Here is a 57671-nt window from a genome sequence, read left to right as displayed (position 1 = left end):
TAAAACAGCTACAGGTAAGGTGAATCCGCGAGAGGTAATTCAACTTAAAAACTCCTTAGAAGCTATTGTGCCCATTAAAGAGCTGGCTTCAAATTGCGATAATGAGTCCCTAAAAATTATTGGAGATACCTTACAAAGTTGTCAGGTATTGCGCGAAAAAATTAAGGAAACCGTTAATGAAGATGCGCCTGTAAATGTTTTAAAAGGAAATAGTATTGCGCCTGGTTTTTCGGCCGAATTGGATGAGTTAAGAGGTTTGTCTAAATCCGGAAAAGACTATTTAGATAGTATGTTAGAGCGCGAAAGTGAACGCACCGGAATAACATCGCTAAAAATAGCATCCAATAACGTTTTTGGTTATTATATAGAAGTTAGAAACACCCATAAAGATAAAGTTCCAGAAGAATGGATACGTAAACAAACTTTAGTAAATGCAGAGCGTTACATTACCGAAGAACTTAAAGAATACGAAGCCAAAATATTAGGTGCCGAAGATAGAATACAAGCCATAGAGCAGGAGTTGTTTGCTAAATTGGTAACTTGGTTAAACCAATATATAAAGCCTGTACAGCAAAATGCTTTTTTAATAGGGCAAATAGATTGTTTGTGTGGGTTTGCACAATTGGCAAAAGATAATAATTACATATACCCAACGCTCGATAATTCCTTCGATTTAGAAATTAAAGAGGGGCGACACCCAGTTATTGAAAAGCAATTACCAATAGGCGAAGCGTATATTGCTAACGATGTGTTTTTGGATAGAACGGGGCAACAAATTATTATGATTACGGGTCCGAATATGTCTGGTAAATCGGCCATATTACGTCAAACCGCCTTAATCGTGTTATTGGCTCAAATAGGAAGTTTTGTGCCTGCTAAAGAAGCTAGAATAGGATTGGTTGATAAAATTTTTACTAGAGTTGGTGCTAGCGATAATATATCGATGGGCGAATCTACATTTATGGTAGAAATGAATGAAACCGCATCTATTCTTAATAATATCTCAGATAGAAGTTTGGTTTTACTTGATGAAATTGGTCGAGGCACAAGTACTTACGATGGTATTTCTATAGCATGGGCTATTAGCGAATATTTACATGAGCATCCTGCAAAACCAAAAACCTTATTTGCAACGCACTACCATGAGCTTAATGAAATGAGTGAAACTTTTGGGCGCATAAAAAACTTTAATGTGTCTGTAAAAGAGTTAAAAGACAATGTTTTGTTTTTAAGAAAATTGGTTGAAGGCGGAAGTGCGCATAGTTTTGGAATTCATGTGGCAAAAATGGCTGGTATGCCACAGCAAGTTTTGCATCGCGCTAACAAAATTTTGAAGAAATTAGAGCAGTCGCATTCCAGCGAAGAGCTTACCGATAAGGTAAAAACGATAAATGACGACATGCAACTCAGTTTTTTTAATTTAGACGACCCATTGTTGGAAAATATTAAAGAAGAAATATTACACATTGATATTGATACACTTACGCCTGTAGAAGCGCTTATGAAATTGAATGAAATTAAGCGAATGTTGTTCAAAAAAAAGCAGGCTTAAAATTTTTTTAATTTATTTTAGCAAAACGCTTTGGTATTCCTAGAAATATTTTAAATTTGCATCCGCAATAGCAATATTGCACGTTCATTAAAATGACTGCGAAAGTAGCTCAGGGGTAGAGCATCACCTTGCCAAGGTGGGGGTCGCGGGTTCAAATCCCGTCTTTCGCTCTGAAACTTTCTTAAAATATACCAATGCTGAAGTGGTGGAATTGGTAGACACGTTGGACTTAAAATCCAATGTCCATTAGGACGTACGGGTTCAAGTCCCGTCTTCAGTACTAAGCCTTATCTTTTATTAGATGAGGCTTTTTTTATTTAGCTACTTTAAGGAAACTATGTCCTTATTTTTTAAGTTGCTCAATAGCCTTCTTTACATCTGTTTCTGGAAGTTTACAGGCGCCATCAACACATACAAAACTATAGGTTACATCTGGGCTATATCTATTTTTTAGTAAAGCCATATCGCTTTCTTGCGTTGAACCCGCTATCAAAATATTTGGTAGATAGTAACTGTTTAATGTTTTTAGTTGGTCCTTGGCGTTCTTTCCCGAAATAACAAACTCATAATGCTTAAAAGTTAAATTTGCCATGAAGTCCATCCAATTCGGGTAGGCTGGAGCTGCTTCTGTAATATTGGGTTTTAAATTATTCAGCATTTGATGCGCCATATTTTTATAATCCAAGTTGTCATAAAAATGACTTAATTTAAAAAGGTTTTTTGCTAAAACGGAATTGGACGAAGGAATGGCCTTGTCTATAATATCGGTCTTTCTAACTATTAAAGAGTCATCTTCATTGGAAGTGAAAAAGAACATACCGCTGCTAGAATCAAAAAAATGATTAATGGTGTATGTCATTAATGCATTGGCGTTATGTAGCCACTTTTCGTTAAATGTTACTTGGTATAAGGCAATGTAAGCTTCAATAACAAAAGCATAATCTTCAGCATAGGCATCAATAATACTTTTGTTGTTAATATGGGTTCTGTAAAGACTACCATCGGGCTTTAGTTGTTGGTTCTCTAAAAATTCAGCATTTTTTATAGCTATTTCTAGGTAATGTGGCTTATTAAAAACGCGGTAAGCATCAACATACGCTTTTAGCATTAATGCATTCCATGAGGTTAGTGCCTTTTTATCGACATTGGGTTTATCTCTTTTATCTCTGGCTTCAGCCAAAGTTGTCGTCCAATCTTTAATGTTGTTTTGTAATTCAGAAACCGATATGTTGTTTGATTTTGCAAACGTTTCATCCGATTGATTTCTATAAAGCACATATTTGTCATGTTCCCAAAGCCCTAAATTGTTAATGTTGTAATAGGATTCAAATAAGCTGTAGTTATTTGTTATTAACTCTTTAAGTTCTGCTTTGGTCCATGTGTAATAATGGCCTTCTCCCGATATGCCATGTTCATTTTTGCTATCGGCATTTAAAGAAGAATAAAATGCACCATTCTCATGCATTAATTCACGCTCTACAAAGTTTAGGCTCTCAGCAACGACCTGTTTGTAAGCGTCATTTTTAGTAATAAGATAGGCATCAGAATATAAGCTTACTAATTGCGCGTTATCATAAAGCATTTTTTCAAAATGAGGTACATGCCAATCTTTATCGACAGTGTACCTAGAAAAACCACCACCAACTTGGTCGTAAAGTCCACCGTAAGCCATTTTTGTTAATGTGGTGTTTACATAGTTTCTAAGTAAGGTATCATCTGTATGAAAGCTATACCTCAATAAGCTATTTAAACTGTTCGGTTTCGGGAATTTTTGACCTCCCATTTCGCCGCCATTTTTAAAATCTAGTATCGATTTCCAATCATTTATAGCAGCATGCATTTCATCTAAATTAAAAGCTTCAAAGGCTTTATTCACTTTAATTAAGTTTGAATCTTTCATGCCTGCTTCAAGTTTTTCGGCAAAACTTATCATCTTTTCCGGGTTCTCCTTATACATGCTCGATAGCTTTTTTAAGACTTGCATCCACTCGTCCTTTGTAAAATAAGTGCCTGCAAAAATCGGTCGGCCATCTGGTAAACAAATACTGTTTAGTGGCCAGCCGCCACTACCCGTCATAAGCTCCAAAGCGCTCATGTAAATTTGATCTATATCTGGGCGTTCTTCACGATCTACTTTTATATTAATAAAATGTTCATTCATCATTTTAGCAACAGAGTCGTTTTCGAAACTTTCGGCTTCCATAACGTGGCACCAATGGCACGACGAATAACCTACAGATACAATTATTAGTTTGTTTTGCTCTTTGGCTTGTTCTAACGCTTCAGAGTTCCATGCGTTCCAATTTACTGGATTGTGGGCATGTTGTAAAAGGTACGGGCTTGTTTCGTTTACTAGTGCATTGGTAAACTTGTGTTTTTTAGTTGACGATTCATTTTTACAACCAATAAAACCAATTATAAGAAGTAGGAATAAAAATTTAAATACAGGTTTCATTAGCTAAGTAAAATGTAGTGGTTAGAAAAAAATAGAATCTATTTTAAAAAATAAGATGTTATAAAAATATGCATTTTAGTACTAATACATATTTAAAATAAAAACAACTTATCCCAAAAACCTATATATAGCACCATTTGTTATATAAGATGCTTGATTTGTTACAAACCCAATTTTAGCATAAATATATTTTTGTGACGTATTAATTTAAAATTTATTTCAATTGTATAATTTAGGAATAGACATAGGAAGTTCTTCCATAAAAGCAGCATTAGTTGAGGTAGAATCTGGTAAGAGTTTAGGTGTTGTACAAGAGCCAAAAGAAGAAATGGGCATGTTTGCTCAAAAAAATGGTTGGGCAGAACAAAAACCAAACGATTGGTGGTTGCATATTTGTAATGCCATTACGGCACTAAAAAAACAATATAATGTAAGCAGAACCCAAATTAAAGGTATAGGTATATCGTACCAAATGCACGGCCTTGTTTTGGTCGATAAAGATGGTAATCCGCTTAGAAAAAGCATTATTTGGTGCGATAGTAGAGCTGTAGATATTGGCCATAAAGCATTTAACGAACTTGGTGCCGAAACATGCACCTCAAGTCTATTAAACTCACCAGCTAATTTTACCGCTTCAAAATTAAAATGGGTAAAAGAGAATGAGCCCGATGTTTATAGCAAGATTCATAAATTCATGCTCCCAGGCGATTATATCGCCTATAAGTTTTCAGATAAAATAAACACCACCATTTCTGGATTGTCTGAAGGGATTTTTTGGGATTTTAAAAACGATAGTGTAGCCGATTTTCTTTTAGATTATTATGGTATCGAAAAAGCCTTCGTTCCAGATATTGTGGACACCTTCGGGGTGCAATCTGTAGTCGATAAAAAAGGCGAAGCAGAAAGTGGTATAGCCGCAGGAACACCCATATATTATCGAGCTGGCGACCAACCTAATAACGCCTTATCGTTAAACGTGTTTAATCCAGGCGAAGTTGCAGCAACTGGTGGTACATCGGGTGTGGTGTATGCCGTAACCGATAATTTATCAGGAAAGGAAAGTACACGAGTAAACAATTTTGCACACGTAAATTATACAAAATCTAATCCAAGAATAGGCAAATTACTCAATATAAACGGGGCAGGTATCCAATACCGTTGGTTACTTAATAATCTTGCGGTTAGCTCTTACGAAGCAATGAATAATCTAGCCTCCGAAATCCCAATAGGGTCCGATGGTGTGTGCTTAATTCCCTTCGGAAACGGTGCCGAACGCATGCTAAATAACCAAGAAATTGGCACGCGTATCGTTAACATGAACTTGAACAATCATCACAAAGGACATATATGTCGTGCAGCGCTAGAAGGCATCGCGTTTTCATTCGTTTACGGTATGGAAATCCTAAAGTCCGATGGCATCAAACCAAGCGTCATTCGTGCCGGAAACGATAATTTATTCCGCTCAGAAATATTTGCAAACACAGTGGCAACGCTAATACAGCAAGAAATTGAGATTTACAATACCACCGGCGCTATAGGTGCGGCACGGGCGGCAAACTTGCATAACGGCGATTTCGAAGCCTTCGGAAAAACCATTATGGACAACGACCACGTCATGACGTTCATGCCTTTTAAAGATAAGCAACCCTATTTGGAAGCCTTCAATAACTGGAAAAAAGAACTAAATCTCATATTAAATAAATAAGAGTTGGTGGGCGTTACCACAAGGGGCGGGCTTTCACTACTCGCTCCCTCCTAAAAAGTCGGGGAGCTCAAACAGACCGTTCAATCCCTAACGCGGGTGCAGAACTAAAAACAATAAAGCAAATTAATAATTACATATAAACACATATCATTATGGCAGCAAAAGAATATTTTAAAGGTATAAACAATATTAAATTTGAAGGTAAAGAATCAGATAATCCATTAGCATTTAAATACTATAACCCAGACCAAGTTGTAGCAGGAAAAACCATGAAAGAATGGTTTAAATTCTCTATTGCATACTGGCATACCTTCTGTGGTCAAGGCTCAGATCCATTCGGACCAGGAACACAAAAATTCGCTTGGGATCAATCATCAGATCCAATTCAAGCAGCAAAAGATAAAGCCGATGCAGCCTTCGAATTTATAGGTAAAATGGGCTTCGATTATTTCTGTTTCCACGATTTCGATTTAATTCAAGAAGGTGCAACTTTTGCAGAATCTGAAGCACGTTTAGAAACCATTACCGATTATATAAAAGGCAAGCAAGCCGAAAGTGGCGTTAAGTTATTATGGGGAACAGCAAACTGTTTCTCTAACCCACGTTACATGAATGGTGCGTCTACCAATCCAGATTTCGATGTGGTAGCAAGAGCAGGCGGGCAAGTTAAATTGGCTATCGATGCTACTATAAAATTAGGTGGCGAAAACTACGTGTTCTGGGGTGGTCGCGAAGGATATATGTCTTTATTAAATACAGATATGGGACGCGAGTTAGACCACATGGGACAGTTTTTAACCATGGCAAGAGACTATGCTAGAGCCCAAGGTTTTAAAGGAAACTTCTTTATTGAGCCAAAACCAATGGAGCCATCAAAGCACCAATACGATTTCGATTCGGCTACAGCTATAGGATTCTTAAGAGAACATGGTTTAGATAAAGATTTTAAAATCAATATTGAAGTAAACCACGCTACTTTAGCGCAACACACCTTCCAACACGAAATTGAAACTGCAGCAAAAGCAGGCATGTTAGGAAGTTTAGATGCTAACCGTGGCGATTACCAAAATGGTTGGGATACCGATCAATTTCCAAACAACATTCAAGAAACAACCGAGGCTATGTTAGTATTCCTAAAAGCAGGAGGTTTACAAGGTGGAGGTGTTAATTTCGATGCTAAAATTAGAAGAAACTCAACCGATATGGAAGATGTTTTCTACGCGCACATTGGTGGAGCAGATACTTTTGCTAGAGCTTTATTAATCGCCGATAAAATTATAACAAATTCTTCTTACGATACATTAAGAACAGAGCGCTACAGCTCATTCGATTCAGGAAAAGGAAAAGATTTCGAAAACGGAAAATTAGGCTTACAAGACTTGTACAAACTAGCTCAAGAAAACGGCGAGTTAAAACTACAAAGCGGTAAACAAGAGTTGTTCGAGAATATTATTAATCAATACATATAATACGCTTTCAATTTATATAAATAATGAACAAGCAAATAGATCAACAAGCAGCAGATAATATTAGAGCCTTAGCAGTAGCTATGGTAGAAAAGGCAAATTCTGGTCACCCAGGAGGTCCAATGGGTGGTGCAGATTTTATGCACATTCTATATTCAGAGTTTTTCAATTACGATCCTTCGGATATGACATGGCCATTTAGAGATCGTTTCTTTATGGATGCAGGGCATTTATCTACCTTATTGTATGCGCAATATTACCTGTTAGGAAACTATGCTAAAGAGGATGTTGCTAATTTTAGGCAATGGGGTTCTATTACTCCAGGGCACCCAGAAGTGGATGTGGCTAGAGGTATAGAAAATACTTCAGGACCTTTAGGACAAGGACATACTATGGGTGTTGGAGCGGCCATTGCAGCTAAGTTTTTACAAGCACGTTTTGGCGATTGGATGAATCATAAGGTATATGGTTTTATTTCCGATGGTGGAATTCAAGAAGAAATATCTCAGGGTGCAGGGCGAATTGCAGGCCATTTAGGTTTAAGTAATTTTATTATGTTTTTCGATTCTAACGATATACAGCTGTCCACGTCTACCGACGAGGTTACTAGCGAAGATACTGCCATGAAGTACGAAGCATGGGGATGGAAAGTCGTTACTATCGATGCGCACAACCACGATGCCATTAGAAAAGCATTAACCGATGCTAATAATGAAACCGAAAAACCAACCCTAATTATTGGTAAAACAATAATGGGGAAAGGATGTGTTGCTGCCGATGGTAGTATGTTTGAAGGGCATTGCGAACTTCATGGTCAGCCTATAGGTCATACCGGAGCAGATTATAAAAAAACCTTATTAAATTTAGGGGCAAATCCAGAATCCCCGTTCGATATTTTTAATGATGTTAATGCATTTTATAAGGATGTAATAGCAGCTAAAACAGCGCAAGCAGCAAATAAGAAAGCAGAAATTAATGCATGGAGACAAGAAAATTCGGATTTAGCTAAAAAATTAGATTTCTTTTTATCAGGAGAACTACCAGAACTAGATTTTGAGTCTATTGTTCATAAAGCAGGATTAGCCTCTAGAGCAGCATCTTCAGGTGTACTTGGTTATTTAGCCGAACATGTAGAAAACATGATTGTGTCTTCTGCCGATTTATCAAACAGCGATAAAACCGATGGCTTTTTAAAGAAAACACATGCTATTAAAAAAGGCGATTTTACAGGATCATTTTTGCAAGCTGGTGTTGCCGAATTAACTATGGCTTGTATTGCTAATGGTATTGCTTTGCACGGTGGTATTATACCGGTAGTGGCAACTTTCTTTGTGTTTTCAGATTATATGAAACCAGCCATTCGCTTAAGTGGTATTCAAGAATTAGGCGTAAAATATGTTTGGACGCATGATGCCTTTAGAGTGGGAGAAGACGGGCCAACTCACCAACCTGTAGAGCAGGAAGCACAAATTAGGTTGTTAGAAAAGCTTAAAAACCATAGCGGAAAACCAAGTTTCTTGGCGTTACGTCCTGCAGATTCAGCAGAAACGAGTGTCGCTTGGAAAATGGCGTTGGAAAACAAAAACACACCAACGGGCTTAATCTTATCTAGACAAGGCATTAAAGATTTACCAACAAAAGGAAGTTCAAGATATAATGATGCTTTAGCAGCCGAAAAAGGCGGTTATTTAATTAAAGCTGCTGAAAACCCAGACGTAGTTTTAATCGCTAATGGTTCAGAAGTTGCTACATTGGTTGAAGCAGCAGAAATTTTAGAATCTGAAAACGGATTAAAAGTTAGTATTGCTTCAATAATTTCAGAAGGCCTTTTCAAATTACAGTCTAAAGCCTATCAAAACAGCGTGATTCCTAAAAATAAACCATTATTTGGTTTAACAGCAGGATTGCCAGTAAACTTAGAAGGATTGGTTGGCGACAATGGTAAAGTGTTTGGGTTAGAGCATTTTGGTTATTCGGCACCAGCCACTGTGCTAGATGATGAATTTGGTTTTACAGGCATAAAAGTAAGTAAACAAATATTAGAATATTTAAAAACAGTATAATACAATACATATGAAATTTTTTATAGATACAGCAAACCTCGATGATATTGCAGAAGCTCAAGCACTAGGAGTTTTAGATGGTGTTACTACAAACCCATCATTAATGGCGAAAGAAGGGATTACGGGAGCAGATAATATTATAGCTCATTACAAAAAGATATGCGATATTGTTGATGGAGATGTAAGTGCAGAGGTTATTTCTACCGATTTTGAAGGTATGGTAAAAGAAGGTGAGGCTTTAGCAGCGTTACACCCTCAAATAGTAGTAAAAATACCTATGATAGCAGACGGTGTAAAAGCCTGCAAGTATTTTTCAGATAAAGGTATAAGAACCAATGTAACCCTTATATTTTCTCCAGGACAAGCCTTATTAGCAGCCAAAGCAGGTGCCACTTATATGTCCCCATTTTTAGGGCGTTTAGATGATATTTCTACCGATGGATTACAACTTATTGCAGAAATAAGACATATTTACGATAACTATGGTTTTGAAACACAAATTTTAGCAGCATCGGTAAGAAACACTATGCATGTTATTAATTGTGCTAAATTAGGTAGTGATGTTATGACGGGGCCATTATCTTCCATAACAGGATTATTAAAACACCCTTTAACCGATAGCGGATTAGCTAAATTTTTAGAAGATTATAAGAAGGGCAATGCGTAGGAAGTAACATTTTAAATATATACTTTTATAAAGATATTATAAAAGATCAACTAAATTTCGGGGAATTTAAATTAATTCTCCGAAATTTAAAGTTATAAAACGAACCAAAACTAAAACCAAACTAAATACAATGAAAACCCTAACTGTACTTTTGTTTTTTATTTCACAACTCACTTTTTCCCAATACAAAGAGGTTAAAGTAGATGGAACATTTAAAAAATGGCAAAAAGTAACTTTAAGTTTTACTGGCGATACTTTTAATGAGAGTCAAGAAGTTAATCCCTACTTAAATTACAGACTTAATGTTGTTTTTAAACATAAAAACAAAACGTATATAGTTCCTGGTTTTTATGCTGCCGATGGTAATGCAGCCGAAACAAGCGCCAAAACCGGTAAGGTTTGGCAAGTACGATTTATGCCAGATGAGGTTGGTACTTGGACCTACCAAGTATCCTTTAGAAAAGGAGAAAATATAGCCGTAAATGATGATATAAATGCAGGTGAACCTGTTGCTTTTGATGCTTTAAAAGGTGATTTTGAAATTACAAATCCAGATGAAGGCGACAAAGGCAGGTTGCAATATACAGGCGACAGATATTTGCACTATGCCGAAACCAACACGCCCTTTTTAAAAGGCGGTACAGATAGCCCTGAAAACTTTTTAGGCTATTACGAGTTCGATCAAACACCAGATAAGCACAGGTACGAGCCACACGCTCAAGATTGGAGAAAAGGAGATCCTACGTGGCAAAACGGCAAAGGGAAAAACATTATTGGTGCATTAAATTATTTAGCTTCAAAAGGCATGAATTCGGTTTATTTTTTAACCATGAATGTGCAAGGCGATGGTAAAGATGTTTGGCCATGGACCGATGAAAATGAGCGTTATCGTTTTGATTGTAGTAAGTTAGACCAATGGGAGCTTGTTTTCGATCACATGGATGCGCTAGGGTTAATGCTTCATATAGTAACTCAAGAAACAGAAAACGAGCTGTTAATGGATATTGGTGAACTTGGTGTACAACGAAAATTGTATTACCGAGAGTTAATCGCAAGGTTTTCTCATCATTTAGCAATAACGTGGAATTTAGGAGAAGAAAATGGCCCTGTGCATTGGTCGCCAAAAGGACAAAATGATAGCGATAGAAAAGCTATGGCTAAGTATCTTAAAACTCATGATCCTTATAAGAATTTAGTGGTGTTGCATACACATTCCTTACCAGAAGAGCAGGATTTGTATTTAAATCCATTACTAGGTTATCCGTTTTTAGATGGCCCTTCAATCCAAACGCACAAACCCGATTTAATTCACGATATAACCAAAAATTGGATTAACGAATCTCAAAAAAATGGTAGAAATTGGGTTGTAAATCAAGATGAAATAGGTCCTGCCGATACAGGTGCAAAACCAGATAAAGACGATCCTAACCACGATGACATTAGACATCGCGTACTATGGGCAAATTTAATGGCCGGAGGTGCTGGTGTAGAGTGGTATTTTGGATACAAATTTGATCATAACGATTTAAATTGCGAAGATTGGCGTTCTAGAGATGGTGTTTGGAATCAAACAAGATATGCTTTGGACTTTTTTCAGAACTATTTGCCTTTTTCAGAAATGCAATCGGCCGATGGTTTAACCGATAATCCAAACGATTTTGTTTTTGCAAAAAATGATGATACTTACGCCATTTATTTACCAGAAGTAAAAGAAACAAAAATCAACTTATTTGGTTCTAAAAACACGTTTCAAGTAAAATGGTATAACCCAAGAACCGGTGGAGACTTACAAAACGGAAGTGTTAAAACTATAGAAGGTGGTCAAAAGGCGGATATTGGGTTTCCGCCAAATAAAGAAAAAGATTGGGTCGCGTTGTTAAGCTTAAAACGTAAAACAAAAAAAGGCGCTTTAAACACAAAAAAAGAGGTAGTAACCTTAAATGCTTTAACAGATTTTGAAATAGAAACAAATCAAAACAAAGCGGTATACTATAAAGATAAATCTAACGGTGTTTTTGCTATTAATGCTGCAGATAAAGCACAACGCTCTAAGTATGCGTATGCAACCACAAGGTTTAATGGGGTATCTGGTTTGTATGATTTGGCGTTTATTTCAATGGCCGAGAATGATGGTGAATCGGAATACCTTATTTTAAAAAATGGTAGTGTTATAAGCGAGGTAACAAACCCTGAAACAGATAAAACATTTGCAGAAGCACGTTATAATTTAGGCAGATTTTTTATTGCAGAGCATGATATTATACAAATAGCATCTAAGGCTGTTACAAATAAAAAAATACCTGAAAACGATGAAACAGCCTGGTCTAGAGGCCGATGGAGTCGTTTAGTTTTAACACCCGAAGGTATGGTAACTAACGAGATGTTGCAAGCTGAAACTGCTTTTACAGAAAAAGATGGGGTGTTAGAAATTGAGGCAGAGAATTTTCATTACAATTCAAAAAACGGAACAAACAGAACGTGGATTATTAAAACGGCTAAAGAGAAAACAGACCAAAGTAAAACCGCAAGCTCTAATACATATATTGAGGCCTTTCCGGATACACGCGTTACGCATGACGATGTTTTAATTACAGGCGATAACTTTTTTCCTTTGCCAGGTATTGGAGGTTTGGTTTCGTATAAAATAAACGTTAGTACAGCTGGCCGTTACTATGTTTGGGTAAGTGCTTATTCTAATGGTACCGAAGATAATGGAGTGCATGTTGGCATAAATAATACGTGGCCAGAAAGTGGTGCACGTATGCAATGGTGCGAGGGTAAAAATAAATGGACGTGGTCCTCGGCACAACGAGATCCAGATAACCATTGTGGAACGCCAAAAACCATATTTTTGGACCTCGAAGAAGGAACGTCTATTTTATCTTTCTCCATGCGTGAAGATGGTTTTAAAATGGATAGAATTATTCTAACAAAAGATATTAACTTTAGTCCTAAATAAAATTGTAATACTATGCAGCTAACTAGAAGTATTAATCTTTTATTACTTATAGGTTTTGTTTTTACCCTTAATTTTTGGGCACAATCGCCTACTCAAGATTTTAATTTTGTTAATATAAGAGAAGGCATTTCTAAAGTGGGTATTTATTCTATAACTCAAGATCATCATGGGTTTATGTGGATTTGCACTAACGGTTCTGGTTTGTATAAGTTTGATGGCATTGATTATACGTCGTATAAATTTAAAGTTGAAGACTCTACGTCATTACGAAGCAATCTTGTTTTTTCGTCGTATTTAGATAAAGAAAACCGACTATGGATTGGTACAGAAGATGGTTTAAATCTATACAATAGAGATTTAGATCAGTTTGAAAAAATACCTGTTGGTGATACTAACGAAATTGGTATTTCTGTGCTAAGTATAACTGAAGATAATCGTGGAAACCTTTTAATTGGCACTAGAGCTTTAGGTTTATTTCTTCTTAATTTAGAAACTCGCGAGGTTGTTCGCGTAGTTAATAGAAATCGTTATCCCGCTATAAATGCTATAGAAATATGTAACGAAACCGTCTTTTTAGGAACTAGTGTTGGCCTTCGAGTGCTAGATTATTCTAATAATAAAATTAGAAGACCTCAAAACGATAGCGACGCAAATTTTAATTTACCTATACAAACCTTAAAACGCTCTGCAAGCAATCATTTGTGGGCAGGAACTTACGGTAATGGTGTTTTTAAATATCAGACGGAAGACGATACCATTACAGAGGTTTCAAATTTTGAAATAAGTAATAAGCGGATACTAGCAATGATTCAATTGCCAGACCATTCCATATTAGTTGGTTCAGAAAATGATGGCCTTTTTCATTTAAATGATAATGGCTCGCTTATAAAAAGATATGTATACAATAAAAGAGACGAAAATAGTATTCGGTCTAACTCTATTTGGTCTTTATTTCTAGATAAGGAAGAGCGTATATGGCTAGGGTACTACAATAGTGGTGTGGCTGTAAGCGATAAACTCTTTGATAAATTTGCTAACATAGAAAGTTTAACAAGTAATGTAAATTCATTGCAAACGGGCTCTGTAACCGGTATAGTAAAGGACCGTAATAATAAAATATGGGTCTCTATGGATGGTGGAGGTATCGATATTATAGATACTAAAAGCTTAAATTTTAAGCATGTAAATATTTCTAATACGAAGCATTATTCGGGCTTAACGAGTAATTATATACAAACTGTTTTTATAGATAGCAAAGAAAATATTTGGGCAGGAAGTTGGGATAATGGCTTTTATGTGCTTAAAAAGGGCGAAAACAAATTTAAGCATGTAAACGTAGAAAACTCCAATGGAAGCCTAGTTTCTAACGCTATACTATCTATAACAGAGGATCAGGATGGTATTATATGGATAGGTTCGTTTTATACCGGTATATATGCCTATAACCCAGAAACGGATACGCTTAAAAATTATGCTTCTGAGGCATTCGAAAGCATTTCAACTACCGATGTTAGAAAAATTTTGGTAGATAACGATAATACCATTTGGTTTGGTACTACCGATGGCTTATTTAAAATTATTAAAGGTGAAAATGAGACCTTAACCCTTACTTCGTTAGAAGAGGAAATGTCTCAAGCGCCTAATAATCAAAAAAGTGCTAATCATGTTTTGTCCTTGTTTCAATGTTCTAACCAATATATTTGGATTGGGACACGAGGAGCAGGACTTTGCAGATACAACAAGAAAACTAACGAGTTTAAATGGTATAACAAAATCACAGGGTTACAAGAAGAAAATGTAACTGGAATTATTGAAGACGACGCTGGTGCTATTTGGATATCGGGAAACTCGGGGATTTCAAAAATAAATATGGAATCAAATGAAGTAACAAGTTATACTTCTAACGACGGGCTACTGTCCGACGATTTTAACTTTAACGCCACCTTAAAAGATGAAGATGGTGTGCTTTACTTTGGTAATTACAAGGGTATAGATTATTTCCATCCAGAGAAGTTAGAGGTAAATTCGAGTGTGCCTTCTCTGTATTTAACGGGGTTAAAAATTTTTAATAAAGATGTTGTTCCAAACCAAGAAAATAGTCCACTTACCAAGGTTATTACCGAAACTAAAAGTTTAGAATTTAATTATCAGCAAACGGTATTCACTATTGAGTATACTGGGATTAATTATACACGACCAGAAAAAAATCAATATGCTTATTATTTAGAAGGCTTTGAAGAATCTTGGAATTATGTTAGTGATTTACAAAGTGCTACGTATACAAATCTTGATTATGGCGATTATACTTTTAAATTAAAAGCAGCAAATAATGATGGCGTGTGGAACGAAACGCCACTAGAACTTAAAATAACCATGTTGCCGCCATGGTGGAAAACAAATGTCGCTATGCTGTGCTATATTGCCTTATTTTTTATGGGTGTATATCTTTTAAATAGAATGACGCAAAGTCGTATAAAAGAGAAAGAAGCTATAAGAAATGAGCGTATACAGCGTGCACAAGAAGACCAGTTAAATGAGAAGAAAATTCAGTTTTTCACCAATATTTCTCATGAGTTTAGAACGCCGCTAACATTAATAATCAATCCGCTGCAAGACATTCTTCGCGATACCAATTTAACGCTTCCGTTTACGGTTAAAGATAAACTAGATGTTATTTACAGAAATACCGATAGGCTTTACAGAATGATAAACGAGCTTATGGATTTTAGAAAACTGGAACTGGATAAAGTTAATATTAGAGCTTCAGAATTTAATCTTGTTAGTTTAACAAAAGATGTGGTTGCTTTTTTTAAGGAAGAAGCTTCTAGCCGTAACATCTATCTTTCCATGGATGCCGATGTGCCCGATTTACCAATTTGGGCAGATGCTAGTATGTTGGAAAAAATCATCTTCAATATTATGTCTAATGCTATAAAAGTTACACCAGATGGTGGTGCTATTAATGCAGATATTTTATCGACAGACGATTTGGTTTTATTTCCTTTAATAGACGAGAAAAATCCGCGTAAAGCTCTAGAAATTAGAATATCAGATACAGGTCCAGGTTTAGAGAAGGACCAGATTAATAAAATTTTCGAACGCTTTTATCAAATTGAAAATCTTAACAAAGGCTATTATGGTAGCACAGGTATTGGTTTAGAGGTTGTTCAGAGTTTTATAAAACTGCATAAAGGAAAAGTGGAAGTGGAAAGTGAAGTTGGCAAGGGAACCACATTTAGAATTTTACTTCCTGCTGGAAATGCTCATTTTACAAAAGAGCAGCTTGCACCTCAGGTAATTTCAGAAAGCACTAAAAAAGAAAAATTTATTTTAAATGCTGGTCTCAAATCTGTGGAAACAGATAACGATGCAGGAAACGATACTAGGTCTAGTACCTTGCTTATTGTAGAAGATAGTGTTGAGCTTAGAAAATATTTAAAAAGCGAATTAATAAACCATTACAAAATATTAGTTGCCAAAAACGGAAAAGAAGGTTTAAAAATTGCAAAACAATCTATACCAGATATTATTTTAACCGATGTTATTATGCCAGAAATGGATGGGTTTGAGTTTTGTAAACAAATAAAAACCGATATAAAAACCAGTCATATTCCCTTATTAATGCTAACAGCTAAAACTAGAATAGACGATCGTATGGAGGGTATAGGTTTTGGTGCCGATGCCTATATGGTAAAACCGTTTGATATGCGTTTACTAAAATTACGTTTAGCGCAGTTAATAACCAGTAGGAAGCTAATATTCGATAAGTATTTTGGAGATATTAGCGGAAAAGAACAGGCAGGAACAACTTCTATTGATAAAGAGTTTATACAAAAAGTATTAAGCTATATAAGTGAAAACATGAGCGATTCAGATTTAAGTGTTGAGGTTTTAGCATCGCAATTAAACTTAAGTAGAAGTCAACTTTATCGTAAAATCAAATCGCTTACGGGGCAAACTGTTAATGAGTTTTTAAGAAAAATACGTATCCAAAAGGCTAAACAAATTCTTGAAACAGGAAACTCTAATATTAGTGAGGTGTGTTATAAAGTTGGGTTTTCTTCACCGTCGTATTTTACAAAATGTTTTAAAGCTCACTTTGGTATTCTTCCTACCGAGGTTAAGGTAAAAGATGATGGAGTTTAAATAATTAAAAGCTTAAATTTTAGAAAAAAAACATATAATAGTGGGCCATTTAAGTCTAGTTGTTATGTGTTTTTTTTGTTTTAGGTTTAAGCCCATTACTGTACCGTTATATTGTTTTTAGGTTGGCTTATTTCATGTAAATCAAAGTTTTAGCTAGATGGTTGTTTTATAATAAATGTTGCATGTATTGTATCAAATGTTGTAAAACAGCACTTTAAAGGGGTAATCGCAACAAAATTCTCATTGATTGCTTAATGCGTTCTATTAAAAACATAAGAGGTCAAGTATATTTGGTATCATTAAATATTGTTTTTTAAAATGAAGCACCGTAAAACCCGATTAAAACTTTTAGCAGAAATTGTACTGGTGTGTTTTATGCTTTTCATTTTGGTAATGATATTTAGTTTTTTTTAATCGTAAACTGTATATGCTAATAACTAAACTTAACATAGTGCACTCAAAATATTATAACATGGTTGTTGTTGTAATGTTTGTTTCTATCTTGATGTCGTGTAACTCAAATAAAAAAGAGGTTGCTTTTCAGTTTCAAGATGAATCACTTTCTGCAGAAGAGCGCGTTAATGATTTGGTATCGCGTTTAACGTTAAAAGAAAAAATTTCTCAGTTGCGCTATGATGCTCCAGCTATATCAAGATTAGGTATACCTGAGTACAATTGGTGGAACGAATGTTTGCACGGCGTTGCAAGAGCGGGCGAAGCAACGGTTTTTCCGCAAGCAATTGGTATGGGAGCAACTTGGAACCCAGATTTAATTTTCGAAATGGGAACCGCGGTTTCAGATGAAGCTAGGGCTAAACACCATCAATTTATAAAAGAGGGAAAAAGACGCATGGGGCAGGGTTTAACATTCTGGACACCCAATATTAATATTTTTAGAGATCCGCGCTGGGGTAGAGGTCAAGAAACCTATGGCGAAGATCCGTTTTTAACTGGTAAAATTGGCGTTAACTATATTAATGCCTTGCAAGGCGACGATGATAAATATTTAAAGGTCGTTGCTACAGCTAAGCATTTTGCCGTACACAGCGGTCCGGAGAAATCTAGACATCAAGATAACTATCAAACTAACAATAAAGATTTATACGAAACCTATTTACCAGCATTTAAAGCAGCAGTAAAAGAGGCCAATGTGTATTCTGTAATGTGTGCCTATAACAGATATAGAGATGCGCCATGTTGTGGAAGCGACATGTTATTACAAAAAATTCTTCGTAACGATTGGGGTTTCAATGGTTATGTAGTGTCAGATTGTTGGGCCATAAACGATTTTTGGCAAGCCGAAAATCATGGTGTTGTAGAAACGCCTGCTGAAGCGGCAGCTATGGCGTTAAATAATGGTACAGATTTAAACTGCGGAAATGTTTACGACCCTAGCCTTAATGATGCTATTTTAAAAGAATTGGTAGATGAAGTAGCTATTGATGCTGCTGTGAAAAAACTGTTTTTAGCACGTTTTAAATTAGGCATGTTTGATGCGACAGAACATGTAAAATGGGCAAACATACCTTACGATGTTGTGGCAAGCAAGGGACATTTAGCTTTATCAGAAAAAGTAGCTCAAGAATCTATGGTGTTGCTTAAAAACGAAAACAAAACATTACCACTAAGTAAAGATTTAAAATCGATAGCCATAATTGGTCCTAATGCAAATGCTACACAAGCTTTATTAGGTAATTACCACGGTACACCGCAACAGTTTATTACACCATTAAAGGCTATTAAAGCTAAGTTGCCTAATGCAGAAATCCATTATGCTTTGGGTAGTGATATTGCTACGGGATGGTCCACTTTAACACCTATTCCTATTACGGTCCTTAAAAGCGAAGGCGAAGCAGGATTAAAAGGCGAGTACTATAGTAATAATGTTTTTAAAGGAACGCCAGAGTTTACCAGAGTAGATAGTATTATCAATTTTGTTTGGACGCCAAAACGCCCTATTAACAATTTAAAATCTGACAACTTTTCAGTGCGATGGAGCGGAGCAATAAAACCAACAGAAAGTGGTGCTTACAGAATTGGATTAAAGGCAAGTAGTTTTGCTAAACTATTTGTAAACGATTCACTTTACTTTGAGTTTAGTGCAGAATATGAGCCAAAAACAAAGTATTTCGATACGGTTTTAGAAAAAGACAAATCATACAATATAAAAATAGAATATAACAATGCATTATCCGATCCACAAGCACATTTGCTTTGGGCTAAATTAGATGAAGACTTAATAACTCCAGCTATAAAGGCGGTTAATAAAGCCGATGTTGCTATATTGTTTTTAGGGCTTTCGCCAGAAATTGAAGGCGAAGAAATGGAAGTGGAATTAGAAGGTTTCGATAAAGGTGACCGCTCTGAAATTTCATTACCTAAAAACCAAATTGAATTAATGAAAAAGGTACATGCAACCGGAAAACCAACTGTTGTAGTTTTAATGAACGGGAGTGCATTGGCTGTAAATTGGGCGGCTAATAATGTTCCTGCAATTTTAGAAGCTTGGTATCCAGGAGAATTTGGAGGAAAAGCTATTGCCGATGTATTATTTGGAGATTATAATCCTGGAGGAAAACTGCCGGTAACTTTTTATAAATCGGTATCAGATTTACCAGATTTTAAAGATTATAACATGGCCAATAGAACATATAAATATTTTAAAGGAGATCCTTTGTTTCCTTTTGGTCATGGTTTAAGCTATTCTAATTTCGAATATTCAAACCTAAACATAGCAGATCAAGTAAGCCTTAAAAATGCTATTAATATTTCAGTAGAAATAAAAAATACAAGTAAAATTGCAGGCGATGATGTGGTTCAAATTTACTTAACACATTTGGATAGAGAAGCGCAAAACGCAATTAGAACTTTGGTTAGTTTCGATAGAGTGCATCTAGCTGCTGGAGAGACTAAAACCTTAAATTATAAAATAGATGCCGAACAATATGCCTGGATTAATGCCGAAGGAAAAAAGATTCTAGAGCCAGGTAATGTATTGCTAAGCGTAGGTGGTAAACAACCAAATTTTACTGGTGTTGCCAATGCGAGTTCAACATCTGTTTTTACAAAAAGAGTATTATTAACAAACTAAATAAATAACTAAATTAATTAACTTAAACTATTTAATATGATGAAGTTTAAACTTTTGGGTATGTTGCTTGCTATGTTTTGCATGCAAAATGCCTTTTCACAAGCAAAAAGCATAAGCGGTACAGTATCAGATGTTGGCGGTGTTCCACTACCTGGTGTATCCGTAATTGTTGAGGGTACAACAAATGGTGCATCTACCGATTTTGATGGTAATTTTACTTTACAAAATGTAAATAATGGAGATCAACTTGTTGTAACTTATATTGGTATGGCTACCAAAACAATTCCTGTTGGCAGTCAAAATACCTTTGCAATAACATTAGAAGAATCTCTAGAAGCGCTCGATGCTATTGTAGTAGTTGGTTATGGAGCACAAAGTAGAGCTACTGTAACTGGTGCAATATCTACCGTAGATACTGATGAGATATCAGCTTTACCCGTAACAAATGCTGAATCGGCCCTAGAAGGACGAGCGCCAGGTATTACAGTTGTAAATAGCGGTGTTCCGGGTTCTAGCCCTTTAGTATTAATTAGAGGTTTAGGAACTTTTGGCGACAATAGCCCACTATATGTGATAGACGGTGTTATTGTTGGAAATTTATCGGGGATAAGTCCAAGCGATATAGAAAATGTGTCTATTTTAAAAGATGCATCAACCACTGCAATTTATGGTGCGCGAGGCTCAAATGGGGTAGTGTTAGTTACAACCAAAAAAGGAAAAAAGGGTAAAGGCCAATTATCTTTTAGTACTTATGCTGGGTTTCAAAGAAATACCGAGCGTTATAATACCATGAATACTATCGAGTATTTACAACACGCAGGTAATTTAGGGGTATTTCCAAACAGACCATTATCCACCTTTAAAATAAACACTAACTATCAGGATGAGATTTTTAGAACAGGATTAATGCAGAATTATAACATGAATTATTCTGCAGGAACAGAAAACAGCTCTCAGTTTTTTTCTGGTGAATATTTAAAGCAAGAAGGTATTATTGTAAATACTGGTTTTGAGAGATATTCGTTTAGAGCAAATAGTTCTTTTACCACTGGTAAATTAACCGTTGGAGAGTCTATGTCTATTTCTTTTGGCGAACAAAGCCCAGAGCGAGAAGGTGGTGGTAGAACCTTAATAACTCACGCTATTAAAGCTGCACCATACCTGCCGGTTTACAACTCTAACAATGATGGTGGTTTTCAAGGACCTTCATCTTCTGCCGATGGGCAAGATGCAGAAAACCCGGTAAGAATTCAAACTCTTCCAACTGGTGTTAATAAAACCTTAGGTATTATTGGTAATGTGTATGCCGAATTAGAATTACTTGAAGGTTTAACAGCTAAAACACAAGTTGGTTTAGATTATTTTACTTTTGATGGCAGTACTTTTACGCCTACTTTTAATGACGATAGTGTAGAAGGTAGTACAACCCACGCTCAAAATTTTGCGGAATATGGTAGAAGTCATACACAAGGACATACTATTATGTTAACTAATAGCTTAACGTATAACACTACGTTAGGAGATAGCCATAATATTGAGCTTTTAGCATTAGCAGAAAACAATAAAAGAAAAAGCACGAATTTTGGAGGTAGCGCCAGAAACGAAATAACTAATGAGTTAATTCAATTTGGACCAACAAATCAATCTATAGGAAGTGGATCTAGTCAAACTAATAGACAAGGTTACTTAGGTAGATTAAACTATAACTACGATAATAAATATATCTTATCTGCTTCCATTAGAAGAGATGCTTCTTCTAGATTTGGTGAAAATAACAGATGGGGTACTTTTCCATCGGCATCGTTAGGATGGAATTTATCTAAAGAAAGTTTCTTAGAAAATACAGCTTTTAGTAATTTAAAAATACGTGGTAGTTACGGTATTACTGGTAACGATAAAATTGGAGATTACCAGTATAGTGCAAGTTTAGCAGGAGGTTTTGAGTATCCAATAGGAGACAGCAATGGCCCAGGTGTAACTGCAGATGGTGGTGCAAATCCAGATTTAAAATGGGAGGAAACTACCATAATGAATGTAGGTTTAGATTTTGGCTTTGCAAATCAAAAATTTACCGGTACCATTGAATATTACCGAAACAAAAGTGACGATTTACTATTAAGTTTACCAGCACCATTATCAAACGGTATTAACGCTGGAAATATTACTGCAAATGTTGGTAGTGTAGAAACTAGTGGTTTTGAGTTGGCTTTAGGTTATAACGATATGGAAGGCGATTTTACTTGGTCTGCAAACCTTAACGTAGGTACAAGTACCAACGAAGTATTAAGTTTAGGTAACTTAGAAGCTTTTGAAGGGGCAGCTATGAAAGACGGAAAAGGAAATATTTCTAGAACAGTTGTTGGCGAATCATTATTCCATTTTTATGGTTTAGTAAGTGATGGTATTTACCAAAACCAGGCCGAGGTTGATGCTGTATTTACGGCAAACCCTGGGCAAACAGTTGTGCAACCGGGAGATGTTAGATATAAAGATTTAAATGGCGATGGAGATATCACTTCCGAAGATCGCGATATTTTAGCAGATCCTTATCCAGATTTTACTTATGGTTTAAATCTATCGGCTAATTATAAAAATTTCGATTTTAACTGTTATGTAACAGGTATTCAAGGTATCGATATTTACAACGAAAACAAATACGATTTAGAGGCAGGTGCAAATAGATTATTTAATGGTAGCAAAGTGTTATTAGATAGTTGGACACCAACTAATCCTTCAACAACCCAGCCAAGAGTTCCGGGTGCGCCACAAAACCACTCTGTGTCTGATAGATATGTTGAAGACGGATCGTTTGCTAGATTAAAAAATATTAGCATAGGTTATACTTTTACGGGTCCTGTTTTTGATAACTATTTTTCAAAACTAAGATTATACGCTAGTGGTCAAAACTTAATAACTATTACAGATTATTCTGGGTTAGATCCAGAAATAGGTCAAGGAAATCAAGAGTTTGGTATTGATAGAGGACGTTACCCACAACCAAAATCGGTTATCCTAGGATTACAAGTATCATTTTAAAAAATAAGACTATGAAAACATATAAATTTATACTTACAGCACTGTTAGGGATTTTTCTTATAAATTCCTGTTCAGATAAAGAATTAGAATTAACAAATCCTAATCAGCTTTCACCAGATACATTTTTTTCTAACGAGGCACAAGTTCAATCAGCCGTAAACGCTGCGTATGCCAACTTACAACCCTTTGGTTTATACGGTCGCCTTATCTGGTATATGATGGATAACATGTCGCATGAGCAATCTGGAAATGGACAACAAGAGGCAGATAAAGTTACTTTTGCCGATTTTTCTTTCGATTCTAGTAACGGGCAAATTGCCGAGTATTGGGATGCTTGTTACAGAGGCGTAAACAAAGCTAATTTTGTTATTGGTAATAAATCTATTATAGATCAAATACCAGAAAATTCACTATCAGAAGTTAAAAAAAGAAAGTTTTTAGGAGAAGCTAGATTTTTAAGAGCACAATACTACTGGTTGTTAGTAAACAGATTTGGAAATATCCCATTAAGAAATGGAGACTTTACACAACCAGAAGGTAAGCCTGTAAGTCCTAAAGCAGATGTAATTAAATTAATTATTGAAGATTTAACTTATGCATCGGCAAATTTATTACCAAAATCTGAAGAAGAAAAAGGTAGAGCAACAAAAGGAGCAGCCCAAGCCTTTTTAGGTAAAGTATTGTTGTACCAAAAAGAGTATGCAGCAGCATTAGATTCTTTTAATAAAATGTCTGGGTATGATTTAGAAATCGATTATTATGATAACTTCAAAGAGGAAACAGAGCATGGTATAGAATCTGTATGGGAAGTTCAATACGATTTATCTTTAGGAACCGGAGCAAAATGGGATAGCCCTGTAGTTGGAGCTGGTCAAAACCATGCAACCTTTAGAGGGCAAGATTATGGTGTTTTAGATTGGTTTAACACTTATCCTTCTGATGATTTAGTAGCTTCTTTCGAGCCTGGAGATAAACGATTAAATGGAAGTTTCTATTTCCCTGGCGATACTTACAATAATGGTAACAATACGCTAACTGAAGATGATTTTGCCGAAAACAGCGGAAATATTCGTCCCGTAGCATGGAAAAAATACCAAAACTATTATAAACAAGCTACTGAAGCTCAGGAATCTGGAATTAACCCAAAAGTTATTCGTTATGCAGATGTCTTGTTAATGATGGCCGAATGTGAAAATGAAAAACCTGGTGGTTCGCAATCTGTTGCCGTAGGTTATATAAACCGTGTTAGAGCAAGAGCAGGGTTAGTAGCATTGCCTACTACCTTATCAAAATCTCAAGTTTTTGATGCCATTGTGCAAGAAAGAAAGGTAGAGTTAAGTGGCGAGCAAGTACGTTTTGATGATATGATTAGATGGGGCATTGTAGGTACAGAATTAGCAGGAACTAACTTTCAAGTTGGTAAGCACGAGCTATGGCCTATACCAGACAAAGAAATTGCTACAAATCCTAACGTTACAGTTGCAGATCAAAACCCAGGATATTAATTTTTTGTTTGAGTTAGTTTAGTTGAGTTTGAAAAGCAACACGTTTTATATGTGTTGCTTTTTGTGCTTTGGCTAAAAATAAAGGAGCTATTAGCTATAATGTAACTATATTAATGGAAAATAATATGACATCATGAGTACAAATTTTTTAAATAACAGATGGTTTTTTATCATTCTTTTAGGGTGTCTTTTTAGCTGCAATAAAGAACAGAATACAGCTAAAAAAATTGAAGCCAAAATATTTAAAACCCTAGAGCTAGAACGCTCTGGTATAAATTTTAAAAATACACTAACAGAAAACGATTCTTTAAACTATTTTACCTACACGTATTTGTACATGGGTGGTGGTGTTTCGGCAGGTGATATTAATAACGACGGACTTATAGATTTATATTTTACAGGCAACCAGGTATCAAATAAATTATACTTAAATAAAGGCAATTTAAAATTCGAAGACATTACACAGCAAGCGGGTGTAAGCGGTAACGGTAATTGGTATACAGGTGTTACTATGGCCGATGTTAACGGTGATGGTTTTCTAGATATTTATTGTTCGGTAAGCGGCAAATATGAGCCAAGGCATAACCAACTATTCATAAATAATCAAGATGGTACGTTTACCGAAAAAGCTAAAGAATATGGATTGGATGATGTTGGACACAGCGTACAAGCCACGTTTTTTGACTATGATAAAGATGGTGATTTAGACCTTTATGTAGCCAATTATCCACCAACAAAATTTAATTCTCCTGTTTTTGTTTATGTTCAAAACATGAGAAATGTAAAGGATAATGAAACCGACCATTTATACCGAAATGATGGCGGTCACTTTACAGATGTTACCAATGAAGCTGGCGTAAGAACCTACGGCTTGTCATTAAGTGCTACCATAGGAGATTTAAACAATGATTCTTGGCCAGACATTTATGTGTCTAACGATTTTAGTTCGCCAGATTTTATGTACCTAAATAATCAAGATGGTACATTTAAAGAGGTTGTAAAACAGGCCACTAATCATACGGCATTTTATGGTATGGGCGCAGATATTTCAGATTTTAATAACGATGGAAATTTGGATATTTTTCAAGTAGACATGGATGCAGAAAACCATAGAAGGCAAAAAGCAAATATGGCAAGTATGAATCCGGAATTGTTCTGGAATACCGTCAATGCAGGATTTCATTACCAATACATGCATAATTGTATGCAATTAAATTCGGGTGTTTTTACAAATGGCATGCCTCATTTTTCCAATGTATCTCGCATTACAGGAACATCATCTACAGATTGGAGTTGGGGACCGCTATTCGCCGATTTCGATAATGATGGGTTAAAGGATTTATATATTTCTAACGGTACGAGACGCGAAATTAATAATAACGATTACTTTAATAGTTTAGAAGGTGGTAAGCTAGAAACCACAGATTTGCTTAAAAAAAGTCTTGAAATTCCTTCAGAAAGAATTGATAATTTCATGTATCACAATAAAGGTAACCTTCAGTTTGAGCATGTTAATAAAGCGTGGGGTATAGAATTTAAAGGGTTTTCAAATGGGGTTACTTATGCCGATTTGGATAATGATGGCGATTTAGAAATTATTACCAATAATATTGATGATTATGCTTCTGTGTTCGAAAATACCAGTGCTGCAAGCAACAATTATATCACTATAAAATTTAACAGTAAATCAAAAAACACCAACGGTATTGGTAATCGTGTCTATCTTAAGTCTGGCGGTATAACCCAAATGCAAGAGTTAACCTTAACACGTGGGTTTCAATCATCGGTTGCACCAGAGTTGCATTTCGGTTTAAATAAAACTGAAACTATCGACGAGTTAAAAGTGGTTTGGACTAATGGTAAAATTCAAAAACTAAACAATGTTGCGGTTAATCAAACACTTGTTTTAAATGAAGAATATGCTATTAAAGCATCTTCTGAAACTCTAGAAAACAAAACCTTGTTTTTAACCACTAATGGCATTTTTCCTGAATATATACATCAAGAAAATAGTTATGACGATTTTATAGACCAAGTGCTGCTACCACATAAAATGTCCACCTTTGGGCCTGCTCTTGCTGTGGGCGATTTAAATAACGATGGATTGGATGATTATTTTGTTGGAGGTGCTTCTGGTTATTCTGGTAAATTATTTTTTCAGACTAAAACTGGTTTTGAAGAAAAAGTGCTAAAGGTTTTAGAAGATGATAAACAAAGTGAAGATGTTGGCGCGCTTATTTTCGATGCCGATAATGATGGCGATAACGATTTGTATATTGTTAGTGGTGGTTATGAGTTTGAACCAAATGCAAAACAACTACAAGACAGACTTTACATTAACAAGGGTAAAGGCGATTTTGTAAAAGCTTCAAATGCCTTACCAAATTTTCCTATAAGTGGGTCTAAAGCGTACCAAGCAGATTTCGATAAAGATGGTAAAGACGATCTGCTAGTATTGGGGCGTCAAATGCCAAAACATTATCCATCGCCGGTTTCTTCAGTTTTATTAAAAAATACTAGTAATAATGGTAACGCACAGTTTGATGTTTTTTCTAAAATGCAACCAAAAGCATTTGAGAATTTAGGAATGGCAACAAGTGCAATAATTACAGATTTTAACAACGATTCGTGGTTAGATATTATTATTGTTGGCGAGTGGATGCCTATTCGTGTGTTTCAGAATATGAAAACCGAATTTAGAGAAGTTTCAGAAGATATGGGACTTACCAAAGATACCACAGGTTGGTGGTGGAGCATTCAAGAAGGCGATTTTGATAATGATGGCGATATGGATTATATCGTTGGGAACAATGGCTTAAACTATAAATACAAAGCAACACCCGATGCTACTTTCGATATTTTTGTAAACGATTTTGATAAAAACAATAAAGAAGATATTGTATTAAGTTATTACGAAGAAGGTAAACAATACCCTGTTCGTGGACGCGGATGCTCTTCGCAACAAATACCTGCTATAAAACAAAAGTTTAAGAATTATGAAAGTTTTGCCGAAGCAACTTTAGTGGATGTGTACTCGGAAGAATCACTTGAAAAAGCATTACACTATCAAGTAAAATCTTTTGCGAGTATCTATTTAGAAAATAAAAACGGCAAGTTTATTACACATCAACTACCTATTGAGGCACAAGTATCGAGCATCAATCAAATTGTGGTAAACGATTTTGATAAGGACTCAAATCTAGATGCCTTAATTATAGGTAACCTTTATAGCTCTGAAGTGGAAACACCAAGAAACGATGCCAGCCATGGTTTGTTTTTAAAAGGTAATGGACAAGGCGAATTTAAGGTATTGCCTGCTTATAAATCTGGTTTTTTTGTTAAAGGCGACGCTAAGGATATGCAACCTATAAAGGTTAATAATGAAACGTATATTTTAATTGCTAAAAATAACGATTCATTAGATGTTGTAAAAGTGAGGTGAAACGCCCGTTTTATTGTAAAAAAGCAACAATTTTATTAGTCATCGCTACATTTATTATACTCAAAAAGATGGCTAAAGAATACATTTGAGTATCTAAAATATGGATTCGATTTTAAAACAATTCAAGTTGTTTTTTTCAAGTTGAAAACATATCGGTAACTAAAATAAACTAATTAAAACTATTATGAAAACAACTAAAATTTTAAGTTTTTTATGTTTAAGTCTGGCGTTTTGGTCATGTTCTGATGACGAAGCGGTTATAGAACTAACACAACCACAATTTACAGTAACGGCTCCAGAAGGAGAGTCTGGACTTTTTACATTCGAAAACACCACACCAAACAAAGGAGAGTTTTATAACTTTTGGGAATTTGAAGTTGGCGGTCCTAAGGTAATCGACCAAGATGGTCCTGTAACTTACGAGTATAGTTCCTCTGGTGATAAAACGGTAACCTTAACTATGGTGAGTTCGTTAACAAACATGAAAACCAGTCAAAATATTACGGTAACCTTACCTCCACCAGCAGATATTAGATACTTAATTAATCCTGAGAATTTATTAGGTAATGGGTATTTTGGAGAAGGCGAAGGTAACGACTTTACTAATTGGAGTAAAAATAATGGAGCCGACAGAATGACTGAAGAGCGCAACGATCCACTTGTAGGGTCTAGAGCCATAAAAGTTAATAACGAAGTGGATGGAAACGAGTGGGAAACGCAATTAGTTTCTGATGCATTTCCTACCGTTGATGGCGAAAAATATACAGCCTCTGTTTGGATTAAAGGATCGGCCGTTTCAATACGTTTTTCTACTAACCCAGGCGTTGGCGGAGATCAATATGCAGGTAGTTACACACCAACTGCAGATTGGACTCAGTATACATGGACGTTTACTGCTAATTCGGCTACAACTTTATTAGCACTAGATATGGGAAAAACAAAAGGAACATTTATAATTGATGCCGTAGAGGTTGTGGCAGGCGAAACAGCTTTACCGTTACCGTCCAATGATAGTGCGCTTTTAAACGGCGATTTAGAAAATGGTGAAGGTGATGATTTTGCTAATTGGAACCAAAATAATGGTACAGATAGAATGACTCAAGAAACTGTAGATGTTTTAAGTGGATCTCGAGCGCTTAAAGTTAATAATGGTGTTGATGGTAACGAATGGGAAACCCAATTTGTAAGTGATGCTTTTGATGTTGAAGATGGTGCAAGTTATACGGCTTCAGTTTGGATAAAAGGAGACCCTGTAGAAATTCGCTTTTCAACTAACCCAGGTTTAGGTGGCGAGCAGTATGCTGGAAATTATACGGCTACAGCAGACTGGACTAAATACTCATGGGAATTTAATGCTAATTCGGCTTCCATGACTTTAGCTCTCGACATGGGAAAAACAAAAGGAACATTTTTAATAGACGCTATAAAAGTTGTAAAAAACTAAAAGAAAATAACTATGAAAAACACATTTAGAAATTTAATTTGTTTGCTTGCATTAATAATGGCTTTTAGCTGTTCTAATTCATCAGACGATTCACCAACATCAGGCCCAACAGAACTGCCTGATGCTATTAGGGCTTCGTTCGAACATACTATATCACCATCAGACCCTTTCGTGCTTCTTTTAACAAATACAACGTCCTATTATCTTCCATATACAGGAATGTGGGATTACGGAAATGGTACTACGGCCATTGCTAATGGTACAAGCGTTAAAGAAGTAAGATACGACGCAGCAGGAAGATATACTATTAGTCTTACCGTATCTAGCGATGGTATAACAAACACCATGAGTAAAGATATTATTGTAGACGAGAATGGTATTTGCCCTAATGCGGTTTGTGGTAGTACAAATGCAACAAGTTTAAAGGATGCTGCTACAACATTTTCTGTAGGTATGATAACTCGAGATTCTTACATAAATGCCGGTGGTAAACACACTGAAACTTTAAAGGCGGAGTTCAATAATTTAACTTCGGAATACCAAATGAAAATGGAAGTTATGTATCCATCTGAAGGTAACTACGATTTTAGTGCAGGCGACGTTATTGTTGATTTCGCGCAAGCTAATGACATGGATGTTCATGGTCATGCCTTAATTTGGCATAATGCAACGCCTAGTTGGGTGGAGAATTTTGCTGGAACCGATGCTGAATTTGAAACTATGGTTGAAGATTACATTACCACAACTTTAGAACACTATAAAGGAAAAGTACGCTCTTGGGATGTTGTTAACGAAGCTTTAGAAGATGGCTCGGGACACCCGTTAAGAAACTCAGTTTTTAGACAAAAAATGGGTGACGATTACGTTAAAAAATGTTTTCAATTTGCAAGAAATGCGGATCCAGATGTTATCCTTTTTTATAACGATTACAACATGGCTTCTAGTCCAACAAAGCGTGAAGCGATGTTTAACTTAGTTGATGGCTTGGGAGATTTAATTGATGGTGTAGGAGCGCAAATGCATATTTCGTACAACGGACCTTCTGCAGCCAATATTCAAGCTGTGGCAGATGGTACTGTATCTAGAAATTTAAAATTACATTTTGCCGAATTAGATATTAGAGCAAACCCAGAAGAAGATCCGAATGTATCCTCACTTTCTACAACTAGAGCAAATGCTCAGAAAGATAAGTTTAAAGAAGTTGTTCAAATTTATAACGCTATTCCATTAGATAATAAATTTGCATTAACTACATGGGGTGTTAGAGATAATGAATCTTGGTTGTTAGATTTCTGGGGTGTTCCAGATTGGCCACTTATGTTCGATGAAAACTATAATAAAAAGCCAGCTTATACAGGGTTTTTAGAAGGTTTACAATAATAAAAACATCCTTAAAATTTTTTTGAAAGAAAGCCCTAAGTTGTTAAATATTTTAGGGCTTTTCTTTATTATAAAATCAATTTTTAGGTAAGTTATAGTTTAAATATCCACTTCAATAACAAAAAAACAATTAAAGAATGTCCTTCAATAACGTATTAAAAATTTCAGTTTTAACCTTAGTAATGTTGGTAATGCATGCATGTAATAAAAATAAAACCATACAAGATAAAGGCCTAAAAGACCATGCAGAATTTCCAATAGGTACCGCTATTAAAATAGGATCTTTAACTTCCGATTTAGAACTTCAAGAGTTGCAAAAGTCTAATTTTAATAGCATCACATCTACAAGTGATATGAAAATGAATAGAATCCTTTTAGAAGACGGTAACTACAACTGGAGTAGAGTCGATAAAATTGTTGATTATGCTCAAACCAATAATCAGAGGTTATTTGGCCATAATTTAATTTGGCACAGTTCTACACCTAAATGGGTAGAAGAAAAAGCCGGTAAAGATAGCTTATGGTTAGAGGGGTTTATGAAAGATTATATATCCACTTATGCAGGTCGTTATAAGGGTAAAGTGGCAGGTTGGGATGTTGTTAACGAGGCTTTTGAGTCTGCTGGCGGAGCTATGAGAGAGACTGTTTGGTACAACGTTTTGGGAGAAGATTATATTGCTAAGGCATTTACTTATGCACATGCTGCCGACCCCAATGCCGTTTTATTTTACAACGATTTTAATATTGAAAGAGACACATTAAAACTTAATGCCACATTAAAGCTTGTAAAGGATTTAAAAGAAAAAGGTGTGCCTATTCATGGTATTGGGTTTCAAATGCACATTCGCATGGATATACCTGATGAAACAATTGCATATGCCTTAAAAAAGGCTGCTGATACAGGTTTGCAAATTCACTTATCGGAAGTCGATATTATTTTTAATAAACATAACGATACAAGACTTGGAGGCGTACAAATCTTTGATGAAATCACAGATGAAATGAAAACCGCCCAAGCAGAAAAGTACAAAAATCTTGTTTCAATGTACCGTAACATTGTTCCTAAAGCACAGCAATTTGGAATAACATTTTGGGAGTTTAACGATAGAGATACATGGATAAACGGCTTTTTTAATTTAAAAGATTGGCCAACCATATACAATGAAAAATTAGAACCAAAGCCGGCGTATTTTGGATTTTTAGAAGGTTTAAAAGAAGAACTATAATGAAAACAAGAAGTGTAATACTTATAGGACTCGTTTTTTTACTACCCATAATAAGTGTGGCCCAAAAGGAATATAACATGTCGTCTCAAAAAGACAGATTAATGCAATATGCGGGGCAATGGGTAAGCGCTATTAATCCTAGTACCGATAGTGTTGCTATGCATCCAGATGTAAAAATGAGTAGCATAAGTAATTTTAATAATAATTCGCTTAATGTAACTGTTCTTCAGAAAGATAGCGCGAATGCATATGTACCAATACTTCAGGAAATTATTGGTTACGATCGTGTTACCGATACCGTTTTTGCTTCCGGCCATAATGCCGAAGGTGCTTTTTTTACAGGTAAAGGCAAATTTTATTCAGAACATAAATGGACCATGCAGGATAAAGACCTTAATGGAAATAAAACCATGAAGGTTAATTTTAACTTTAATAGTTACACCGATGTTACTCTAGAAGGTCTCGATAATAATGAAAAGCAGTTATGGCAAACAAGATATATTAAACAAAATCCCAAAGATAAAAACATAGGCATCCAATTGGTTTCGGTGCACGATGATATGCTTAAAAATCCAGAAAAAACCTTAATTCAATTAGGCAGAATGGGCTATAGTTATGTTGAAACTTTTGTTTATAAAGATGGTGGTTTTTATAGCTATAGTCCTAGTGCGTTTAAGGCTATAGTAGAAAAAGCTGGTATGCAGTTTTTGGGTTCAATGACGTTTTTTGATCCAGAAGATAAAAATGACGAAGTCGCAATTAACTCTTGGTGGAATAAGGCTATTCAAGACCATAAAAAAGCGGGTGTGGAATATCTTTCTACTTCAAATAGTAAAATAAAAAGCATTACAACTATTAAAGAGCTTCAAGAGTTTTGCAATTATTATAACCAAATAGGAAAGCTTTGTAAAGACAATGGCTTAAAATTTATTTTTCATAACCATGCCGATGAGTTTTTAAAGGTTGAAGGCATAAGAGTTTACGATTACTTTTTGCAAAACACAAACCCGGAATATGTCTATTTTCAATCGGATGTGTATTGGATGCATGTGGCTGGTGTTAATCCGGTCCATTATTTTAAAACCTACCCTAACCGTTTTATAAGCTGGCATGTTAAAGACTATAAAGAATTGGGCGAAAGTGGTAAAATAGATTTTAAAGAGCTATTTAAGCATCAAGAAATATCTGGGGTTGAGTATATCTTATCTGAAGTTGAAGATTATAGCTTTCCGCCATTGTTTAGTGTGGGTTTAGCTTGGGAATATATTTATTATACATTATTAAAATAAGCCAAATACCTATGAAATCGTTTAGCATAAAGTGTTTTTTACTAACCATATTTCTTATTACCATGAGTAAAGCAAATGCTCAAGACCAGTTTAGTGTTTTATTGTTTACCCAACATGATGATTGGCATTACAACACCATTCCAGTGGCTATTCAAGCTTTCCAGGATATGGCCGAAGAACACCAATTTAAGTTTAATTGGACACAAAGGCCTAACGATTTATTAAAGCAACTACCAAAACATGATGTTGTGATATTTATGAACGCCAATGCCGATTCTTTAAAGACAAAGCATATCACTGCTTTAAAAGCATTTATAAAACGAGGCGGAGGTTTTGTGGGTATACATGGAACAGCCGATGGTGAAAATAATAACGCTTGGTTTGATGGACTTGTGGGCGCAAAATTTGTGAATCATCCAAAATTACAGGCTGCCATTGTAAAGGTTGAAAATACCGATTTTCCAGCAACATGGCATTTGCCCAATAAATGGCTTAGAAGTGATGAATGGTATAACTTTAGTAATTTCGATTTAGATAAATTAAACGTAGTTTTAACTGTTGATGAAACATCCTATGATTTTACTGCAGGATATGATGATATCCCTCTAAAAGGCATGGGAGATAAACATCCTATTTCCTGGTATCAATATTATGAAGGCGGAAAATCGTTTTATACAGCTTTGGGGCATAAACCAGAATCGTTTAAGGATAAAAATTTTTTAAACCACATTTTTGGTGGCATATATTGGGTGGCCAATAGACAGGATAATTAATTTTAAAATAGATTAAGGTTACTGTTAATAGTTGGTATTTTTATCAATTGTGATAAATAATTATTAATGATTAAAACCTTAAAAGTTTATAAAAATGATGGCTAAACTAAAAATACACATAATAAAATATCGTATTAGTGTTATTGGTGTGCTGTGGCTTGCTATACTTAATCTTTCTTGTAAAAGTAGCGACGGGAAAAAGCAAAATCTAGTAGCCGAAGGTGCGAAACTTATGTTGGTTTCCAATGCTTTCGAGTTTACAGAAGGTCCTGCAGCCGATAAATCGGGAAATGTATATTTTACCGACCAGCCAAATAATAGTATATTAAAATGGAATGCCTTAGATAACTCAGTTTCAGAATATATGAAACCTGCAGGTCGTGCAAACGGTTTGTATTTTGATAATGATGGTAATTTGCTGGCTGCAGCCGATGAGAAAAACGAACTATGGCGTATAGATTCTAATAAAAAAGTAACGGTTCTAGCCGGAGATTTCAATACTATTAAGTTTAATGGACCCAATGACATTTGGGTAGATGCTAAAGGAGGTGTTTATTTTACCGACCCTTATTATAAAAGAACTTGGTGGGCACATAAATCGCCACCTCAAGAAGAAAAACGGGTGTATTACTTGGCACCAAATGCCAGTAAAGTAAAAGTTGTAGTGCACGAAGGCTACTTGCAACCCAACGGTATTATAGGTACACCCAATGGTAAAACTTTGTACGTTGCAGATCAAGCGGGGAATAAAACCTATGCCTATACCATAACCAATTCTGGAGATTTAATAGATAAAAAATTGTTTGCAAACTTGGGTTCAGATGGTATGACTATCGATCATTTGGGCAATGTTTATCTTACCGGTAATGGCGTAACAGTTTTTAGTCCCGAAGGCAAACAAATTGAAAAAATAGAGGTGCCCCAGAACTGGACGGCCAATGTTACTTTTGGAGGCAAAGAGCAAAATATACTTTTTATAACCGCATTGAATTCTATTTACACCCTAAAGATGAATGTTAGAGGCACAAGGTATTAGCGTTATTAAAACGTATTAAAATGAAACATATAAAATTAGGAATATTTATTTTTTTATTATCGGTTGGTACTATTTCAGCTCAAGTGCCTAATGGATATAATCTTTGGCTTAATTATTCTCAGAAACCGAACAGCTCTATTATAAAAGAATACCAAAAGGTATCTACTTCGGTTTACTTTCAGAATGAATCCGATGTTTTAAACGTTTCAAGAGAAGAATTAAAAAGGGGATTAAAAGGCATGTTGGGAGTAGATGTTCTGTTTTCAGATGCCATTAGTAAATCGAATACCTTAATTATTGCGACAAAGAATAACTTGCATCAAGACATTCAGAATACACTGGAAACCAATTATAAGTCAATAGGCGACGAAGGCTTTATTATAAAATCTATACAGTTTAAGGGCAAACAGATAATTGTTATTTCAGCCAACCAAGATGTTGGAATTTTATACGGTGTTTTTAGATTTTTAAGATTACTTCAAATGGAAACCGATTTAAGCACTATTCATATTATTGATTCGCCTAAATTAGATTTAAGAATGCTAAACCATTGGGATAATTTAGACAGGACTGTAGAGCGAGGTTACGCGGGCTTTTCTCTATGGAATTGGCAAAAACTTCCAGATTTTATAGACCAGCGATATATAGATTATGCGCGAGCCAATGCCTCAATTGGTATAAATGGTACGGTTTTAAATAATGTAAATGCATCGGCTTTAATTCTTACGCCCATGTATTTAGAAAAAGTAGCAGCATTAGCCAATGTTTTTAGGCCATATGGTATTAAAGTATATCTAACAGCACGTTTTTCTGCGCCTATAGAAATTGGTGGTTTAGATACCGCAGATCCGCTTAACAGCGAGGTACAAAATTGGTGGAACACAATGGCAAGCAACATCTATAAAGCCATTCCAGATTTTGGTGGGTTTTTAGTTAAAGCAAATTCCGAAGGTCAACCTGGTCCACAAAATTACAACAGAACGCATGTAGACGGTGCAAATATGCTGGCCAAAGCTTTACAGCCGCATAATGGTGTTGTAATTTGGAGGTCTTTTGTGTATTCGGAACATGATGTTACCGATAGAGCAAAACAAGCGTATAGCGAGTTTGTACCTTTTGATGGTAAGTTTATGGATAATGTTTTGGTACAATCTAAAAATGGACCCATAGATTTTCAACCAAGAGAACCTTTTCATCCTATGTTTGGCGCTATGCCTAATACTAATTTGATGATGGAATTTCAAATTACACAAGAATATTTAGGCTTTAGCACACATTTAGTATTTCTTCCTAAACTTTTTGAGGAAGTTTTAAAAGCAGATACCTATGCACAAGGCAAAGGCACCACAGTAGCGAAGGTTATAGATGGTTCTATAACAAAACCAAAACTAACCGGAATAGCGGGTGTTTCTAATATTGGAAACGATATTAATTGGACAGGGCATCCGTTTGCACAAGCCAATTGGTATGGGTTTGGTAGGTTAGCTTGGAATCCGCATTTAAGTTCAGAAACCATTGCAGACGAGTGGTTAAGAGCAACCTATTGTAACAATTCAAAATTTATTGAACCTGTTAAAAACATGATGCTAAACTCTAGAGAAGCGGTTGTTAATTATATGAATCCTTTAGGCTTACATCATCTATTCGATACAAACCACCATTATGGTCCAGGACCTTGGGTGAGTAATTTAAGTCGCCCAGAATGGAACCCAACCTATTATCATAAGGCAGATGAAAACGGTATTGGATTTAATAGATCTTCAACAGGAAGTAATGCTGTAGAACAATATGCTAACGAGGTCGCTCATGTTTTTAATACTGTTGAAACCTGTCCGGAAGACTATCTGTTATGGTTTCATCATGTGCCATGGGATTATAAGCTGAAAAACGGAGAGTCTTTATGGAATGGATTGGCATTAAAATATCAAGAAGGCGTGAATCAAGTTTCGCAAATGATAGCAACTTGGAATGCTGTAAAGCCTTATGTTTCTGAGGCTGAATATAAAGAAGTTGATATGTTATTAAACATTCAATTAAAAGAAGCTAAATGGTGGAAAGATGCATCATTACTCTATTTTCAAACCTTTTCAAAGCAACCATTTCCAAAGGATATAGTGAAACCAGAAAAATCTTTAGAGTATTATAAATCTTTAAAGTTTCCGTTTGCGCCCGGTATTCGTCCGCATTGGGATTAGTTTATAAAAGCATTAAAAAAGTAGAACCATGAGCTATAATAAAACTGTTCTTATTTTAATTTTTGTCTTAGGCATTTCAACCTGTTTTGGGCAAATTAAACTACCAAAACTTATTAGTGATGGCGCTATTTTACAACGAGATACCGAACTTAAAATTTGGGGTTGGGCAGCACCTCATGAAACTGTTGTTTTAAGTTTTGATAACAAGGAATATAACCCTATAACTGATGCTAAAGGCAATTGGCAACTACTTTTACCGGCTCAAAAATTTGGTGGACCATATCAAATGGTATTTACAGGAACCAATAAAATTACCCTTAATAATATAATGTTTGGCGATGTATGGTTATGCTCTGGGCAGTCTAATATGGAACTTCCTATGCAGCGTTTAAAGGATAAGTATCCAAAAGAACTTGCCGAAGCTAATAATCCCAATATTAGACAATTTTTAGTGCCCGATCAATACGATTTTAACACCGAGCATAGCGATTTAGATTCTGGAACATGGAAAGAGGCGAACACGCAAAATATAGCGGAGTTTTCTGGCGTCGCTTATTTCTTTGCAAAAGAATTGTATGCTAAGTATAAAGTACCTATTGGATTAATAAACGCGGCCTTAGGTGGCTCGCCTGTTGAATCTTGGATGAGTGAGGATGCTCTTAAAAAATTTACTGGGGCTAATGCGGAGCTGCAACAATTTAAAGATAGCGCCTATGTTGCTAAAATTGCTAAAAGTGATAAAAACAGACAACAAAACTGGTATAATGAACTTCAAGAAAAGGATAAAGGCGGAAAGATAGGTTCTGAGTGGTATTTAGAAAGTACTAATGATGAACGTTGGGAGCATATGGAAATACCGGGCTATTGGGCAGATGAAGAATTAGGTAAGGTTAACGGTGTGGTATGGTTTAGAAAAACAGTAAATGTTTCTAAAGAAATGACCGAAAGCGAAGCGAGTTTGTGGTTAGGAAGAATTGTAGATCAAGACCATGTTTACGTAAATGGAACTTTTGTTGGTACAACGGGCTATCAATACCCTCCCAGAAAGTATAAACTACCTGTGGGCATTTTAAAACCAGGTAAAAACACCATAGCTATAAAAGTTATAAATGAGCAGGGTAGAGGCGGTTTTTTTCTAGATAAGCCATATTTCTTAGCTGTAAAAAAGGATACAATCGATCTTAAAGGGACTTGGAAATACAAACTAGGAACTACAATGGAACCGTTAAAAAGTCAAACTTTTATTCGTTGGAAGGCGGGCGGACTTTATAACAAAATGATAGCACCATTATTAAATTATAAAATTAGAGGTGCTATATGGTATCAAGGAGAATCGAACACTTATGACCCTAATACATACGCGTCCACATTTCCAGCTCTTATTGTGAATTGGCGAGATAAATGGCAAATTGGAGACTTTCCATTTATTTATGTGCAGTTAGCGAATTTTTTAAAAGAAACCGATGCGCCAACGGAGAGTAATTGGGCTTTGTTAAGGCAAGCACAACTTAGTACACTCTCGGTTCCCAACACAGGAATGGCAGTTATAACAGACATTGGAGAATGGAACGATATTCATCCTTTAAACAAAAAAGATGTTGGTAAGCGATTGTCTCAAGAGGCTTTTAGACTGAGTTATGGCGAATCAAAAGTTTCATTGTGTCCTGTTCCTGAAAAAGCAAAGTTTAAAAAGGATAAAGTTGAAATAGAATTTAAATATGCCGACTCTGGTTTAAAGGTTAAAGGTGGTACCACATTGCATTATTTCGAAATATCAAATGATGGTATTCATTTTGTAAAAGCTTCAGCTTTAATTAAAGGCGATGCTGTTGTTGTATGGCATTCAGAAATAAAAAATCCAAAAGTAGTACGCTACGCATGGGCAGATAATCCTGCTAAAGCAAATTTATTTTCAAATGATGATTTGCCTGTAAGTCCGTTTCAATTTAAAAAATAATATATCGTTATGAAAACACTTCAATCTTTAATCGTAATTGGTTTAATGGTATTTAGCACCATTGGTTTTGCACAAACGGTCGATAAAAACAGAGTTGTTATTTTATCGGATATTGAAGCAGATCCGGACGATACACAATCTTTTGTGCGCTTATTTTTATATTCTAACCAAATAGATATTAAGGGCATGGTGGCTACAACTTCTTGTTGGATGCAGTCCCAAATAAACCCGCAATCCATAGAAAAAATTATAGATGCTTATGGCAAGGTGCAACCAAACTTATTAAAACATGAGTCTGGTTATCCTGAAGCTTCACATCTAAAAAGTCTTATAAAAGATGGGTTACCTGTATATGGTATGAAGGGTGTTGGAAAAGGTAATGATTCCGAAGGTTCCGATTGGATTATAAAAATACTTGAAGAAGATGATGACAGGCCATTATGGATTTCCGTTTGGGGTGGTGTTAATACTTTAGCACAGGCCTTATTTAAAATTGAGGCTACAAAATCTAAAAAGGAAGCCAGTCGTTTAATTAAAAAATTACGAGTATATACCATCTCAGATCAAGATGATTCTGGGATTTGGATTAGAAATAATTTTCCAGATTTATTTTATATCGTAAGTCCAGGTGACGATTATGGGTCGGCAACATGGATAGCTATTAATAGTGTAATTAAAGGGAATGATAATACCACTATAAGTAATACTTGGATAACAGAACATATTCAACAAAACCATGGGCCTTTAGGTGCTGTTTATCCAGATACGGCTTGGGGAGTAGAAGGCGATACACCTGCGTTTTTATCATTAATACCAAATGGTCTAAATGTATCAGAACACCCAGAATGGGGTGCTTGGGGCGGACGCTACGAATTGTATAAGCCGGATTTTGGCAAAACTAAAAAAGGTGGGTCTGTTCTAGAATTAGCACCAGAAACACGACCTATTTGGACGGATGCTACTGATAATTACAAGCCTTATGTTTTTAAGGAATTTGGTAGAGTGTTTAAAAAAGACAGCTTGTCGTTTAATGATAATAAGGCTACGCTCTGGCGCTGGAGAAATGATTTTCAGAATGATTTTGCTGCACGTATGGATTGGTGTACACAATCATACGAAGAAGCAAATCATCCACCTATTCCAGTGTTGAGTCATCCATCAGAATTACATGTAAAATCGGGTGAAAGTATTTCTTTAGATGCGCGACAATCTCATGATCCTGATGGTGATAATTTAAGTTTTTTATGGTTTCATTACCCAGAAGCAAGTTCTTATAAAAAAGAGGTCGGGTTTATTCCAGAAAATGTCTATCATGCCCACACGACTGCGCCAAAAGTTGATAAAAAGGAAACATTACATGTTATACTAAAAGTAACCGATAAAGGTAGTCCTGCGCTAACTCGATATAAACGTATCATTGTAACTGTTTCCCCCAACGAATAGGTCTTTTAATCCTTGTAAGGATTTAAGGTTATTATTGTGCCATCTGCTCTATATTTTATTTCTGCCACCTTAACTGAACGTAGGTGTGTAACACCTTTAGATAAACTCGAATCGTGATAAAACAAGTACCATTTATTATCTACTTCGCAAATAGAGTGGTGTGAAGTCCAACCTACTACTGGATTCAATATGCGTCCGCCATAAGTAAATGGTCCATAAGGGCTATCGCCAATAGCGTAGCAAATAAAATGCGTATCGCCAGTAGAATATGAAAAATAATATTTACCGTTGTATTTATGTAACCAAGCGGCCTCGAAAAAACGTCGTTCGTTATCTCCAGCTAATAATAAATTTCCATTGTCATCTAAGATTTCAATAGGTTTTGGTTTTTCAGCAAATTCTAACAAATCGTCTGTCATTTTAGCAACATAAGGTAGTAAAGCTGGTTCATTATCTTTAGGAAGAAATGCTGTTGGACTTTCAGTTTGTTCTGCATTAAACTCACCAGTTCTCCAGCGTTGTAATTGTCCACCCCAAAGACCACCAAAATACATGTAATAGCTACCGTCTTCATTTTTAAAAACAGCAGGATCGATAGAAAAACTACCTTTAATAGCTTCTGGTTGTGCTTTAAAAGGTCCTGTTGGAGAGTTGCTTGTAGCTACTCCTATTCTAAAAATACCATCGTGTGCTTTTGCAGGAAAAAATAAATAATACGTGCCGTCTTTTTCATTGGCATCGGGTGCCCACATTTGTTCTTTAGCCCAAGGCACATCATTAACATGTAAAGCCACACCGTGATCGACGGCTTCACTTTCAATAGAATCCATAGAGATTACATGATAGTCTTCCATAGCGAAATGGCTTCCTAAATCATCAAAAGCTTCTCCTGCATCGACATCATGAGAAGGGTAAATGTATATTTTTCCATTAAACACGTGTGCCGACGGGTCTGCTGTGTAAATGTTAGTTACTAAGGGTTGAGAAATAGCGCGCTTATTTAGGTCATTAAAATTTATATTTTCGATACTTTCTTCAGGCATAATGTTATATTTTGTTAGTTTTAATTCTGTCTTCGTTCTTTTAATTCAGCTTCAATTTGCACTTCCATTTTTTTATTAATTTCATAGAAAAAAAGCAAGCCTACGGCTATTAAAAATGGAATTGCTGGATATATACTTACAAGTAATTTAGTTCCTGTAATAGTAACTGCTGTTTGTTCTGTAAGGTTGGCATCATAGCCATAACTAGCTAAAATAGAAGCTAAAAGTGCAGACCCAATACTTAAGCCTCCTTTTAAACCTACCATCATTGCAGAGAAAATAATGGCTGTTGCTCTATGGTTAGTTTTCCACTCGGAGTAATCTGCTACATCGGCAATCATAGCCCAAAGTAATGGGATGGTGATACCATAGAAAAATCCATGTAAAATTTGCGATGCAAACATGAGTTCTACAGATGTTGATGAGAAGAAATAAAAGAAGATAATAAACAAGGTTGAAATAAATAAAAAGGTCATAAAAACATCTCTTTTTCCGTATTTATCGGCTAATTTTTTAGATAAACCAATACCAAACATCATGAAAATAATACCACCAGCGTTAAATAATCCAAATCCTGCAGATACGGGATCTTCTCCAAAGAAATTTATGCCAATGCTAGATAGGAAATCTAATAGCGGACTTATAAAACGCGTTAGTCTATCGGCGTCTACATAGTTTTTAAAATAGTAAACATAAGAACCGCCTTTCATAGCTAGTGTGATAAAAACTAAGGTGGTAACTGTTAAGGTTATTACCCAAGGTTTATTCTTAAATAAGTCTGATAAATCCTCTTTAATACTCGATTTTTGTTCTGGCTTAGGGACAATACGTTCTCGTGTGCTAACAAAGGTGATTAGCAACATGATGGTACCTATAATGGCAAGCCAAGTCATGACTATTTCAATTCCAACGGCTTTATCGCCTCCTCCAGCAGATTCGATAATGGGTAGCATAAATACTTGTACAAAAAATTGTGCAAACATTACGGCTACAAAGCGATAAGCAGATATGCTGTTTCGCTCTCCCATATCGCCAGTTATTACACCACTTAAAGCCGAGTATGGCAAGTTGTTTGCCGCATAAAGTAAAAGTAATAAGGTGTAAGTAACAACGGCGTAAATAACTTTTCCTTTGTAACTAAAATCTGGGGTGCTAAAGGCTAATAAAGCAACAACACCGAGCGGAACGGCTGTCCATAAAATCCATGGTCTAAATTTTCCCCATTTGGAGTTTGTTCTATCTGCAATGGCGCCAATAATTGGATTAAATCCAAATGCAGCAACCAGCCCTACAGTTAATATAATTGCCGATGCGTGGTTAGCCTCAAGACCGTAAATATCAGTATAGAAAAAAGCTAAGTAGGTAACCAAGGTTTGAAATACTAAATTGGCAGCGAGATCGCCTAAAGCATATCCAACCTTTTCTTTTACTGATAGTATTTGTGTATTAGCACTCATATTTATTTGTTTTTTAAAGCTAATACAGTGTGGTAAGCTTTTTTAGGTTCAAAATTTCTATCAAATAATAAGGGGTGATTCGTTCTTCCGTTTATAGGCCAATTATTTAACCAGGTTTGTCCATCATTAACACCCCAAAAAGTGACTCTTTCAATTTTATCTTTGTGTTTTAAGAATAGTTTAAAAATATCCTCATAACGCTTAGCTAATTGCATTTGTGCCGCATCTGTAAGTGCAACAGGGTAAGGATTCATTTTAGGGTCGCCTTCAAATTGAGCATAACTTTGCTCGACTGCAGCACCATCTAAATCCCATGGGTTTGGCAATACCGTAACATCTAGCTCGGTAAAACTTACCTTAACTCCTAATGCTGCATATGCCAAAATACTGTTTTCTATATCCTCTAGAGTTGGACCTTCTAAACTCCAATGGGCTTGCATACCAACACCATCAATTTTAATACCTTGTGCTTGCAAGTTTTTAACAAGTTTTACTACACCAGCTCTTTTTTCTGGTTTCCAAAGGTTGTAATCATTGTAAACTAACTTAGCGTCAGGATCGGCTTTAGCGGCCAATTTAAAAGCAAGAGCTATAAAATCCTCGCCCATAACCTCGTAAAAATTAGATGTTCTAAAACTACCATCTTCATTTAAAGCTTCGTTTACTACATCCCAAGTATGTATTTTACCTTTATATCTTTTTACAATTGTATTTATATGCGTTTCAATGTATTGTGCCATGGTAAGACTGTCTTTTACCTCTTGCATCCAAGGAGCTAATTGGCTGTGCCAAACTAGGGTGTGGCCTATAATATGCATATTGTGTTTTTCTCCTAAGGCAACATATTTATCGGCTACATCAAAAAAGAACGTGTCTTTTTGTGGGTGAATTTGTTCCCACTTCATATCGTTTTCTGGTGTTATGGCATTAAATTCTTTTTCAAGAAGTGCTGTTGTTTTGGAGTTGCTTTGATTGATTTGAGAACGACTAAGCGCAGTACCTATATAAAAATCGTTTTTAAACGATTCTTTAAGAGAAATTGGCGGCTTTGAATCTGTTTTTTTTGGTGCATTATTACAGTTAAAAAACAAGGCAAATGCCATTAATGTAAAAATTAGTTTATATAATGTATTGGTCATAATTAATTAATTTTTCAACTCGTTTTTAAGTCAAGTTGGTTATAAAATTATTTTGAATAAAAGTAGTTTTAAGCCGTCTAGAAGAGTAAAACAAAATCAACTAATCTTAAAACAATTGTTGCATTTTGCAGTATGATAGGGCTATTTGAGCAGTGCTTAATTTAATTTATTATTAAGTTGGCTTAATTATCTTTTTAAAGTGAAGTGTCCTGAGAATTTTTGATTGTCAATAATAATAATGTACCAATAATCATCTGAAGGCATATTTATATTATTAGCGCTACCATTCCAAGAAAATTTGGTGTTACTTGCACTTTTTACAAGTTTTCCATAGCGGTTAAAAATTGAAACATGCGATGAAGAATAAAACTCGATTCCCTTTAAATCAAATTCATCATTTACACCATCGTTATTTGGCGTAAAAAATTTAGGAATATAAAAATGTAAGTGTGGTTTGGTTATTATGGTATCGCAAAAACGTTGTTTAACATAAATGGTATATTGGCCACCTTCAATATTTATAAATGTATTATTGGGTTGGTATATATTGCCGTTAAGTGAGTATAAAAAATCACCTTCATTGCTGGTTGTAACAACAATATCTCTACCATCTGATGTAATTGAATGTATAACAGGATTCTCAATTTGAGTGACATTAATAGTTTTTGTTACTGTACAATTAAAATTGGATACAGCAACGGTGTAAATTCCAGGGCTAGAAACAGTTATTTCTTCTGTGGTGTCGCCATTACTCCATAAATAGGTAGACGTTGGTATGTTGGAGTTTGCCTGCAATGTAATGGTGGTGTTTTCGCAAAAGGACAAGAATTCGTCTTCCACTAAAGGGGTTTCAAGGAAATTAATAACAATAGGCGTTCTAGATGCTGAAACACAACCACCATTTATGGTTTCTGCTTCGGCATAATACGTTCCAGATGTTTGAGGTGAATAGCTTGAACTATTTGGTAATAGTAAATTGCCTCCAGTGGCGGCATCATACCAGTTTACTGTCGTTCCAGAAGGTGTTGAAGCAGAAATAGGTGTTGTAGAACCTTCGCATAACGAAAGATCTCCATGGCTTGTTGGAGCACTAGGAATTTCGACAACCTTAAACTCAAAAGTATCAGACAACGCATTGCAAAAGGAATTCGATATGTTAATAGCATCTTCTGCAACTTTTACTCTGTAAAAAATAGTGGTATTTAACGGTGGTGTTGTAAAAGTTGGATTGTTTTCTCCAATCATATCCGTCCATGTTATATTGTCTGTACTTTCTTGCCATTGGTAAAAATGGCTTGAAAAAATGGTGAAATCTGGATTTGCAGTTAACGTTTTTGAAGATGAAGGGCTTCCAGCACAATGATAAACTTCGGATTTGTTCTGAGTATCGGTAACCGTAATATTATCTCCGCAGGATTTAAATACAATATCATCTAATGCTAAATCGTTACCGCAACCTCCAACACCATTATTTAGCATTTTTAAAATTACAGATGTTTGTTTAGGCAATGTTTTAAATACTAAAGCGTACTGTTGCCAATTAGGACTAGAGGTACTATTTATATTTCCAGTATCTCCCGAGGCTAGTAAATTAGTGTCGGTATTGTCCCAAATTTCGAATTTAACATTTATAGGAATTCCAGCGCCACAAGAAGGATGATTGTTAGGTAGAAGGTTAATTATCCAAGAAGAAAATTCGTAAGATGTATTCTCGCAGAGACCACTTATAGCCCTTCTATAAAATTCGCCTGTGGTAAAATCTGCGTTAATTATTAAACTACGGCCGTCGGTATCTCCGGGTGTGTGATCTGGTATATCGTGCCATCCAAACCAATTTGTTCTGTTAGAAACTGTATAGAAACCATCGTTAGGTTGTGTGCTTGCAAAGGTATAGGACGTAGTTCCTGGTGGTAGCGTTGTGTTAGTGGTTCCCGATCCAAAATCCTCAGTAAAAATGGGTTCGCCAGAATTCCCTCCGCAAAAACCTAATTGGGCATTGGCTTGAAGTGAGAAACATGTTAATAAAGCAAGGAGTATTTTATTGAGAGTATTAATAATTTATGGTTTTAACAACAGTTGTTTATTTGACAATGAATTTAGTGCTATATTAATTAAAAGATAGCTTTGGTAATAATCTTTTCATCGCAAATACTAAAACAAATGATGCATATGCGGTATAAAATTTTTCAAGTTAACAAAAAAAACAGATGTCTTATGGTCTTTAGCTCTAATTATGCTATAAAATTTTCAGTTAATTAAATACATTTCTAAATTCATATAAAACACCATTTTCACTTTGTTTTTTAAATAGTTTAATAAAATTTTTTATTCATAACATCATGAGATTGAGCAGTTGGTGTTATTAAAAGAGAGCTTTAAACAATTGTGATAAAAGCTGAGGTTAATATTTCTTGTAGTCAATTTTTATGTTAAAATTTGGGTGAATTCGTAAATTTTATAATATATTTGGAAAACTCAAAATTGGTTAACCACTTTGGAAAACCAAAAAATGAGATTTCTACCACAGAAAACTAAAACAATAACTAAATATTACATTATGAAAACAAAACTACTTTTAGAAGGACTAACAAGTAAAACACTTTATAGTCTTTTACTATGCTGTTTATGTCTAACTTATGGATGGAGCCAAAACCCTAGTATGCAAATTATTGGTGAATTTCCTGAGGTAGATGGAGGTATGGAAGCGCAAACAGCGGATGCAACAATGAGTTCTGCTGGTAGTTCACAGGCGGGTACTGCTCAAGAGACTTGGACTGTATCATCAACAGGTAACTCATCTGTAAGAACTATGGATGACGATGCGGCATTAGCAAGAACTGGTACCTTTTCGGCAGAATGGGCTGTGGCAGAAGGTAAAACTAACGTAAGATTACAATCTCCTTCTCCTACTTCTCCTGCATTTACGCCAGAAACAGAGTATACCATTCAGTTTTTTTATAAAAGTGAATTCGATCCAGGAACTGATTTAGATCCAGGGGTTTATTTAAATAATACATCATCTGGAAGTACAACAAACAAGACTGATGTTACGCCTTGGGCAAGTAATACGTGGACAAAAACTTATGGTACAAAAACACTTGGAGCAGCGTTTAATGCTTCTAATTGGGCTGTAGCCAGAATATCAACGGCTTCAGATGCTACTGGATTTCATTCTGCCGTAAGAGTAGATGATTTTGTTGTATATGCTGGAGGTTATGATGATATGGCGCCTAGTGATCCTACAGGGGGTTCTTACGATGCGTCAGGCAACATTGCTTGGTCGGCGCCAGTAGGTGGAGTAGATGGAGGAGGATATGTAGTTTTTAAATATTCTGAAATGCCATCTGCAGACAATGATCCTAATCAAAATGGTATCTATCAAGTAGGTAGTGCCACAACAAATGGAACAGGAAGTATTACAGGTACTGTTGTTTATATTGGAGAAACGCCTTCATTCACAGATACATATTCAGCTGGTACATATTATAAAATATATGCGGTTGATAAGGCTTTTAATTATTCAAATGAATTAAATATTTCTGATGCTACATTAAGTGTCTCTCAAAATATTTTAGCAAGTAAATTAAACATCTATCCTAACCCAGCGCAAGATTACATTCAAATAGATGCTAACGATGTAAAAGTTGAATCAGTAGAAATGTTTAGTCTTGTTGGACAAAAAGTTATTTCAAAAAGTAACCTAATTAATAGCCGATTAGATATTTCAAATTTAGGTCGTGGTATATACCTTTTAAAGGTAAATGCTAATGATGGAAGCTTAACAACAAAAATAATAGTAGAGTAACCAACAAAATAGTTTGATTAAAAAGCCTTTTTTTAAAATAAAAGGCTTTTTTTAGTTTATTAAAATAAAACTATGGTATCTAAAAACAGACGAGACTTTGTAAAAAAATCAGCCTTAGCCATAGGAGCAATTCCTATGTTAGGGTTTTCTAATAGTGCTTTACAATGGGTTAACGATTCTGGTAATAACGATTTGTCTGTTAATATTTTTTCAAAACATCTTCAGTTTTTAGATTATAAAACTACGGGTGAAATGTCCGCATCAATGGGTTTTTCTGGAGTAGATTTAACCGTAAGACCAAAGGGGCATGTGTTGCCAGAACATGTAAAAGTAGATTTGCCAAAGGCTATAGCAGATATAAAAGTGGGAGGTTCGCAATGTAATATGATAACCACCAGTGTTGAGAATGTTAATAACCCACTAGACGTAGATGTTATAAAAACAGCTGCAAAATGTGGTATCAATTTTTATCGTACAAATTGGTTTAAGTATTTGGAAGGTGAAACCTTAGAAGCCTCTATTAACTTTTATAAAAAACAAGTAAAAGCTTTGAGCGAGCTAAATGCACAGCATAATATTGTTGGTTGTTACCAAAACCATGCAGGTGTAAAAGTTGGTGCTTCTTTTTGGGAGGTAAAAGCGATTTTAGAATTAGCCAATACAACGTTTTTTGGTACACAGTACGATATTAGACATGCCGTTGTAGAAGGTGGGAATTCTTGGGTAAACGGACTAAACCTTTTACAAGATTATATAAAAGTAATTGTTTTAAAAGATTTTAAATGGGGTTTGGTTAAAGGGCAATGGAAAATCGTTAATGTGCCAATAGGTGAAGGCATGGTCGATTTCGATACCTACTTTAAAATATTAAAAAAGTATAAATTAAAACCTCCAGTTTCTTTACATTTAGAATATGATTTAGGAGGAGCAGAAAAGGGACAGGATAAAATTAGTGTTGATAAAAAGGTTGTTTTCGATGCTATGAAAAAAGACTTAAGCACAGTTCAAAAAATGTGGAATCAAGCCTAAATATAGTTGTTTGGGTGATATTAATAAATAAAATAAAAAGAAATAATACTAATGAATTACACCGCTAATTTTAAATTGAAAAATAATATTTTAATCTACCTAAGTGTTTTATTCCTTGCTTTTGGGTGTAAAGAATCTGCTGTTAAAAGTGGTATTAAGGTAGATAATATTGAAGCTTTAAACAATGCTATTAAAGATGCTAAGCCAGGAGATAATATTGTGCTTGCAAATGGTGTATGGAAAGATGTAGAAATTAAATTTAGAGGCCACGGAACAAAGGATAATCCTATTGTGTTAAGTGCCGAAACAGCAGGTAAAGTTTCTATTGAAGGGAAATCGTATTTAAAATTCGGCGGCCAGCATCTAGAGGTTGAAGGCTTGCATTTTAAAAATGGTTATTCGCCATCAAGAGCAGTAGTCGAGTTTAAAATAAATGATGATGAGATTGCAAATAACTGTAAAATAACAAATTGCGTTATTGAGGATTTTAATAAGCTAAAACGTGATGACAGCGATTTATGGGTTAATTTCTGGGGAAGACACAACGAGTTAAGTAACTGCTATATAGCCGGAAAAACCAATAGAGGGCCAACCATTCGAGTTAATTTAGAGGGTATTGAAAGCATTAATAACTATCATCAAATTGTAAATAATCATTTTGGACCAAGACCTGTAAAAGGAGGTCCAAGTGGTGAAACTATTCAATTAGGAAATAGTTTTACATCTATGGCTCCAAGTTATACTATGGTCGCAAATAACTTATTTGAAGAGTGTAATGGCGAAGTTGAAGTAATATCAAGCAAGACTAACTTTAATGAGTTTAGAAACAATGTGTTTTATAAAAGTGAAGGGTCTTTAGTAACTAGACATGGTAATTATTGCACGATTGATGGTAACTATTTTATTGGTGATGGTGTAAATGAAAATTATGGTGGTATCCGAATAATAAATACGGGACATTGGGTAACTAATAATTATTTTTTCAACTTAAAAGGTACAAGTTTTAGAAGCCCGTTGGCTGTAATGAACGGTATACCAAAATCGCCACAAAATAGATATAACCAAGTTACCGATGTTGTTGTTGCTTACAATACTTACGTTAATTGTAGCACGCCTTGGCAGTTTGGTGTGGGTACAAATATTGCTCAAGCCGATGTGTTGCCCAAGTCTGAAATTCGTTCTGCAAGAGCAGTTAGAACCACTGTAGCTAATAATGTTATTTATAATGAAACGGGTCTAGAGGCTATTGTTATTGAAAACGATAAGGCTGATGGTGTTACTTTTAAAAATAATATTGTAGATAATAAAGGCGTTAAATTTAATGGTTTTGATGGAGGCATAAAAGAGGTGTCATTGAGCTTAAAAATTATTTCTGAAAACATTAAAATTCCAACCGGCGTACCAAACGATATCGAACCATATGTAGGATTTGATTTCGGAAATATAAAAACAGATTTATTCGGTAAATCTAGAGAAAACAATAATAGTATTGGTGCAATTATTGGAGTGGATGTTGCTAACCCAAATATACTTGATAAATCTAAATACGGTACAGACTGGTTTTCAAATGAAGTAGAACCTAGTGATCCTGTTTCTCATGTTGTTACTAATGCTAGTGAGATACAGGCCAAAATAGACGCCGCTAATAAAGGTGATATTATAGTATTAAGTCCAGGTGTTTATAACGTAGAAAAGTCTTTAGTTATTAATAAAGCAATTACAATTCAATCTAAAAAAGGGGAGAAAGCGCAAGTGGTATTCAATGGAACAGCTAATTCGCCATTATTTTCGCTAAACCCAAAAGGTAAGTTAACCGTTAATAATTTAGACTTAAAAGGAAATAATACTAATTATGCCTTTGCGAGTTTAAAAGAAAATATGTCTAATCATTTTGGATTAACAGTTTCAAATACCGAAATAAGTAATTTTAATTACGTGCTTAAAGTTTTTAAAGAATCTTTTTCAGAACGTATTACTTTTAATAATACTAATATTTCAGACTGTTTAAATGGTATTGAGTTATCAGGAGAAATAAATGCAAAAGGAGATTATAATACCGAGTATTTAACTATCGATTCTTGTAAATTCAATAATGTAAAGGCTAATGTAGTTGATTATTACCGAGGTGGTTATGATGAGTCTACAATTGGAGGTAATCTTATAGTTTCAAATTCTACATTTACAAATTGTGGTGTTAAAGAAGATAACCGAATTCTATTAAACCATCATGGAATAGTAAATGTAAATATTACAGGTAATACTTTTAAAAATAATCCGGTGGCTTTTGTTTCTGTTTTATGGGGTGCAAAAAACAACGCGCAGTCAAATAATACAATAAGTAACTCTGGACAAATTAAGGTTCAAGAAAATTTAGAAATGAAATTGATGTACTAGTTTAAAAGGAGTTCTCAGTTTTTAAAATCCAGAATATTTTTTAAATTAAAAAGACTTTAAACGCCCATTTTTATGGGCGTTTTTTAGTTTAATTATGTTAAAATTCACATTTTATAGTTATTTTTTTTGTAAAAATAGGAAATACCTATATATTTGGTAAACCAATTTGGTTAACCAGATTGGTCTCATTTAACTCATTAGGTGTTTTTTAACCCATTTCTAGGGGCGCAAAACTAAAGGTGTAAGTTAAAAATGATGATTTAGAAAATATATTATAAATCAATTAATAGAGACAGGGATTTCAAAAGGCATTCTTTGTGAAATGTTTGAGTTAGTCGCTGGTAAACATAGCATTTTGTTTCCTGTCTATATTAAAAAGAAATAAAGCAAATCCTTTGTTTTAAGGACTGCTTCGAAAATGGAATCATTAGTGGCGTTAAACTACAAAAAGAACTATTCATGTAAAGCGGGATTGAATAGTTTGTTTGATGCTGCTAATAATTCATTATTTAATTTGTAAAAAAAAACGCTTTTGTATTTGGGAGCTAAATTTTAAACGAAACTATGAAATTAAATAGAACCTTATTATTAAGTGTATTGCTTATCACGTTATTTTCTTGTAATAATAAAACGGAAAACGTAGCGGAGGAAAGTGAACAAGATGGTCACCCAAAATTAATTCTTACCAAAAAAGGTGTTAAAGAGATTAGAGCACAATTAGGTAATATTCCAATTTTTGATAATACGCTAAAAGAGGTTCAAGAAGAAATTGATGCGGAAATTGCCTTAGGTATCGATACACCAACTCCAAAAGATTATTCGGGAGGATATACACACGATCGCCATAAACGTAACATGGTAGTGATGCAAAAAGCTGGTGTTTTGTATCAAATTCTAGACAACGAAAAATATGCAAAGTATGTAAAAGACATGCTAATGCAATATGAAGGCATGTACAAAACGTTGCCTGTGCATCCTAAAACAAGATCGTACGCTAGAGGTAAGTTATTCTGGCAATGTTTAAACGATTCTAATTGGTTGGTTTATGTTAGTCAAGCATACGATTGCGTTTATAATTACTTAACTGAAGAAGAAAGAAATAAACTAGAAACTAACTTGTTTAAGCCCTTTGCAGATTATATTTCTATAGAGAATCCTCAGTTTTATAATAGAGTGCACAACCATAGTACGTGGGGAAATGCAGCCGTTGGAATGATTGGGTTGGTTATGGATGATGAAGAGCTAATTCAGCGTGCATTATACGGTATCAAGGATCTAGAAATGGATAAAACCGCTAAAGATGACGATGGTGGATATATTAACAAAGATGGAAAAGCTGGCTTTTTAGCAAATATTGAAGAGCCTTTTTCGCCAGATGGTTATTACAACGAAGGGCCATATTACCAAAGGTATGCTATGTATCCTTTTTTAATTTTTGCTGAAGGTTTGCATAACGTAAGGCCAGATGTTAAAATTTTCGAATATAAAGATGGCGTGCTTTTAAAATCTATAAATGCATTATTAAACTTGTCTGATGCCGATGGGGATTTCTTTCCGCTTAACGATGGCCAGAAAGGCATGTCGTATTACAATAGTGCTTTAGTTACGGCTGTAGATATTTCGTATCATTTTGGTGGTCAAGATCCAGGGCTATTAAGTATAGCCAAACAACAAAATAAAGTCTTGTTAGATGATTCTGGTTTAGCGGTAGCTTTAGGTATAAAAGAGGGTTTAGAAAAACCGTTTGAGAAGAAGTCTATTAATTTAACCGATGGTCCTAACGGCACACAAGGTGGTGTTGGTATTTTGCGTAACCAAGGTATAGAGGTTGTTTTTAAATATGCGGCTCAAGGTTCTAGTCATGGGCATTACGATAAATTATCGTATTCCTTATACGAAAGAGGCGATGAGGTTATCCAAGACTATGGATTAGCACGTTTTGTAAATATTGAGCAGAAAGGCGGCGGAAATTATTTAAAAGAAAATAAAACTTGGGCAAAACAAACTATAGCTCATAATACCGTTACTCAAAATGAAACCTCTCATTTTAATGCTAAATTTGAAACAGGCAGTAAATACCATCCAGAGTTACATTATTTTTCATCAGAAAATGAAAGTGTACAAGTAGCAAGTGCCATTGATACTCATGCGTATCCAGGAACAGAAATGCTTCGTACAATGGCTGTTATTAAGGATGAAGATTTTGAGAAGCCTTACGTGTTAGATATCATGAGGGTGACTTCCAATAAAGCAAATCAATACGATTTTCCATATTATTTTTTAGGTCAAGTATTGCAAACTAATTTTAAATACAAAACTCCAGAAACTTTAAAACCACTTGGTAATAAAAACGGATATCAACATTTATTTTTAGAAGGCAGTGCTAAAGCGCAAAGCGATAACAGTAAACTGTCCTGGTTAAATAAAGGTAAGTTTTATACCCTAACTACGGTTACTAGTAATGCCGATAATTTATTATTTACACGAATAGGTGCAAACGATCCGGAGTTTAACTTAAGGCGAGAAGCTGCTTTACTTTTAAGACGTAAAAACGTAAAGAATACAACGTTTGTTTCAACCATTGAAGCGCATGGTGGTTATAGCCCAGTAACAGAATCGGCAGTAAACTCAAATAGTAATATAGCCCATTTAAAAGTAGTTTTAGATAACGCAGATTATACGGCAATTGTTATTACCAACGTAAACGGTGTTTCCAAATTATTTATTACCGCTAATACTAAACAAGACAAGGGCATCAAACATAAATTAACTATCAATAATGAGAGCTATGAGTGGTCTGGTTCTTATTATTTCAAATAAATAAACAAATCAACTTAAATTAATCAATATGAAAAGATCTAGTGAAAAGTATGTCATCACAAAAGACATGGAATGGGAAGAATTAGGAGGCGGAGTATCCAGAAAGTTTTTAGGATACGATAATCAAATCATGATGGTAAGAGTGAAATTTACAAAAGGAGCATTTGGTTCTCCACATCAACATTTTCACACACAAGCTACCTTTTGTGCATCGGGTAAATTTGAATTTGAAATTGATGGCGTAAAGAAAATTGTAGAAGCAGGAGATGGCATTTATATTGAGCCTAATTTATTGCATAGTGCACTATGTTTAGAAGAAGGCGAGTTAATAGATACATTTAGCCCTGTAAGAGAAGATTTTTTAACTGGTGGAGAGGTGTCTTATTTTGGTGATAAATCATAATAATAAAGTCGTCAGAGCTGAAGAATCTATGTTTTTAAAGTAGGTTTTAATGCCAAAATAAAATGTGTGAGTTCAAATATAAGTATCAAAAAGTAACTTTTTTTAGCGATGTAAAGGATAAGTTTTTTTGTCAATACCGCTTTAATAAAGGGTTCTTTGGTGTAAAAGTGTTAAAGGTATTTTTATTTTTTGCTAATACTAAAAATTAACATATATTTGGGAAACCAAATTGGTTAACCAATTTGGTTTCCCAATAAACTAAATTAATTACATTGGGAACTCAATAACTCAATGTAAACCACTTTTTAAAAGTATAATATTAAACTACACTTTTAAAATTGTTTTTGCTGATTAACTAGTAACAAACTAAATTAAAATCAAATTATCTAATTATGAATTTGAAAACTAAGCTTTTTTTTATGGTAATGTTGATGGTCAATATTACCATTTTTGCACAAAGTACCCCTATAAAAGGTACTGTTGTCTCTGCTACAGATAACATCCCTATTCCAGGTGTTAATGTTATTATACTAAATACCTCAACAGGTGCCTCGACAGATTTTGATGGGAATTATCAAATTAATGCCAGTAATGGAGATGTATTACAATTCTCTTACATTGGTTTTGTGTCTAAAACAGTAATTGTTACAGATCAAAAAACAATTAATATAGCTTTAGAAGAGGATATAGCTCAATTAAATGAAGTTGTGGTTATTGGATATGGCGATCAAAAGCAAAAAACCTTAACAAGTGCTTTAACAAAAGTTTCTGGTAAAGATCTTGAAAATAATTCTGTAGCTCGTGTAGAAGATGCACTGCAAGGAAAAGTAGCTGGTTTACGAATTCAAGTAGCATCATCGGAAGCTGGTGGTGATCCTAAGATTACATTAAGAGGGCCAGGATCTATTACAGGTTCATCGTCTCCTTTAATAGTAGTTGATGGGATTGTTTTAGGTACCGATGCCGATATTTTAGGTTCTATTGATAATAATGATATTGAATCTATAAGTGTTTTAAAAGATGCTTCTTCTGTTGCAATTTACGGTTCTCGTGGTGCAAATGGTGTTATTTTAGTAACACTTAAAAAGGGTGTTTTAGGTAAAACAAGATTCTCCTATAATACTTTCATGGGATATAAATACGCAAATAAAAACGATAACTTTAATACATCAATAGCCGATGAAAGAGCTAGGTTAAATGGCTTGCAAGGAGTTATTGATGGTATTTCGCAAGATAGTCCAAACTACGATAGAGTAATTGGTGATTATAATTCAGCTTACGCAGAGCTAGAGGCTATGGATTTTATTGCTTCTTTAGGCGATGGTGAAAAAAACTGGCAAGACGAGGTTTTTAATGGAGGTATTATTACTAGCCACTCTTTAGCTGTAAGAGGAGGAACTGAATTAACAAATTATACGGCGTCTTTAGGATATCTGGAAGATGAAGGAATTGCATTAACAGATAATTTCAAAAAGTATAATGCTAGAATTAAAGTTGATAGTAAATCTAAAAACAAGAAAATTAAGTTTGGGGCAAGTTTAAACGTTAACTATAACGATCAAAATAAGTTACCAGCTCGTTTTACAGATCCCTTAAGACAATATGGGCACTTACCATTATACTTAAATGAAGATCATTTAGAGTATGTTACTAATTTTTCTACCGATGTAGGTGTTTCAACTGATGCAGGAAAGTTATTTGAAAACCTTGGCGTAGGTAGCTACGGTTTTTCAAGAGCTTTTGATCACGTTTTTACAGTAGATCCTAATAATCCTAGAGATATACTTAGAGATCCAAATACAGGATTACCAATAGCTAGCGATTTAACTTCTGGCGGTTTAACCTTGTCAACTACTAAAAATGTACATCCTATGGTGCATTTTCTAGAACGATCTAGAACAAAGAAAAAATTAAGTTTAAACGCATCGTCTTATGTTGATTTTGAGTTAAGTAAAGGTCTTAATTTCAGACAAACAGTTTCTAGTGTTTTTAGACATAATAAGTCAAATGAATTTGATTATCTATATGGTCAAGAAAACAGAGATCAAGAATCTTACAGAGCCGAAGGACGCGACGAGTTAAATCAATTCGCATTTGAATCACTTCTTAAATACAAGAAAAATTTTGGGAAGCATAATTTTAATTCTTTATTAGGATTTGAATATACGCAAAGAGATTTTTATGCTCAAGATTCAGAGGCTGTAGGTTATACTAACGACTTTAACAACAATATAGCACTTGCAGACGGTGGTACAACATCAACTGATAATGGAACTGATAAGTTAGTGTCTTATTTTGGAAGAATAGATTATAACTACAACGAAAAGTACTTACTACAAGTATCTGCTCGTACAGATGGTAGTACTAGATTTGGTCCTAATACTAGATTTGGATTTTTCCCAGCAGCTTCGGCAGGTTGGGTAATGTCAAACGAAGATTTCTTATCATCTAGCGATTTTGTAACATTTTTAAAATTAAGAGCGAGTTACGGTGTTTCTGGTTCTAATGAAATTTCTAATAATATTTTTGAATCACTTTACAGATTTGAAGAAACTTTTGGTACTGTTGGTTATAACGGACAAACAGGTGTTAAAGGACTTACTTTAGCTAATCAAGATTTAGGTTGGGAAAAATTAATAGAATTTAACCCAGGTATAGATGTTACTTTTGGTAGAGGACTTCTAAATCTTACATTAGATTATTATACAAGAACAAGTGAGGACTTAATTCTTTTTGCTCCAATACCAGGTA

At 34.9% G+C, this 57671-nt stretch carries 31 protein-coding genes and 2 tRNA genes (2 of these 33 cut by a window edge); 28 read left to right on the top strand and 5 right to left on the bottom strand.

Going from position 1 to position 57671, the window contains the following annotated elements:
* The 3 genes from mutS to HNQ90_RS10995 all read left to right on the top strand — a co-directional run.
* On the top strand, positions 1-1552 hold the 3' portion of the coding sequence (gene mutS, locus HNQ90_RS11005; protein WP_144115847.1) for a DNA mismatch repair protein MutS. Its footprint begins 1061 nt before the window's first position; only the last 1552 of its 2613 coding nucleotides appear in the window; the start codon falls outside the window, past its left edge; the stop codon is at positions 1550-1552.
* A gap of 98 nt (positions 1553-1650) precedes the next feature.
* Positions 1651-1722: transfer RNA gene (locus tag HNQ90_RS11000), tRNA-Gly, on the top strand.
* Positions 1723-1748: 26 nt separating this feature from the next.
* Positions 1749-1832 (top strand) — tRNA-Leu (locus HNQ90_RS10995).
* A gap of 63 nt (positions 1833-1895) precedes the next feature.
* Here the strand turns inward: HNQ90_RS10995 and HNQ90_RS10990 are convergent.
* Positions 1896-4007, bottom strand: coding sequence for a thioredoxin domain-containing protein (locus tag HNQ90_RS10990; protein WP_144115846.1), 2112 nt, complete (start codon positions 4005-4007; stop codon positions 1896-1898).
* Positions 4008-4230: 223 nt separating this feature from the next.
* Here HNQ90_RS10990 and HNQ90_RS10985 point away from each other — a divergent pair, with 223 nt between their 5' ends.
* From HNQ90_RS10985 to HNQ90_RS10895, 19 genes are all read left to right on the top strand, one after another.
* Positions 4231-5712 carry a xylulokinase gene (locus HNQ90_RS10985; protein ID WP_144115845.1) on the top strand — a complete coding sequence of 494 codons (1482 nt, stop codon included), beginning with the start codon at positions 4231-4233 and terminating at the stop codon, positions 5710-5712.
* Between the two features lie 152 nt (positions 5713-5864).
* Complete coding sequence (gene xylA, locus HNQ90_RS10980) at positions 5865-7181, top strand: xylose isomerase (RefSeq protein ID WP_144115844.1); 1317 nt, start codon at positions 5865-5867, stop codon at positions 7179-7181.
* Between the two features lie 23 nt (positions 7182-7204).
* Positions 7205-9241, top strand: coding sequence for a transketolase family protein (locus HNQ90_RS10975; RefSeq protein WP_144115843.1), 2037 nt, complete (start codon positions 7205-7207; stop codon positions 9239-9241).
* Between the two features lie 10 nt (positions 9242-9251).
* Complete coding sequence (fsa, locus tag HNQ90_RS10970) at positions 9252-9908, top strand: fructose-6-phosphate aldolase (protein ID WP_144115842.1); 657 nt, start codon at positions 9252-9254, stop codon at positions 9906-9908.
* 130 nt (positions 9909-10038) lie between these two features.
* Positions 10039-12867, top strand: coding sequence for a DUF5060 domain-containing protein (locus HNQ90_RS10965; protein WP_144115841.1), 2829 nt, complete (start codon positions 10039-10041; stop codon positions 12865-12867).
* A gap of 12 nt (positions 12868-12879) precedes the next feature.
* Complete coding sequence (locus HNQ90_RS10960) at positions 12880-17013, top strand: two-component regulator propeller domain-containing protein (RefSeq protein ID WP_144115840.1); 4134 nt, start codon at positions 12880-12882, stop codon at positions 17011-17013.
* A gap of 472 nt (positions 17014-17485) precedes the next feature.
* A complete protein-coding gene (locus tag HNQ90_RS10955) occupies positions 17486-20104 on the top strand; it encodes a glycoside hydrolase family 3 protein (protein ID WP_144115839.1) in 2619 nt (872 codons plus the stop codon).
* Between the two features lie 36 nt (positions 20105-20140).
* Positions 20141-23140, top strand: coding sequence for a SusC/RagA family TonB-linked outer membrane protein (locus HNQ90_RS10950; RefSeq protein ID WP_144115838.1), 3000 nt, complete (start codon positions 20141-20143; stop codon positions 23138-23140).
* 11 nt (positions 23141-23151) lie between these two features.
* Positions 23152-24645, top strand: coding sequence for a RagB/SusD family nutrient uptake outer membrane protein (locus HNQ90_RS10945; protein ID WP_144115837.1), 1494 nt, complete (start codon positions 23152-23154; stop codon positions 24643-24645).
* A gap of 133 nt (positions 24646-24778) precedes the next feature.
* Positions 24779-28087 (top strand): VCBS repeat-containing protein, encoded by a 3309-nt coding sequence (locus HNQ90_RS10940; protein ID WP_144115836.1) that lies wholly within the window; start codon positions 24779-24781, stop codon positions 28085-28087.
* 184 nt (positions 28088-28271) lie between these two features.
* Positions 28272-29531: a carbohydrate binding domain-containing protein gene (locus HNQ90_RS10935; protein WP_144115835.1), complete on the top strand. Its 1260-nt coding sequence runs from the start codon at positions 28272-28274 to the stop codon at positions 29529-29531.
* Positions 29532-29543: 12 nt separating this feature from the next.
* Positions 29544-30911, top strand: coding sequence for an endo-1,4-beta-xylanase (locus tag HNQ90_RS10930; protein ID WP_144115834.1), 1368 nt, complete (start codon positions 29544-29546; stop codon positions 30909-30911).
* 137 nt (positions 30912-31048) lie between these two features.
* A complete protein-coding gene (locus HNQ90_RS10925) occupies positions 31049-32137 on the top strand; it encodes an endo-1,4-beta-xylanase (RefSeq protein WP_144115833.1) in 1089 nt (362 codons plus the stop codon).
* On the top strand, positions 32137-33426 hold the full coding sequence (locus HNQ90_RS10920; protein ID WP_144115832.1) for a sugar phosphate isomerase/epimerase family protein: 1290 nt from the start codon (positions 32137-32139) through the stop codon (positions 33424-33426). Before HNQ90_RS10925 ends, HNQ90_RS10920 begins: the two co-directional genes overlap by 1 nt.
* 62 nt (positions 33427-33488) lie before the next feature.
* Positions 33489-34199 (top strand): ThuA domain-containing protein, encoded by a 711-nt coding sequence (locus tag HNQ90_RS10915; protein ID WP_241678338.1) that lies wholly within the window; start codon positions 33489-33491, stop codon positions 34197-34199.
* Positions 34200-34293: 94 nt separating this feature from the next.
* A complete protein-coding gene (locus HNQ90_RS10910; protein ID WP_144115830.1) occupies positions 34294-35235 on the top strand; it encodes an SMP-30/gluconolactonase/LRE family protein in 942 nt (313 codons plus the stop codon).
* Between the two features lie 20 nt (positions 35236-35255).
* Positions 35256-37430, top strand: a complete 2175-nt coding sequence (locus HNQ90_RS10905) for an alpha-glucuronidase family glycosyl hydrolase (protein ID WP_144115829.1) — start codon at positions 35256-35258, stop codon at positions 37428-37430.
* A 28-nt stretch (positions 37431-37458) separates the two neighbouring features.
* Positions 37459-39387: a sialate O-acetylesterase gene (locus HNQ90_RS10900; protein WP_144115828.1), complete on the top strand. Its 1929-nt coding sequence runs from the start codon at positions 37459-37461 to the stop codon at positions 39385-39387.
* Positions 39388-39396: 9 nt separating this feature from the next.
* Positions 39397-40830 carry a DUF1593 domain-containing protein gene (locus HNQ90_RS10895; protein ID WP_144115827.1) on the top strand — a complete coding sequence of 478 codons (1434 nt, stop codon included), beginning with the start codon at positions 39397-39399 and terminating at the stop codon, positions 40828-40830.
* 5 nt (positions 40831-40835) lie between these two features.
* Here HNQ90_RS10895 and HNQ90_RS10890 read toward each other — a convergent pair whose 3' ends face one another.
* The 4 genes from HNQ90_RS10890 to HNQ90_RS10875 form a co-directional block, all read right to left on the bottom strand.
* Positions 40836-41873: a glycoside hydrolase family 43 protein gene (locus HNQ90_RS10890; RefSeq protein WP_144115826.1), complete on the bottom strand. Its 1038-nt coding sequence runs from the start codon at positions 41871-41873 to the stop codon at positions 40836-40838.
* Positions 41874-41893: 20 nt separating this feature from the next.
* Entirely contained in the window at positions 41894-43330 is a 1437-nt protein-coding gene (locus HNQ90_RS10885; RefSeq protein WP_144115825.1) for an MFS transporter, read from the bottom strand.
* Between the two features lie 2 nt (positions 43331-43332).
* Positions 43333-44469 (bottom strand): endo-1,4-beta-xylanase, encoded by a 1137-nt coding sequence (locus HNQ90_RS10880; protein ID WP_241678337.1) that lies wholly within the window; start codon positions 44467-44469, stop codon positions 43333-43335.
* A 186-nt stretch (positions 44470-44655) separates the two neighbouring features.
* On the bottom strand, positions 44656-45978 hold the full coding sequence (locus HNQ90_RS10875; RefSeq protein WP_144115824.1) for a T9SS type B sorting domain-containing protein: 1323 nt from the start codon (positions 45976-45978) through the stop codon (positions 44656-44658).
* Between the two features lie 1048 nt (positions 45979-47026).
* Here HNQ90_RS10875 and HNQ90_RS10870 point away from each other — a divergent pair.
* The 6 genes from HNQ90_RS10870 to HNQ90_RS10845 all read left to right on the top strand — a co-directional run.
* Positions 47027-48274 (top strand): T9SS type A sorting domain-containing protein, encoded by a 1248-nt coding sequence (locus HNQ90_RS10870; RefSeq protein ID WP_172625834.1) that lies wholly within the window; start codon positions 47027-47029, stop codon positions 48272-48274.
* A 72-nt stretch (positions 48275-48346) separates the two neighbouring features.
* Positions 48347-49303, top strand: a complete 957-nt coding sequence (locus tag HNQ90_RS10865) for a sugar phosphate isomerase/epimerase family protein (RefSeq protein ID WP_144115822.1) — start codon at positions 48347-48349, stop codon at positions 49301-49303.
* Positions 49304-49354: 51 nt separating this feature from the next.
* A complete protein-coding gene (locus HNQ90_RS10860) occupies positions 49355-51697 on the top strand; it encodes a chondroitinase-B domain-containing protein (protein ID WP_144115821.1) in 2343 nt (780 codons plus the stop codon).
* 564 nt (positions 51698-52261) lie between these two features.
* Positions 52262-54517 (top strand): alginate lyase family protein, encoded by a 2256-nt coding sequence (locus HNQ90_RS10855; protein ID WP_144115820.1) that lies wholly within the window; start codon positions 52262-52264, stop codon positions 54515-54517.
* A gap of 28 nt (positions 54518-54545) precedes the next feature.
* Complete coding sequence (locus HNQ90_RS10850; protein ID WP_144115819.1) at positions 54546-54920, top strand: cupin domain-containing protein; 375 nt, start codon at positions 54546-54548, stop codon at positions 54918-54920.
* Positions 54921-55312: 392 nt separating this feature from the next.
* Positions 55313-57671 carry the 5' portion of a SusC/RagA family TonB-linked outer membrane protein gene (locus HNQ90_RS10845; protein ID WP_144115818.1) on the top strand. The gene runs 869 nt beyond the window's last position, so only the first 2359 of its 3228 coding nucleotides appear in the window; the start codon lies at positions 55313-55315; its stop codon lies off the right edge, out of view.

Source organism: Algibacter amylolyticus (assembly GCF_014202225.1).
Taxonomy (GTDB): Bacteria; Bacteroidota; Bacteroidia; order Flavobacteriales; family Flavobacteriaceae; genus Algibacter_B; species Algibacter_B amylolyticus.
This window is presented reverse-complemented; position numbering and strand designations above follow the sequence as displayed.

What these genes read in the sequence shown, in the direction of transcription:
- HNQ90_RS10860 (WP_144115821.1), top strand. Translation starts at nt 49,355, where the DNA reads ATGAATTACACCGCTAATTTTAAATTGAAAAATAATATTTTAATCTAC.
- HNQ90_RS10890 (WP_144115826.1), bottom strand. Translation starts at nt 41,873, where the DNA reads ATGCCTGAAGAAAGTATCGAAAATATAAATTTTAATGACCTAAATAAG.
- fsa (WP_144115842.1), top strand. Translation starts at nt 9,252, where the DNA reads ATGAAATTTTTTATAGATACAGCAAACCTCGATGATATTGCAGAAGCT.
- HNQ90_RS10940 (WP_144115836.1), top strand. Translation starts at nt 24,779, where the DNA reads ATGAGTACAAATTTTTTAAATAACAGATGGTTTTTTATCATTCTTTTA.
- xylA (WP_144115844.1), top strand. Translation starts at nt 5,865, where the DNA reads ATGGCAGCAAAAGAATATTTTAAAGGTATAAACAATATTAAATTTGAA.
- HNQ90_RS10960 (WP_144115840.1), top strand. Translation starts at nt 12,880, where the DNA reads ATGCAGCTAACTAGAAGTATTAATCTTTTATTACTTATAGGTTTTGTT.
- HNQ90_RS10930 (WP_144115834.1), top strand. Translation starts at nt 29,544, where the DNA reads ATGAAAAACACATTTAGAAATTTAATTTGTTTGCTTGCATTAATAATG.
- HNQ90_RS10895 (WP_144115827.1), top strand. Translation starts at nt 39,397, where the DNA reads ATGAAAACACTTCAATCTTTAATCGTAATTGGTTTAATGGTATTTAGC.
- HNQ90_RS10990 (WP_144115846.1), bottom strand. Translation starts at nt 4,007, where the DNA reads ATGAAACCTGTATTTAAATTTTTATTCCTACTTCTTATAATTGGTTTT.
- HNQ90_RS10885 (WP_144115825.1), bottom strand. Translation starts at nt 43,330, where the DNA reads ATGAGTGCTAATACACAAATACTATCAGTAAAAGAAAAGGTTGGATAT.
- HNQ90_RS10855 (WP_144115820.1), top strand. Translation starts at nt 52,262, where the DNA reads ATGAAATTAAATAGAACCTTATTATTAAGTGTATTGCTTATCACGTTA.
- HNQ90_RS10935 (WP_144115835.1), top strand. Translation starts at nt 28,272, where the DNA reads ATGAAAACAACTAAAATTTTAAGTTTTTTATGTTTAAGTCTGGCGTTT.
- HNQ90_RS10915 (WP_241678338.1), top strand. Translation starts at nt 33,489, where the DNA reads ATGAGTAAAGCAAATGCTCAAGACCAGTTTAGTGTTTTATTGTTTACC.
- HNQ90_RS10850 (WP_144115819.1), top strand. Translation starts at nt 54,546, where the DNA reads ATGAAAAGATCTAGTGAAAAGTATGTCATCACAAAAGACATGGAATGG.
- HNQ90_RS10945 (WP_144115837.1), top strand. Translation starts at nt 23,152, where the DNA reads ATGAAAACATATAAATTTATACTTACAGCACTGTTAGGGATTTTTCTT.
- HNQ90_RS10955 (WP_144115839.1), top strand. Translation starts at nt 17,486, where the DNA reads ATGGTTGTTGTTGTAATGTTTGTTTCTATCTTGATGTCGTGTAACTCA.
- HNQ90_RS10950 (WP_144115838.1), top strand. Translation starts at nt 20,141, where the DNA reads ATGATGAAGTTTAAACTTTTGGGTATGTTGCTTGCTATGTTTTGCATG.
- HNQ90_RS10965 (WP_144115841.1), top strand. Translation starts at nt 10,039, where the DNA reads ATGAAAACCCTAACTGTACTTTTGTTTTTTATTTCACAACTCACTTTT.
- HNQ90_RS10865 (WP_144115822.1), top strand. Translation starts at nt 48,347, where the DNA reads ATGGTATCTAAAAACAGACGAGACTTTGTAAAAAAATCAGCCTTAGCC.
- HNQ90_RS10920 (WP_144115832.1), top strand. Translation starts at nt 32,137, where the DNA reads ATGAAAACAAGAAGTGTAATACTTATAGGACTCGTTTTTTTACTACCC.
- HNQ90_RS10900 (WP_144115828.1), top strand. Translation starts at nt 37,459, where the DNA reads ATGAGCTATAATAAAACTGTTCTTATTTTAATTTTTGTCTTAGGCATT.
- HNQ90_RS10925 (WP_144115833.1), top strand. Translation starts at nt 31,049, where the DNA reads ATGTCCTTCAATAACGTATTAAAAATTTCAGTTTTAACCTTAGTAATG.
- HNQ90_RS10910 (WP_144115830.1), top strand. Translation starts at nt 34,294, where the DNA reads ATGATGGCTAAACTAAAAATACACATAATAAAATATCGTATTAGTGTT.
- HNQ90_RS10975 (WP_144115843.1), top strand. Translation starts at nt 7,205, where the DNA reads ATGAACAAGCAAATAGATCAACAAGCAGCAGATAATATTAGAGCCTTA.
- HNQ90_RS10905 (WP_144115829.1), top strand. Translation starts at nt 35,256, where the DNA reads ATGAAACATATAAAATTAGGAATATTTATTTTTTTATTATCGGTTGGT.
- HNQ90_RS10880 (WP_241678337.1), bottom strand. Translation starts at nt 44,469, where the DNA reads ATGACCAATACATTATATAAACTAATTTTTACATTAATGGCATTTGCC.
- HNQ90_RS10870 (WP_172625834.1), top strand. Translation starts at nt 47,027, where the DNA reads ATGAAAACAAAACTACTTTTAGAAGGACTAACAAGTAAAACACTTTAT.